This window comes from Paraburkholderia gardini (assembly GCF_907164545.1).
Lineage (GTDB): Bacteria > Pseudomonadota > Gammaproteobacteria > Burkholderiales > Burkholderiaceae > Paraburkholderia > Paraburkholderia gardini.
Genome location: NZ_CAJQZB010000026.1, coordinates 1 through 57671, shown reverse-complemented (window position 1 = coordinate 57671; position 57671 = coordinate 1). Strand labels below are relative to the sequence as shown.

At 61.5% G+C, this 57671-nt stretch carries 53 protein-coding genes and 2 pseudogenes (1 of these 55 running past the window's edge); 32 read left to right on the top strand and 23 right to left on the bottom strand.

The features are described 5' to 3' along the window. Positions 1-76: the 5' portion of a bestrophin-like domain gene (locus LPA37_RS18335; protein WP_229013271.1), read on the bottom strand. It extends 692 nt beyond the left edge of the window; only the first 76 of its 768 coding nucleotides appear in the window; it begins with the start codon at positions 74-76; the stop codon falls past the left edge of the window. Between the two features lie 166 nt (positions 77-242). Beyond that, a complete protein-coding gene (locus tag LPA37_RS18330; protein WP_229013270.1) occupies positions 243-1796 on the bottom strand; it encodes a phospholipase D family protein in 1554 nt (517 codons plus the stop codon). 205 nt (positions 1797-2001) lie between these two features. Here LPA37_RS18330 and LPA37_RS18325 point away from each other — a divergent pair. The 3 genes and pseudogenes from LPA37_RS18325 to LPA37_RS18315 form a co-directional block, all read left to right on the top strand. Continuing rightward, positions 2002-2240 (top strand): annotated as a pseudogene (locus LPA37_RS18325) (efflux transporter outer membrane subunit); the annotation flags it as partial. Between the two features lie 80 nt (positions 2241-2320). Beyond that, positions 2321-2707: an ArsR/SmtB family transcription factor gene (locus LPA37_RS18320; protein WP_228976692.1), complete on the top strand. Its 387-nt coding sequence runs from the start codon at positions 2321-2323 to the stop codon at positions 2705-2707. Positions 2708-2818: 111 nt separating this feature from the next. Next, complete coding sequence (locus LPA37_RS18315; protein WP_228976694.1) at positions 2819-3445, top strand: glutathione S-transferase family protein; 627 nt, start codon at positions 2819-2821, stop codon at positions 3443-3445. Positions 3446-3488: 43 nt separating this feature from the next. Here the strand turns inward: LPA37_RS18315 and LPA37_RS18310 are convergent, their stop codons facing one another. Continuing rightward, positions 3489-4439, bottom strand: a complete 951-nt coding sequence (locus tag LPA37_RS18310; protein ID WP_229013268.1) for an RNA polymerase sigma-70 factor — start codon at positions 4437-4439, stop codon at positions 3489-3491. Positions 4440-4658: 219 nt separating this feature from the next. On the opposite strand from LPA37_RS18310, the gene LPA37_RS18305 reads away from it, so the two are divergent. Next, positions 4659-5201 carry a DMT family transporter gene (locus LPA37_RS18305; RefSeq protein WP_229013267.1) on the top strand — a complete coding sequence of 181 codons (543 nt, stop codon included), beginning with the start codon at positions 4659-4661 and terminating at the stop codon, positions 5199-5201. Between the two features lie 97 nt (positions 5202-5298). Next, the gene (locus LPA37_RS18300) at positions 5299-5742 is read left to right on the top strand and encodes a cupin domain-containing protein (protein WP_229013266.1); all 444 of its coding nucleotides are present in this window, start codon (positions 5299-5301) and stop codon (positions 5740-5742) included. Between the two features lie 33 nt (positions 5743-5775). Here LPA37_RS18300 and kdgR read toward each other — a convergent pair whose 3' ends face one another. From kdgR to kduI, 3 genes are all read right to left on the bottom strand, one after another. After that, a complete protein-coding gene (kdgR, locus tag LPA37_RS18295) occupies positions 5776-6663 on the bottom strand; it encodes a DNA-binding transcriptional regulator KdgR (RefSeq protein ID WP_228976702.1) in 888 nt (295 codons plus the stop codon). Between the two features lie 98 nt (positions 6664-6761). Beyond that, on the bottom strand, positions 6762-7517 hold the full coding sequence (gene kduD, locus LPA37_RS18290) for a 2-dehydro-3-deoxy-D-gluconate 5-dehydrogenase KduD (protein ID WP_229013265.1): 756 nt from the start codon (positions 7515-7517) through the stop codon (positions 6762-6764). 64 nt (positions 7518-7581) lie between these two features. Further along, a complete protein-coding gene (kduI, locus tag LPA37_RS18285) occupies positions 7582-8418 on the bottom strand; it encodes a 5-dehydro-4-deoxy-D-glucuronate isomerase (protein ID WP_228976707.1) in 837 nt (278 codons plus the stop codon). Positions 8419-8689: 271 nt separating this feature from the next. Here kduI and kdgT point away from each other — a divergent pair, with 271 nt between their 5' ends. Together kdgT and LPA37_RS18275 are read left to right on the top strand one after the other, a co-directional pair. Then, on the top strand, positions 8690-9706 hold the full coding sequence (kdgT, locus tag LPA37_RS18280; RefSeq protein ID WP_228976710.1) for a 2-keto-3-deoxygluconate transporter: 1017 nt from the start codon (positions 8690-8692) through the stop codon (positions 9704-9706). A gap of 558 nt (positions 9707-10264) precedes the next feature. Continuing rightward, positions 10265-10573 carry a chemotaxis protein gene (locus LPA37_RS18275; RefSeq protein ID WP_228976713.1) on the top strand — a complete coding sequence of 103 codons (309 nt, stop codon included), beginning with the start codon at positions 10265-10267 and terminating at the stop codon, positions 10571-10573. 91 nt (positions 10574-10664) lie between these two features. Here the strand turns inward: LPA37_RS18275 and LPA37_RS18270 are convergent, their stop codons facing one another. Next, positions 10665-10817, bottom strand: a complete 153-nt coding sequence (locus LPA37_RS18270; protein WP_228976714.1) for a DUF6496 domain-containing protein — start codon at positions 10815-10817, stop codon at positions 10665-10667. A gap of 546 nt (positions 10818-11363) precedes the next feature. Between LPA37_RS18270 and LPA37_RS18265 the strand changes: the two genes are divergently transcribed. Beyond that, positions 11364-11636, top strand: coding sequence for a hypothetical protein (locus tag LPA37_RS18265; protein WP_228976715.1), 273 nt, complete (start codon positions 11364-11366; stop codon positions 11634-11636). Positions 11637-11653: 17 nt separating this feature from the next. Here the strand turns inward: LPA37_RS18265 and LPA37_RS18260 are convergent, their stop codons facing one another. Then, positions 11654-12952 carry a DNA topoisomerase IB gene (locus tag LPA37_RS18260; protein WP_229013264.1) on the bottom strand — a complete coding sequence of 433 codons (1299 nt, stop codon included), beginning with the start codon at positions 12950-12952 and terminating at the stop codon, positions 11654-11656. 204 nt (positions 12953-13156) lie between these two features. Between LPA37_RS18260 and LPA37_RS18255 the strand changes: the two genes are divergently transcribed. Further along, complete coding sequence (locus LPA37_RS18255; RefSeq protein ID WP_229013263.1) at positions 13157-13711, top strand: type 1 glutamine amidotransferase domain-containing protein; 555 nt, start codon at positions 13157-13159, stop codon at positions 13709-13711. Positions 13712-13813: 102 nt separating this feature from the next. Here LPA37_RS18255 and LPA37_RS18250 read toward each other — a convergent pair whose 3' ends face one another. The 7 genes from LPA37_RS18250 to LPA37_RS18220 all read right to left on the bottom strand — a co-directional run bounded on the left by LPA37_RS18250 (position 13814) and on the right by LPA37_RS18220 (position 20943). Continuing rightward, positions 13814-14449, bottom strand: coding sequence for a PqiC family protein (locus LPA37_RS18250; protein ID WP_229013262.1), 636 nt, complete (start codon positions 14447-14449; stop codon positions 13814-13816). Next, positions 14446-15738: an MlaD family protein gene (locus tag LPA37_RS18245; RefSeq protein ID WP_229013261.1), complete on the bottom strand. Its 1293-nt coding sequence runs from the start codon at positions 15736-15738 to the stop codon at positions 14446-14448. The genes LPA37_RS18250 and LPA37_RS18245 overlap by 4 nt, the downstream gene beginning before the upstream one ends. Beyond that, complete coding sequence (locus tag LPA37_RS18240; RefSeq protein WP_228976723.1) at positions 15735-16940, bottom strand: paraquat-inducible protein A; 1206 nt, start codon at positions 16938-16940, stop codon at positions 15735-15737. The genes LPA37_RS18245 and LPA37_RS18240 overlap by 4 nt, the downstream gene beginning before the upstream one ends. Before the next feature lie 427 nt (positions 16941-17367). Continuing rightward, positions 17368-17835, bottom strand: coding sequence for a PI-PLC domain-containing protein (locus LPA37_RS18235; RefSeq protein WP_324251892.1), 468 nt, complete (start codon positions 17833-17835; stop codon positions 17368-17370). Positions 17836-17937: 102 nt separating this feature from the next. Next, positions 17938-18819 carry a carbohydrate ABC transporter permease gene (locus LPA37_RS18230; protein ID WP_407672555.1) on the bottom strand — a complete coding sequence of 294 codons (882 nt, stop codon included), beginning with the start codon at positions 18817-18819 and terminating at the stop codon, positions 17938-17940. After that, on the bottom strand, positions 18789-19658 hold the full coding sequence (locus LPA37_RS18225; RefSeq protein WP_228976727.1) for a carbohydrate ABC transporter permease: 870 nt from the start codon (positions 19656-19658) through the stop codon (positions 18789-18791). Before LPA37_RS18225 ends, LPA37_RS18230 begins: the two co-directional genes overlap by 31 nt. Positions 19659-19686: 28 nt before the next feature. Beyond that, positions 19687-20943, bottom strand: a complete 1257-nt coding sequence (locus LPA37_RS18220) for an ABC transporter substrate-binding protein (protein WP_407672554.1) — start codon at positions 20941-20943, stop codon at positions 19687-19689. A gap of 686 nt (positions 20944-21629) precedes the next feature. Between LPA37_RS18220 and LPA37_RS18215 the strand changes: the two genes are divergently transcribed. The 19 genes and pseudogenes from LPA37_RS18215 to LPA37_RS18125 all read left to right on the top strand — a co-directional run bounded on the left by LPA37_RS18215 (position 21630) and on the right by LPA37_RS18125 (position 43383). Continuing rightward, positions 21630-22196, top strand: coding sequence for a lipid-binding SYLF domain-containing protein (locus LPA37_RS18215; RefSeq protein ID WP_228976728.1), 567 nt, complete (start codon positions 21630-21632; stop codon positions 22194-22196). A 74-nt stretch (positions 22197-22270) separates the two neighbouring features. Beyond that, entirely contained in the window at positions 22271-23374 is a 1104-nt protein-coding gene (locus LPA37_RS18210) for an AI-2E family transporter (protein ID WP_228976729.1), read from the top strand. A gap of 18 nt (positions 23375-23392) precedes the next feature. Then, positions 23393-24949 carry a TolC family protein gene (locus LPA37_RS18205; protein ID WP_229013260.1) on the top strand — a complete coding sequence of 519 codons (1557 nt, stop codon included), beginning with the start codon at positions 23393-23395 and terminating at the stop codon, positions 24947-24949. Next, entirely contained in the window at positions 24942-26066 is a 1125-nt protein-coding gene (locus tag LPA37_RS18200; RefSeq protein WP_228976731.1) for an HlyD family secretion protein, read from the top strand. Before LPA37_RS18205 ends, LPA37_RS18200 begins: the two co-directional genes overlap by 8 nt. An 8-nt stretch (positions 26067-26074) precedes the next feature. After that, on the top strand, positions 26075-27088 hold the full coding sequence (locus LPA37_RS18195) for a DUF2955 domain-containing protein (protein WP_228976732.1): 1014 nt from the start codon (positions 26075-26077) through the stop codon (positions 27086-27088). A 148-nt stretch (positions 27089-27236) separates the two neighbouring features. Further along, on the top strand, positions 27237-27620 hold the full coding sequence (locus tag LPA37_RS18190; RefSeq protein WP_228976734.1) for a potassium channel family protein: 384 nt from the start codon (positions 27237-27239) through the stop codon (positions 27618-27620). A 253-nt stretch (positions 27621-27873) separates the two neighbouring features. Next, positions 27874-29295: a DUF2252 domain-containing protein gene (locus tag LPA37_RS18185; protein ID WP_228976737.1), complete on the top strand. Its 1422-nt coding sequence runs from the start codon at positions 27874-27876 to the stop codon at positions 29293-29295. Between the two features lie 425 nt (positions 29296-29720). Then, positions 29721-30032, top strand: a pseudogene (locus tag LPA37_RS27985) (hypothetical protein); the annotation flags it as partial. A gap of 127 nt (positions 30033-30159) precedes the next feature. Then, complete coding sequence (locus tag LPA37_RS18175) at positions 30160-31617, top strand: ATP-binding protein (RefSeq protein ID WP_229013259.1); 1458 nt, start codon at positions 30160-30162, stop codon at positions 31615-31617. After that, complete coding sequence (locus LPA37_RS18170; protein WP_228976740.1) at positions 31614-32237, top strand: response regulator transcription factor; 624 nt, start codon at positions 31614-31616, stop codon at positions 32235-32237. The genes LPA37_RS18175 and LPA37_RS18170 overlap by 4 nt, the downstream gene beginning before the upstream one ends. Positions 32238-32426: 189 nt before the next feature. After that, complete coding sequence (locus LPA37_RS18165; RefSeq protein WP_229013258.1) at positions 32427-32813, top strand: response regulator transcription factor; 387 nt, start codon at positions 32427-32429, stop codon at positions 32811-32813. Between the two features lie 142 nt (positions 32814-32955). After that, positions 32956-33417: a hypothetical protein gene (locus LPA37_RS18160; RefSeq protein WP_229013257.1), complete on the top strand. Its 462-nt coding sequence runs from the start codon at positions 32956-32958 to the stop codon at positions 33415-33417. Positions 33418-33433: 16 nt separating this feature from the next. After that, on the top strand, positions 33434-34738 hold the full coding sequence (locus LPA37_RS18155) for an efflux RND transporter periplasmic adaptor subunit (protein WP_229013256.1): 1305 nt from the start codon (positions 33434-33436) through the stop codon (positions 34736-34738). 12 nt (positions 34739-34750) lie between these two features. Beyond that, a complete protein-coding gene (locus LPA37_RS18150) occupies positions 34751-37984 on the top strand; it encodes an efflux RND transporter permease subunit (protein WP_229013255.1) in 3234 nt (1077 codons plus the stop codon). A 1-nt stretch (position 37985) separates the two neighbouring features. Then, positions 37986-39497, top strand: coding sequence for an efflux transporter outer membrane subunit (locus tag LPA37_RS18145; RefSeq protein ID WP_229013254.1), 1512 nt, complete (start codon positions 37986-37988; stop codon positions 39495-39497). Next, complete coding sequence (locus LPA37_RS18140) at positions 39494-40777, top strand: paraquat-inducible protein A (RefSeq protein WP_229013253.1); 1284 nt, start codon at positions 39494-39496, stop codon at positions 40775-40777. Before LPA37_RS18145 ends, LPA37_RS18140 begins: the two co-directional genes overlap by 4 nt. After that, on the top strand, positions 40761-42380 hold the full coding sequence (locus tag LPA37_RS18135; protein WP_229013252.1) for a PqiB family protein: 1620 nt from the start codon (positions 40761-40763) through the stop codon (positions 42378-42380). The genes LPA37_RS18140 and LPA37_RS18135 overlap by 17 nt, the downstream gene beginning before the upstream one ends. Next, complete coding sequence (locus LPA37_RS18130) at positions 42377-42964, top strand: PqiC family protein (protein WP_228976759.1); 588 nt, start codon at positions 42377-42379, stop codon at positions 42962-42964. Before LPA37_RS18135 ends, LPA37_RS18130 begins: the two co-directional genes overlap by 4 nt. A gap of 161 nt (positions 42965-43125) precedes the next feature. Continuing rightward, positions 43126-43383, top strand: coding sequence for a hypothetical protein (locus tag LPA37_RS18125; protein ID WP_229013251.1), 258 nt, complete (start codon positions 43126-43128; stop codon positions 43381-43383). Positions 43384-43584: 201 nt separating this feature from the next. Here LPA37_RS18125 and LPA37_RS18120 read toward each other — a convergent pair whose 3' ends face one another. Both LPA37_RS18120 and LPA37_RS18115 read right to left on the bottom strand, forming a co-directional pair. Then, on the bottom strand, positions 43585-44172 hold the full coding sequence (locus LPA37_RS18120; RefSeq protein ID WP_229013250.1) for a hypothetical protein: 588 nt from the start codon (positions 44170-44172) through the stop codon (positions 43585-43587). Between the two features lie 100 nt (positions 44173-44272). Further along, entirely contained in the window at positions 44273-44746 is a 474-nt protein-coding gene (locus LPA37_RS18115) for a glycine zipper family protein (protein ID WP_229013249.1), read from the bottom strand. A 649-nt stretch (positions 44747-45395) separates the two neighbouring features. On the opposite strand from LPA37_RS18115, the gene LPA37_RS18110 reads away from it, so the two are divergent. Beyond that, on the top strand, positions 45396-45980 hold the full coding sequence (locus LPA37_RS18110; RefSeq protein WP_228976765.1) for a BPSL1445 family SYLF domain-containing lipoprotein: 585 nt from the start codon (positions 45396-45398) through the stop codon (positions 45978-45980). 186 nt (positions 45981-46166) lie between these two features. On the opposite strand, the gene LPA37_RS18105 is transcribed toward LPA37_RS18110, so the two are convergent. The 4 genes from LPA37_RS18105 to LPA37_RS18090 form a co-directional block, all read right to left on the bottom strand. Beyond that, positions 46167-46811, bottom strand: coding sequence for a VIT1/CCC1 transporter family protein (locus tag LPA37_RS18105; RefSeq protein ID WP_228976767.1), 645 nt, complete (start codon positions 46809-46811; stop codon positions 46167-46169). Between the two features lie 135 nt (positions 46812-46946). Beyond that, on the bottom strand, positions 46947-47276 hold the full coding sequence (locus LPA37_RS18100) for a hypothetical protein (RefSeq protein WP_407672553.1): 330 nt from the start codon (positions 47274-47276) through the stop codon (positions 46947-46949). Between the two features lie 8 nt (positions 47277-47284). Beyond that, the gene (locus LPA37_RS18095) at positions 47285-48202 is read right to left on the bottom strand and encodes a DUF2950 domain-containing protein (RefSeq protein ID WP_229013247.1); all 918 of its coding nucleotides are present in this window, start codon (positions 48200-48202) and stop codon (positions 47285-47287) included. Between the two features lie 12 nt (positions 48203-48214). Beyond that, the gene (locus LPA37_RS18090) at positions 48215-49579 is read right to left on the bottom strand and encodes a DUF3300 domain-containing protein (RefSeq protein WP_229013246.1); all 1365 of its coding nucleotides are present in this window, start codon (positions 49577-49579) and stop codon (positions 48215-48217) included. A gap of 916 nt (positions 49580-50495) precedes the next feature. Here LPA37_RS18090 and LPA37_RS18085 point away from each other — a divergent pair. From LPA37_RS18085 to LPA37_RS27925, 3 genes are read left to right on the top strand one after another with little or no spacing between them, the layout of a single operon-like run. Further along, a complete protein-coding gene (locus tag LPA37_RS18085; protein ID WP_229013245.1) occupies positions 50496-53234 on the top strand; it encodes an MGH1-like glycoside hydrolase domain-containing protein in 2739 nt (912 codons plus the stop codon). 10 nt (positions 53235-53244) lie between these two features. Further along, on the top strand, positions 53245-53610 hold the full coding sequence (locus LPA37_RS18080) for a hypothetical protein (protein WP_229013244.1): 366 nt from the start codon (positions 53245-53247) through the stop codon (positions 53608-53610). Then, positions 53496-53900, top strand: a complete 405-nt coding sequence (locus tag LPA37_RS27925) for an alpha-amylase family glycosyl hydrolase (RefSeq protein ID WP_456093800.1) — start codon at positions 53496-53498, stop codon at positions 53898-53900. Before LPA37_RS18080 ends, LPA37_RS27925 begins: the two co-directional genes overlap by 115 nt. Positions 53901-54558: 658 nt before the next feature. On the opposite strand, the gene LPA37_RS18075 is transcribed toward LPA37_RS27925, so the two are convergent. Continuing rightward, the gene (locus tag LPA37_RS18075) at positions 54559-55338 is read right to left on the bottom strand and encodes a DNA-binding protein (RefSeq protein ID WP_229013243.1); all 780 of its coding nucleotides are present in this window, start codon (positions 55336-55338) and stop codon (positions 54559-54561) included. A gap of 739 nt (positions 55339-56077) precedes the next feature. After that, positions 56078-56995, bottom strand: coding sequence for a tyrosine-type recombinase/integrase (locus LPA37_RS18070; protein WP_229013242.1), 918 nt, complete (start codon positions 56993-56995; stop codon positions 56078-56080). Positions 56996-57671 lie beyond the last annotated feature (676 nt).

Here is a 57671-nt window from a genome sequence, read left to right as displayed (position 1 = left end):
CGATCCATGCCGCAAGCGACATCAGCACCATCGTGGCCAGGAAGAAAAAAAGCGGGTGACTGACAAGTTGTTCCATGCACGGTTTCTCCTGAACGCTGACCGGTTTCCGCCACCGCCCATCCATGTCGACCTCGCGACTACGCGGCTGCGGCGCCCAGGCAGTGTACCGGACGCGCGTGCCGCCGGGAACGCAAACCGTGCCCGGTATCGATCGTGAGGCGGGTTGAGTGGCCGACCGTTGTCTACAGTTGCGATTCGATCGGCAGCAGGCCGAGGAACCAGATGCCGATGCGTTTCATCGTGGACACGTCGGGTTCGTCGAGTTCCTTCACCGTGCCGTCGGCTGCCGTATCGATCCACACGATCCGGCTCTTGCCGTTCGCATCCTTGCGTTCTTCGAGCCGCCACGCGATCTGGTCGAGTTTGGGCTCGAGCCCGTCCACCACTTCGGCTGCAATCGCTGCGCTCTGGCAGTAGACGCCGATTTCCGTGTTGAGCGTGATGGACCGCGGGTCGAGATTCATCGACCCGATGAAGATGCTCTTTCTGTCGAACACATAGGTCTTGGCGTGCAGCGAGGCCTTTGACGATCCGAGTATCGATTTCTTCTTCGCTTTCGGGTCTTCGCTGGCGGCGGGCTTCAGCTCGTACAGATGCACGCCCGCATCCAGCAGGTCCTTGCGATAGCGCTGGTATCCGGCGTGCACCGCGGCGACATCGGTGGCCGCGAGCGAGTTGGTCAGGATCGTCACGCGCACGCCGCGCGCGGTCAGAGAGCGAATCCACTTGACGCCCTTCTTGCCGGGGACGAAGTACGGCGAGACGATCAGCATCTCCTTGTCCGGCGTGATGCTGAGCGCGTTGAACTGGGACAGCAGATGACCTTCGGGATCGTCGGGCGAACGGGTGATCTTGGCGGGGTCGTCGTAGAGCAGCGTCGCTTTTCCCCATGAAAACTTCGCACCATGTGTGGCGACCAGGTCGGCCAGACGCTGCTTCACCTGCATCACGTACGGCGAGTTTTCGTACGAGGCGACCGATGCCGCCAGTTTCGTGCGGTAGGTTGCGAGCGCGTCGGGGGCGGCGGGATGACCGGTCAGCGATTCGATGGGATAGGCGGCTTCGGAATTCCAGAACTGGTCGAACGCCATGGACACCTTATGGACGACCGGTCCGAACGTCAGCACGTCGAGATCGCCAAACGACACGTCGTTCGATGCGCCGAAGTATTCGTCGCCGATATTGCGGCCGCCGAGAATCGCCGCCTGGTTGTCCGCGATGATCGCCTTGTTGTGCATGCGCCGGTTGATACGGCTGAATTCGAGCGCGGAGCCGAGTGTCTTGAAGGTGCGGCTTGCCACCGGGTTGAAGAGCCGGACCTGCACGTTCGGGTGCGAGGCGATGGCGAGCAGGACATTGTCGTCCGCGCCGGTGCCGAGATCGTCGAGCAGCACACGCACCCGCACGCCCCGGTCGGCCGCCGCGAGGACGGCGCTTGCCAGCTCCTGTCCCGTCTGGTCGTTGTGCCAGATGTAGTACTGCAGATCGAGCGTGCGATCGGCCTTCGCGGTGAGCACGATGCGGGCAAGGAGCGCATCGACACCGGTGGACAGCAGGTGAAACGCGCTTTCACCCGGATGTTGTTGTGCCTGCGGCACGAGCATCGTGCCGAGACGCGTGGTGTCCGTGTCGTAGAGCGCGTGCGACTCCACGCGACTGGACTGCGGCGGCAGACCCGCGCAGGCCGACAGCAGCGCGACAAGAAAAACCACGAGGGTGGCGCGAAACGTTGTCATTGTTTGATCCTCCATCGTGCGGGGGCGCCCGGGCAAAGTGCGCGCGATCCGGCTGCCGGCGCGTGCTGCGTGTGCGTGCCGCATGGGACCAAAGTCCATTATCGACACGCCTTGCATTGTCATACGTTTTTCGTGAGTCAAGACAGATTGTGTGCCGTCGTGCCCGAACGGGAAATATACGCCATGAGCAAAGTGAAACCGTTCGGTCAATCAGGCAGAAGCGCAGCAGCAACAGGCGTTGTACCCGTATCAGAAGGCGATCCAGGTTGCGTTCCAGGAAGTCTCCGACGCGCTCATCGCGCTTCAGAAGTCACGCGAGCAGCTTGTGGTCATCGGGCGTCAGGTCGATGCGCTTCGCACGTATTTCGCACGTATTCGCGCCTTGCACGGCTGCGTTACGAAGGCGGTTACACGAGCTATATCGAAGTGCCCGACGCCGGGCGCATGACCAACAGGGTGTACGGGCAGGCCGGCAATACAGCAAAGCCCGCCACGGACGCAACACGGACAGACAGCCCCGCGCCATGACAGCGATACCTCTTGACAGTTTGCTCACGTCGTCTATAGTTCACCATATGGTGAAGTGTCCAGTCAGTCAGCTCGATCGTACGTTTTCGGCCCTCGTGGACCCTGCACGCCGGGCGATACTGGCACGCCTCGAGCGGGAACCGGGCCTGTCGATTAGCGAGATTGCCCACCCGCTGCCGCTCAAGCTGCCGGCAGTCATGAAGCATCTCGACGTGCTGAGTGAAGCGGGCCTGGTGTCGCGCACCAAGCGGGGCCGAACCGTCTCGGTGGAACTGGTCGCGGCGCCGATGGAAGAAGCGATGGCCTGGCTCAGGCGTTACGAGCGGTTCTGGTCGGCCAGCCTCGACCGGCTCGCTGATTTTGTCGAGAAGAACGACGATTGACGAGGGCGCGGCCGGCCCTGTGTATTCACCGGTACCAAGGCTGTGCATGCGGCATTTCCGCCATGCACGATGTGGTCTTCAAGACAGATGCAATCAATACTGAGGTCGCCAATGAAGCTCTACTACGCTGAAACGCCGGCTCCGCGCAAGGTATGTGCCGTTGCCCGATACCTGGGTCTGCCGATCGACTACGTCTATCTCGATCTGAAGAAAGGCGAGCACACCACGCCTGACTATCGCGCGATCAATCCGAACGCCAAGGTGCCGTGTCTGGTCGATGGCGACAGGATCATCTGGGAGGCGGACGCTATTCTTTGCCATCTGGCGCAGCACGCGGGCTCCAGCCTGTGGCCAGGCGATGCACGTCAATCCGAGGTCCTGCGCTGGCTAAGCTGGAACGGCTACCATTTCTATCGGTATGGCGGCGCGCTGTATTTCGAGCATCTCATCAAGGCCAGCTTCGGTCTGGGCGAACCGGATGCGACCGCGGTGGCGGAGGCACGGGACGCGTTTCGCCGCTACGCGAGCGTGCTGGACCGGCACCTGGAGGGGCGTCAGTGGCTCGTCGGCGACGATCTGACGATCGCTGATTTTTCCGTCGCGGTGACGTTGCCGTATGCGAAGCCGGCGGCCATGCCTTTGGAAGAGTTTCCGCAGGTTCAGCGCTGGCACGATCAACTCAACACGCTCGACGCCTGGCGCAATCCGTTTCCGGCGCGGGCGATGGCAAACGCCTGAGTTTTCATTCGCGAATGTGTCGACATGCCTGTGCCGGTACAGGTCACGACGTTCGGGGAGGCGCGCCTGTGGCATCGGCGACACGGGGATCATCCGTGACTGGTGTGCCGTTGAGATTGCAACCCCGCGCCGCGGCAATGCGGGCGAGCTTGTCGGGATTGCGCTGAACGTGAAAACGCACGATCCGTTCGCCATCGGTTTCGAGCGCCTGGGCCGACTCCAGGGCGCCATCGATAAACCGCAGCAAACCCCACTGGCCGTTGAGCATGACCACTTCATATCGTACGGCGTTGGGGTAGCGAAGGCGCGTGGCGAAAAATAGCTGCGCGATGCGCTGGCCGCCGAGCATCGGCACGCCGAAGCTCGGCACCTTGCCACCGCCGTCGCCGATCAGTTGCGCATCGTCGGCGAGCATGGCCTTGAGCGCGGCGAATTCGCCGCGCACTGCCGCATCGGCAAATCCGCGCAGCAACCGCAACTGCGTTTCGTGCGCAACCGTGTGGCGCGGCCGCTCGTCGCGCACCTGCACTTTCGCGCGATGCACGATCTGCCGGCACGCCGCTTCGGATTTGCCGAGCACTTCGGCGACCTCGTCGTATCCAGCATCGAATACTTCGCGCAGCAGCCAGGCTGCGCGCGCCTCGGGAGCGAGGCGTTCCAGCAACGTGAGGAAGGCCACCGAAACGTCGTCAACATGTTCCAGTATCTGTTCCGGCGAGCTGGACGATTCCTCGAGAAGCGGCTCGGGCAGCCACAGGCCGACGTAGTGCTCGCGCTGGACTTTCGCCGCGCGGAGCCGGTCGATAGCCAGTCGCGTCGTCACCGAGACGAGCCAGGCTTCGGCGTTTTCCACGCGATCCTGCTGGGTTTCATGCCACCGGATCCACGCGTCCTGAACAACTTCCTCGGCTTCAGCCGAAGAGCCCAGCATACGATAAGCAATGCCCTGAAGACGGCGGCGGAGGCGGTTGAAGATGTCGGTTGCTTCGATCATGGTTACCCCAGACGTTTGATACCGCTGTGTTGTGACACGTGACTACACGTGAGGGTCATGGCGCGCGTGCCGGTTTGCGCCCGGATTCGCGGATTTGACGGAGCAGGGCCCCTTCCGGTCTGTCAGGTGACGGGACGTCGGGTCGCCGGCCGCAACGGCAGTCTCAGTGTTCGGGGAAGCTTATTGTAATATTCTCTGCCGATCACCGCGCGTCACGACATGTCATCTTCCACGACCGCTTCCGCCCGTTCTCTTCCGCTGAGCGCCATCGGCGGCATACTTGCCTCGATGTTCTGCTTTGCCGTGGTGGACGCGCTGGCGAAGACGGTCGCATTGCAATATCCGGCCAACGAAGTGACGTTTTTCCGGATGCTGTTCGGGCTGGTTCCCGCCGTGGCGATGTGCTGCGCCGGACGTCTTTCGTGGTCTGAACGACTCGCGAACCTCGACGTCAAGGGCCAGACGGTGCGAGCGCTGACGCTCCTCGGCGCGTCAGGCCTCTTCTTTGCCGGACTGCCCTACGTTCCGCTCGGCGAGGCCGTCGCGCTTGCGTATTCGGAGACGCTGATCGTGATCCTGCTCGCGCCGCTGATCCTGCACGAACGCCTGACGCGCCGGGGCGTCGCGGCCGCGATTGCCGGCTTCTGCGTCATATGGAATGAGACGATGCCGCCATTGTCTCTCGTGGGAATCGCGCTGATCGTCGGCAGTGCGATCGCGGTCGCGGTGCGCAGAAAAGACCCCGAGGGTCCGCTTGCGTGACGTCGCGCGGGGGCCTGGCGCATAATCCCTGCTGATCGGGCGCCCCCGGTTAACCTCGGTGAACTGACGAAATTCTCCAACCAGAAGGAGTTTGACGATGACTTCCGGCGGCACGGCGGCAGACGAACCGATCAACATCGGTCAACTGGGCATTCGATACCTGATCGATGGAACCGCGACGGGCGGAATGGGCATGTTCGAGTTGACGGTGCCGTCCGGCTCGCCGGTTCCGCCGCCGCACAGTCATACGCGTAACGAGGAATGCGTCTATATCCTGGAGGGCACGTTGCGCTACTCGGTCGATGGCGTGGTTCGCGACCTGACGCCAGGCGAGTGGATGTTCACGCCACGCGGCTCGGTGCATCACTTCAGCAACCCGCACGATGTCACAGCATGCGCATTGATCGTCCTTACGCCCGACGTCGGTGCCCAGTATTTTCGCGATGTCAGGTCAGTCTTCACCGCCGGCGGCCCGCCCGATCGCCAGAAGCTCGTCGAAGTGATGGCGAGGTATGGACTGGTGCCCGCGCCTTCGCGGTAGCGTGTACCGGATTCGCGGCGTTTCAGCGCGGTTTCACCCCTGTTCGACGGCCGCATGTTCCGGTGCGGTTGCATCGCGATAGCCGAGCCGTGTCGAGATCGCGAGTCCCGAGCGCTGGAGCAGGGCGACGTAGTGCGACTTCGTGTCGGCGCCGCAACGCATGGTCGGAAACGAAATCGACAGGCCGGCGATCACGCGGCCGAAGCGGTCGAACACCGGCACCGCGAGACATCGAAGCCCTTCCTCCTGCTCCTCGTTGTCCTCGCCATAGCCTTGCTCGCGTACATGCGGCAGGATACCCAGAACGGCTTCGGCGGAGGAGAGCGTCTTGGGCGTCGACTTGCGGAATTCCGCGTGCGAGAGCACTTCGCGCGCGTCGGCCGGGTCCATCCATGCAAGCAGGACCTTGCCGATCGCCGTGCTGTGCAGCGGATTGCGCCGACCGATGCGCGACTGCATCCGCAGCCCGTAGTCGGCGTCGATCTTGTGAATGTAGATGATGCTGTCTTCGTCGAACGCGCCAAGGTGGACCGCTTCGCGCGTGGCCTGCGCGATGCGGCGCATCTCGACGTCGGCCTCGCGCACGAGATCGACGCTCTCCAGCGCTTTCGCGCCGAGTTCGAAGAGACGGATCGTCAGCCGGTAACGCTCGGTCTCGACTTCCTGCGTTACGTAGCCAAGCGCCTTCAGCGTCTGCATGACGCGATGTACCGTCGTCTTCGACATGCCGAGCCGCTGCGACAGTTCGCTGATGCCGGTCTGTCCGCTGTCGCCAACAGCGGACAGAATCGCGAATACCCTGCCGATGGACGAGGCCGATTCACCCCGGTCGTGACCCGCACCGCCACTGCAACCGGCGATGTCCGTTTCCTGTCTGTGCGCGACGGCGGGTTCCCTGCGCTGTTTGGCCATAGCTGTCATATCCGTCATATCCATCATGTCCTGTCGATACCAGGCGTGCGGGGTACACCGTGCGCCGCGATACATGCCGCCGCTGCGTAACCGTGCGGCGCGCGAGCCTAGCGCGCGAGCCACCCTCCGTCCACTGCGAGCGTATGACCGTGCACGTAGTCCGACGCCGGCGAGGCCAGGAACACGACAGGTCCCGCGAGATCGTCCGGCGCGCCCCAGCGGCCCGCTGGAATCCGCGCAAGAATTTCGTCGTTACGCTGGACATCGCCACGCAGCGCCGCCGTGTTCGCCGTTGCCATGTAGCCGGGCGCGATCGCGTTCACGTTGATGCCGTGGATGGCCCATTCGTTCGCGAGAAGCCGCGTGAGACCGAGCACGCCGCTTTTCGACGCCGTGTAGGACGCAACGCGAATGCCGCCCTGAAACGACAGCATCGACGCAACGTTGATGATCTTGCCCCCGCGCTGCTGCTTCACGAACTGCCGGGCGACGGCCTGCGACAGAAAGAATACGCTCCTCAGATTCACGTCCATCACCGCGTCCCAGTCGTCTTCGGTGAAGGCGAGCGCGTCTTCGCGGCGGATGATACCCGCATTGTTCACGAGCACATCGACTCGGCCGAACGCTTCGATCGCGGCGCGCACGATGTCGTCGACTGGTGCGGTTGACGCGAGGTCGGCGCGCACGTCCGCGAAGCGCCGTCCGGTCGCCTCGACACGCGCGGGCGTGTCGCCCGCGCCCGCGCGGCTCACGCCGACGATGTCGCAGCCGGCTGCGGCAAGCGCGACGGCCATGCCCGCGCCGAGTCCCGTGTTGCTGCCGGTAACGATAGCGACCTTGCCGCCCAGATCGAAGGTTTTCACTGCGTAAGCCCCTGTTGTGCCGGTGTAGTGTCTGTTTCGTATTGCCCGCGAAGCGCGTCGGCGATCAGCGCAGATATCTCACGGCGACGTGATCCATATCGCCGAACACCTGGTTTTCGCCGACCATGCCCCAGATGAACGTGTAGGCCCGCGTGCCGACGCCCGAGTGAATCGACCAGCTGGGCGAAATCACGGCCTGCTCGTTGTGCACGACAATGTGCCGCGTTTCATCCGGCGCGCCCATCATGTGAAAGACGGCCGCATCGTCGGCGATGTTGAAATAGAAATACACCTCCATGCGGCGCTCGTGCGTGTGGCACGGCATCGTGTTCCAAAGGTTGCCGGGTTCGAGTTTCGTCATGCCCATCGAGAGCTGGCAGGTCGGCAGTACCTCGGGAACGATGAACTTGTAGATCGTGCGGCGATTGCTCGTGGCCGGATCGCCGAGCGTCTGTGGCGATGCCTGTGCGAGTGAAATCGTGCGGGTCGGATACGACACATGCGCCGGTGCGCAGTTCAGGTAGAACTTCGCCGGGCGCGCGGTGTCTTCGCTGCCGAACGCGACCGACTGCGCACCCTTGCCGATGTAGATCGCCTCTTCGTTGCGAACGGGATAGCGCGTGCCGTCCACATCGACCCAGCCGTCGCCGCCGATGTTGATCGCACCGAGTTCGCGGCGCTCAAGCAGATAACCGACGCCGATCGCCTTGCCGAGCGAACTGGGGACTTCGACCGCGCGCGTGGCAGGCAGCACGCCGCCCACGATGATGCGGTCGATATGGCTGTAAGTGAGTTTCAGTGCGTCGGGCTCGAACACCTGGTCGACGAGAAACTCCCTGCGCAGGCCGGCTGTATCGAGTGTCTTCGCGTACTCGCTGTTGATGCTCTGTCTCACTTCCATTGTCTGTCTCCTGCCGCGTCGGAATGGTCACGACTGTAGCGCAAAATACCATTTCCGGAACATCGGTCCAAAAATATTGCACCGTCACGCCAGGCGTGACAATACCTCCGTCCAGCATGGGGGTAAACGATTACCTTAAACTCGATCAATATCGGAACATCGTTCCTTTTGTGATGCTATATTGCGCCGAAAGGGAGCAGCCCGTCACGTGAACGGGACATCACCCCGGGTCACCGACCCGACAACAGGACGCAAAGTCCATGGAGGAGGCATGAATATCAAGAAGGCCATCGACCGCGTACCTGGCGGCCTGATGCTGGTGCCGCTGCTGCTGGGCGCCTGTGTTCACACCTTCGCGCCGGGCGCCGGGAAGTACTTCGGGTCCTTCACGAATGGACTGATTGCCGGCACCGTGCCGATTCTGGCGGTGTGGTTCTTCTGCATGGGCGCGACCATCAACCTGCGGGCGACCGGTGTGGTCCTGCGCAAGTCGGGCACACTGCTCGTGACGAAAATGATCGTTGCATGGATAGCGACGATTGTCGCTTCGCACTTCATTCCGGTAGACGGCGTGAAGGCGGGGCTCTTCGCAGGCCTCTCGATACTCGCGATCACGACCTCGATGGACATGACCAACGGCGGTCTTTACGCCGCCGTGATGCAGCAATACGGCACGCGGGAAGAGGCGGGCGCGTTCGTGCTGATGTCGGTCGAATCGGGGCCGCTCATCAGCATGCTGATTCTCGGCGCGACCGGCGTCGCGTTCTTCGAGCCGCGGCTTTTTGCCGGCGCGGTGCTGCCGTTTGTCGTGGGCTTCGTGCTCGGCAATCTCGACCGCGATCTGCGCGACCTGTTCGGCCGCTGCGTGCATCCGCTGATTCCGTTCTTCGGCTTTGCGCTTGGCAACGGCATCGACCTGCACGTGATCGCCACGAGCGGACTGCCGGGCGTCCTGATCGGCTTCGGCGTAATCGTCGTGACGGGCATTCCGCTTATCCTGGCTGACCGCTGGATCGCGGGCGGCAACGGAGCGGCGGGACTCGCGGCGTCGTCGACGGCGGGAGCGGCGGTGGCGAATCCGGCGATCATCGGCGAGATGATTCCGCGCTTCAAGCCGCTGGTGCCGGCCGCAACGGCGATGGTGGCGACGGCCTGCCTCGTGACCGCTATTCTCGTGCCGATTCTCACGGCGCTATGGGTGCGCAGGTTTCAACCGCGCGACGCATCGCGCGAGGAGATCGAGGATGCGACCGCACAACCGCTGAACGAGCGCGACGTTCACGTGTGACGTAAATAGAAGCTTCCGCACGTGGCCAAAGAGTGACTAAAGACACGCCCGCTGTGTGAGATTGCATCACGCAGCGGGCGTTTTGCGTTCTGGTTCTGTTCCCGATCGATCGTGTGATCTGGACCAAACCGCTGATCCATTGATAGTCCACGGCCGCACGCAGGGTCCCACGCGCTGCGTTTCGAATGCGTACGGTGCCGCCGCGGTCTCAGTTGGCCAGCATCTCGATCACGCTGACGATGAATGCGAACACGCTGATACAGCCACCGAGGGTGACCGCGCCTTGCATGAAAGGTGACATACGCTGCTCCGTTGAGGTGAAGGACCGCCCATATTAAATCTCAACAGAAAGGAAAAAGAAAGGTTTGGTCGACTGACCTGCTGCTTTTCTCCGGCGGCATCCGAAGCCAACCCGATGCGCAACCGCGCCGGTTCGACCGGAAAACCGCGCTGGCCAGTTTGCCAGGCACATCACCTGCTGCGTCATGAGTGCCCACGTGACCGCCATCCGCTTGCGTTTCCGCGTTCGTGGCAGTGCTTTCGACGAAGGAGGATTTCATGAGCAGCACGCTAGATTCCGATAACGATTTGCCCGAACCGGACGTGCCGGGACGGGATACCGGCGCCCTCGGCCCTGGCGATTCGTCCGATAGCGGAAGCGATGTCGCGGGTGCGAAACGCCACGATTTCGACCGCGACACGGAGTTGGACAATCATGCGCTCGAAACCGGCGCCGAGGAGGCGCGGAGCGACACCGATCGCGCCGGCACGGGCGAGCGCGCTGCGGCGGACGGCGACGAAACGTTGCGCCCGGACGAAGACGTCCTGCCTGACAGGATCGACGACGTCGATGCCGACGCGCCGTAGTTGCAGGCGCCGACAGCTCCGGCGAAGCAGCGTGGCGATTCCCCCAGCGGCGTTGGCCGACTCGCCCTTTCCGGGGGCCGCCATTCGTGCGCTACTTCCGGCTCTTCTTCGGAATCTTCGCGCCCGACTTGCGCGCCTCGTTGAGCGCGATCGCTACAGCCTGCTTCTGCGATTTTCCCTGTTTGATCCCGGTTTTGATGTTCTTCGAGACCGCTTCGCGCGATTTTCCTTTACTGAGCGGCATGTCCTTCTCCTTTGAAGTATTCCGGTTCGCCGGGGCTTGCCGTTCTACACAGTCTCCAACGCATTCACCGCCGACGTCGAATACGCGGCGGGCGAGCGGTACGAAAGCAAGCATTGGCCGTGCCCGCAACAGAACCCGTGTGTACGCGAAAAGCGGTTGTTGATTTTTTAGCTCACGCAAAGGGATATCGCGGCCGCTGCACAGACAAGATCACCGCGCGCCCAAAGCGCGAATCTTCTTTCAACCACGACGCGTAAGAAATGCAACCTGTGATGGCGATGGTTCGTCCTGGTGCCATGCATCGCAGCGCTTTTCGTGCGTGCGCATTCTCGCGCACCGGAACACGGCTTGCTCCCACTTCAGCAAGCAAAAGAACGCATTTCGAGCCGGCGAACCCGTAGGCGAGGGACGCCACGTCCCCGCGTATGCGCCCCCCGCGAGGAGTAGGCCCCGGCATCCAGAGGATGCCGACCATTGCCGCGTATGCAGCGGTGCCTGTCGCGCCTGCGCGCAGGCAGGCCGCGCGATGTGACAGGAGAACCAGCTGTGTGGCAAGTCGAGGTTGCGGCAATGCTGCTTGCGGCAGTCGTTTGCTATGTGCACTACGAAATCCCGCGCTTCACGCTCGGGTTTGCCAGGCGCGCAACAGCGCATGGCGTTCTGCTCACGGTCGGCCTCGCGTTTGGGGCCACCTGCGCATGGTTGCCGGCCAGACCCCTGCCGTCATGGCTCGCATTCGCGGCAGGTTTCGGACTGGTTCATCTGCCGGCCGGCGCGATCCTGCTAGTCAAACGGATGCGGGGGTCGACGATGTCGTGATCGGAATGATCCACGGCTTAACGAGCCTGCCTCGCCGCATGCGAGCACGCCACGCGGCCCGCGCTGGATGCGCGGCGCGGCGTTTGCGCACCGGATCCGGTCGCGGATTTCGCAACGCTCGCCTTGCGCGCCGAACGGGACTTCTTGAGTAATGTTGTCAGCGAGCCTTCGATCCCGCCGTGCATCGCGGAGTCGCCCGTCTTGCAGCCACTGGCTGCCGCACGACGCGCGAGCTTCGCGGCACGCCGGGCCGTCCGTGCCAGCAGCGCGGCAAACGCCGCTTCATCCACTTTCAGGCCGCGGCGTGCCTGCCTGGACGGCAAGTCCTGCAATTCATCCGCTTCGAACGCGCTGATCACGGCCGGGTGTATGTAGCAGCGCCGGCACACCGCTGGTGTATTGCGTAGCAACGTCGCCACCTCCCTGATTGTCGCGACGACATGCCGGTGTGCTTCCGCCGCGCTACTGCACATCAGGCGCCGCAGCACCGCCAGTGCATAGACGCTGCCCGCCCATGTCCGGTAGTCCTTCGCGGTGAGGTCCGCATCGCTCGCGCGGCGCAGGTAGTCGTTGATGTCGCCCGAGCCGATCGTGCGGCGCGTGCCGTCCTCGTCGAGATACTGGAACAGATCGTGGCCCGGCAAATCGGCGCAGCGCCGCACGATGCCTCTGACGCGGGGATGATCCACCGCGACATCGTGCTCGATGCCGCTCTTGCCGCGAAACTTCAGGCGCAACTGGCCCGCTTCGATCTTCACATGCTTCTTGCGCAGTGTCGTCAGACCGTACGACTGGTTATCGCGCGCGTATTCGACGCTGCCGACGCGAATGAGCGTCGTGTCGAGCAACTGCACGATCGCGGCGATGACCTTGTCGCAAGGCATGCCTGGCAACTTCAGATCGCGCGCGACGCGCGCGCGGATCTTCGGCAACGCGCGGCCAAACGCGGCCATGCGCTCGTATTTGTCGGCGTCGCGTATCTCGCGCCAGCGCGGGTGATAGCGGTACTGCTTGCGACCACGCGCGTCACGGCCGGTCGCCTGCAGATGACCTCGGGCGTCCGCGCAGATCCATACGTCTTCGTAAGCGGGCGGAATCGCCAGCGCGTCGATGCGGGCGATTTCATCGGCGTCGTCGATGCGTCTGCCTGCCGCGTCGAAGTACGCGAAACTGTCCTTTTCCCGTTTGCGGGAGTAGCCGGGATGCGTGTCGTCCGTGTACCGCAGACCCGGCGCAATCGTGCCGGAATTGAATGGCCGGGAGGCGTCGTCTATGCGGTGCCGGGTTGGGTGAACGGGATGAGTTGGGGCTGCCATTGTTATCGATAAAAATTTCAGCGGACAGGGTGCGGGTTGCGCCAGTCGCAGGGCTATGAGCAAGACCGATGCCCGATGCGCGTTCCGCTTTGCAAGGGTTGTAGCAAACCGGTGGCATACGGGCACGAGGGATGCTCAATAGCCAGTCAACCGGGTCGCCTTCGGCGTATTCGAACGGATCGAGAACTTCCCATGGAGGACAAGATGGCGAATGAACTTGCAGGCTGCAAGGTAGCGGTGCTCGCGGTTGACGGTTTCGAGCAGGCTGAGCTGCTCGAACCGAAACGCGCGCTAACGGAAGCTGGGGCGCAAGTGCACGTGGTCTCGGCGAAACCAGGCAAGATTCAGGGCTTCAGGCACGTCGACAAAGGCGAGACGGTCGACGTGGACGCAACCTTCGACAAGGTTCGTCCCGACGACTACGACGCTGTCGTGTTGCCCGGCGGCGTGATCAACGGCGATGCGATCCGGTTGATTCCCGAAGCGCAGGCGTTCGTGCGAGCTGTCGATGGCGCGAAGAAACCTGTGGCGGTGATTTGTCATGGCGGCTGGCTGCCGGTTTCGGCTGGCATCGTCAAGGGGCACACGATGACGAGCTGGCCCAGCTTGCAGGACGACATCCGCAACGCCGGCGGCACATGGGTCGACAAGCAGGTCGTCGAGGACGGCAACTTCATCACAAGCCGCAAGCCGGACGATCTTCCCGCTTTCAACAAGAAGCTGATCGCTCAACTGGCGAGCCATCGTCGGAGTGCGTGACATGTGCGCGGGGCTGGCGTCGCTCGCACGTGAACCCATGGCGCGCGGAGACGAATAACACCCGCCGCTCGCATCCGGTCGAAAAGTCTGGAGATTGTCCGGTTAGCGCGCGACGATGGATGTGGCGATCCGGTCGGCCAGCTGTCCGAGTATCTGACTCAGTGCAGCCGCTTGCGCCGCCGCGTCGCGACCCGCCATCGTGGACCTGAGTGTCGCCTGTTGCGTCAGGTTCACGCGGGCAGGGTGCCCCGACAACAATGTCCAGGCCGCCTGCAACGTCAATGTCCCGCTTGCATCGGCCGCGCAGGTCAGCACTGTGACCACCAGTGTGCGCGTCCCAGGCGGTGCCGGCGCATCCGGCAGGACGAAGGAACCCGCGGGCAAACGCGTCGCCAGGTCCTGTGCAAGCGTGCGACGCATCATCTGCGCGAGTGGGGCGCCCCACCGCTCGGTTTCGTTAACCGCCAGACGGTTCGGCGAAACCTGCGTGACGACCTCGAGCCGATCGAGCTCGGCGGGAATGTGCACGGCGGTCAACTGAACCGGCTGTACTGGAGCGGTTGCGAGCGGCGCGGCCAGCGGCGCCGCGTTCAGCGTGACATAGCGCATGGGCGGACCCTGCCCGCACCCGCTCATGATTGTCCCGATCAGGGCGACGACCGTCGCTGTCAGCGGGACGGTCGCTGTCTCAAGTGCGGCGCGCGCGCGGCGGATCGGGTTCGAGGGTCTGCGCGTCATGGTTTCTCCTCCTGTCTGCCCCGAATGAGCGCTTCCGGATGGCGATCGAGATAGTCGGCGAGCGCCCGGATCGAGCGTGCGGTATCGGTGAGTTCACGCAAGGCCGCAGGCAGATCGTTCTGGCTTGTCGCGTCACCCCCCAGTGTGTGATTTGCCGCGGTGACGGCCTGATCGGCCGCGTTCGCCGTCTCCCGCAATTGCGCGACGAGCGGGCCGATTTGCGGCGACACCTGCTGTAACGTGCGGTCGATCTGCGTCACGGCGCGGTCGATGTGCGTGAGACTGTCCTTGATCCGCGGCGACGAACTCAGCGCGTTGACCCGCGTCGCGATGCTGCGCACCTGTTCTCCGGTTTCCTTGATCGGAAGACCGTTGATCTTCCTGATAACCTGATCTGCTCCGGACGCGATGGCGTCGAGGTCCGAAGACCCGACGCTGGGAATCACCGGCATGCCGTTTTCAGCGGTGAGCGTCGCGCCCGGCGCATCGGTCACGAAGTCGAGGGTGACCTTGCGCGGACCAACGAGAGGCGGGTTCTGCGCGAGACGCGCACGCAATCCTTGCGCGATGAGTCGCTTGAGCATGCCATCGACGAGCGGCCGCCAGTTGCCGCTGGCCGGCGGCGCGCCGCTGATGCCGAGCGCGAGCGGGTCGAGCGCGATTTCCACCGGCGTGCTCAGCGTGCCCGTGTCCGCGTTGTAGTTGAGGTGCACGCGGGTGACGGTACCCACATGAAAACCGCGCAGTTCCACGGCGGCGCCCTCGTCGAGCGCTCCGGCGGTGCCGTCGAACCGCACGACGTACGTGACGATCGGGCCATGCCGCGCAGGCAGCGCAGGTCGACGATCGGCGCCGTCGAAGTGGTCGGCGGGCTGGCCGGGTCCCGGCTCCATGACGATTTCAGGCCCGGCAACCAGCGCCTTGAGCGACGACAGGTCGCTAAAATCGGGCTGTGCACCGCGCAGGAAAAACTTCGTCCCGCTGCGCAGATATTTTTTCTCGGCGCTGTCTATCCTGAGCTTTGCGTCAACGTGCTGCCCATCGGGCTCGAGCGCGACGTCCGAGACGCTGCCCACCTTCACGCCGCGCAGCATGACGCTGGTATCGTCGGGCTTCATGCCATAGGCATTCGCGAACGTCACGGTGACCGTCTCGCCGCCATGAACCAGCGCACGAAGGCCGAGCCATCCCGCCACGCCTAATGCGGCGATCGGCACCGACCAGATCCAGCCCGGCCACGCGCTGCGCCGCACCTCGGCCTGCGTGCGCCGCGGGCGTGCGCTACTCACGACCGTCTCCTGATACGGACGTCCCACATCATCCGCGGGTCGAACGCCCGCGAAGCCGCCATCGTCAGGAACACGACGAGCGCGAACGCCGTCGCGCCCATCGCGGGCCGTGACGAGGCGAGACCATCGAAGTGGATCAACGGGACAAAGGCTGCGATCGTAAAGACGTCGACGTTCGACCATCGTCCGAGTTCGTCGATCCATCGGTACAGATGCGCTTTCAAACGTAAATGCCGGCGCGATCGCTGCTTGACGGAGATGATGAACCACGCCATGCCGAAGATTTTTGCCACCGGTATGACAATGCTCGTGCAGAAGATGAGAATGCCGAATGGCCACAGGCCTGCATGAAACAGCTGGTACACGCCATCGACAATCCGGTGAGGCACATCCTTGCCGAGCTGTGTCGAGAAGGTCATCGGATAGAGGTTCGCGGGCAGCGTCAGCACGAGCGCCGCGAGCGAAAGGGCGCCTGCCCGCACGACCGCGTCGGGTTTGCGTACACGCAGTTTCAGTCCGCAGCGCGCGCACGGCTCGCCCTCACGCGAGGCCGGCTCGACAAGGTCGCACACCGGGCAGGAGAGCACCGGTTCGTCTTTTGTCAGCCGCTGTTCAGCGGTGATTGCACGCCAGACGGTCCGCCGGTCGAGCGATGCGCGCGTGAGCATCGACATCAGCGCCGCGACGATGAAGCAATAGCCGCCTGCGCCGATCGTGCCGGTCAGGTTCTGCGTCACGCGCGCATATCCGACGAAGCAGCCAACCAGATACACGTCGGGCATGGCCCAGATGTCGAGCCAGAGTGTCCAGCGAAAGAGGGCGCCGATGCCCTTGAAACGCCATCCGAACCGGACTGCGCCCAGCACGAGTGCGAGACCGCCAAAACGCACGAACGGCAGAACAATGCCGAACATTCCCAGCAGCAGTGCGAGGATCACCCAACCCCCATTCCACATTGCCACGATGCCTGACGAAAGTACTGACGAGCGCTCCGCGCCCAGCATTCCGACCGTCATCAGGGGCGCCACGTTGGCTGGAAAGAGAAGCACGAATGTGCTCGACGCGCAGGCCAATGCCGCATTCAGGCTACGGCCGCTGCGACGCTCCAGCGGATAGTGGCAGACACGGCAACGTGCGAGGGCACGCGCGGCAAGCGGCGGGATGTCCTCGAGCGCGCCGCATTCGGGGCAACCGATCGTCATGGCGTTTTTGCGTTCGTCTGGTCAGTGGTTCACTCTCACTAGCATCGTTCGTTCCCGTCGACCGTGGTTCCCCGAGGCCCCAGCCGTGGTCCGGCTTAAGTCGTTTCTCCCGGGGCCGGCATCACGCGATTCCGCCAACCTGCCGCGCGCGGATTTATATCGCGTTGAGATATAAGGCACATCGCTTGCTCGCTAGCAGATGAACTCAAGCAAGGAAAATGCCTCATCACCGCCGCCGCGCGATGTTCAGATTCGGACGCAATACGCGTCGGGGATCCGCGTTATTCAAGTAGCGGTGTTCGAGAGAAATCCGCACCACGCCCCCGCGATGCGTGGAGGAGAAGAACAGGTATGCCACGTGAGCCGCTCAAACAAGGTTGGCGCGCTCCCTGCGCAACGATGCCTTATCGGCTCCAGTTGCAATCGATCAACGCATGAACTGGCGCCAGTCCTTCCAGTCGCAAAAGTCGAGCATCATGGTGCCGCACGGTTCCGAACGAGCCGCGAGCCGCCCGGCAAGCTGCTCGTGAATACCGCGATGCTGTGTATCGCCAGACGCCACGACGACCGGCGGTGCCGCCATCCCCGTGCCGCTGCAAAAGTTGATAACCCAACGTTCGCCGCACAGACCTGGAGTGAGGTTCAGCAACGAATCGATGGCGCGCCATTTGAACGCAATCGATGTCGGCACCGGCACGCGAAACTCGTCCTGGATGGAGCGATCGCGCTCATGGCGGCAACGGATGTCGAGGACCCGCACGCCATGGTGCAACTGGTCGTCGAGCGTCGCATGTTGCGTGCGCACGAGCCGGTCATCGACTGTCCAGGCGCAGGTGTCGTGGCTGCCCGGCAAGGTCAGTGCGGAAAGCAGCCGGTTGCCATCGATTGCCGACATCCAGTCAGCCGGCGAAACGCCGGGATCGGTCAGGGCAGGGCGCAAGAAAACCTCTGAATAAGTAAAGCGTCTGCTGCAGCAGCGACATGGGGCTGGAGCACGCTACTTCAACCCACCCGAAAATCCCTGCACCAGGTAGCGCTGCACATAGCCCGCGAGCAGAAGCGTCGGCACCGACGAAATCAGCCCCGCGCTCATCAGTTCTCCCCAGTCGATGCCGTTCTCGGTCACATAGCCCGCCATGGCGAGCGGCAGCGTGAAATGACCTGGCGACGAGACGAACAACAACGCCAGCAAAAACTCGTTCCATGCCGTGATGAACACGAAGATGGCGGTGGCGACGAGCCCCGGCGCGCAAAGCGGGAGGACGATGAAGACGATGCGCTGTGCGAGGTTCGCGCCGTCGAGCGCCGCGGCCTCCTCGAAGTCGATGGGCACGTCGCGCACGAACGGCAGCAACATCCAGATCGCCATTGGCAGCGTGTACAGCTGATACACGAGTATCAGCCCGAACAGCGAATCGAGCAGATGGAACCACTTTGCCAGCGAAAAGAGCGGTACGGCCACCGTGATCGGCGGCATCAGCTTCAGTGCCAGCACGAGCATCAGGAACACCAGGTCGAGCCGCGCCGGAAACGCGAGCCGCGCGAGGGCATAGGCGGCCGGAAACGCCAGCGCGAGCGCGAGCAGCGTGGCGCCCAGCGCGACCCACACCGAGTTCACCACCGACTGGGCCATGCCGCTTTCCCACACCGCCGCGAGATGCTCGAGCGTGGGCGCGGAAGGCCACAACGCAAGCGGATGAGCGAGACGCTCCAGCGTCGGCGTGAAGGCCGCGCCGGCCATCCATACGCACGGCAGCAGCAGCACCGCCAGCGCACCGAGCCGCAACAGCCCACGCATCGCGCCACCGGATGAGCGCCGCGCGAAACCCTGCAGGCGCGCGACCGGCGTCACCTGTCGCGCCTGACGGCCGATTTCCATATGTATCCCGAGACCAGCACCGCGCATGTGACCAGCATCAGTACCGAAGCCGCGCTGGCAGGCCCAACGTTGAAGAACCGGAAGCCCGTGTCGTAGATGTACGTCGACAATGTCTGCGTGGCATTGCCTGGACCGCCGCCCGTCAGCGCGTACACCTTGTCGAACAGCTTGAACGTGTCGATCGACCGAAGCAGCAGGGCCAGGACGACGTGCGGTGCGACGAGCGGCAGCGTAATGTAGCGCAGACACTGCCATTCGTTCGCGCCGTCGCTGCGCGCCGCCTCCGTGATTTCAGGCGGAATCGACTGCAGGCCCGCGAGAATGATGAGGAACGCCATCGGCGTCCATTGCCAGATATCGACCAGCATCAACGACCAGAGCGCGAGGTGCGGATCGGATAGCCAGAGCACCCGCGGCAGACCTGCCGCCGTGAGCAGCGCATTCAGAAAGCCGCTGTAATTGAGCCAGTTGCGCCAGATGGCGGAACAGACGAGGGTGGAGAGCATCATCGGCAGCACGGCGAGCGGCAACGCGATGCGCCGGCCCGGAAACGGGCGCACGAACAGCAGCGCGAGCGCGAGTCCGAACAGGACTTCAAGGATCGAGGCTACGATCATGAACTGGATCGTATTGACGAAACTGGTGCCGAACTCGTCATCCGTAATGACCGACCGATAGTTGGCGAGCCCGATGAACGCGCGATGCCCCGACGCGTAATCCACCGAGAAAAACGAATCGATCAGCACGCGTGCGACCGGATAGAGCGCCAGCACGACGAGCACGAGCGCGGCTGGGCTCATCAGGACGAGCAGCGGCAGGTAACGCCGCGACCGGCTCATCGACCCGTCCCCACGGCAGTCTGCGCTATCACTGCGATACGGCGTTGGCCTGGGCGATCTTCTGCGCGGCCTGATGCAGGGCTGCGTCGGGCGCGGCCTGCCCCGTCAGCGCGAGTTGCAACGCGTCGCCGAGAATCGCCTCGATCTGCTGCCAGTCCTTCACGCGAGGCCGCGCACGGCCCGCTTCGAGCGCCTTGAGCTGGTCCGGATACCAGCGATATTGCTTGACGAGCGCCGGATTGGCGAAGACGCTCTTGCGCGTCGGCGGAATGCCGAGCACGGCAAGTTGCGTTTGCGTCGCTGACGAAGTCAGATAGGCAAGGAAATCCGCTGCCACTTTCGCATGCGCTGCATCTTTCGCAATGCCCATTTGCCAGATGCCGAGCATCGGCGCCGGTCCCTTGACCTCTCCGGGCGGAGGTTGCAGTTCGACCTGGCCGACGACGCGCGACATCGCGGGGTCGTCGAGCGCGGGCAGCCAGGCGGGCCACACTTCGATGGCCTGCGCGGCCGTGCCGCCCTGCAACGCGTCGCGCACTTCGCCGGCGCCATATACGTCGACGTCCTTCGGTGCCCACTTCTTGAGAGCGAGGAGCATCTTCAGCGCGGCCAGCGCCTGGGGCGAATCGATCGCGACCTTGCCGTTCGCGTCGAAGACTTCTCCGCCATACGCCCAAAGGATCGGCAGAAAACCGGTGACGACAGGGTTGCCCTTCGTGCCGCGAAACACGACACCCGAAACGTTCTTGTCGGCTGTGCCGATGGTCTGTGCGATCTTCAGCACGTCGTCCCATTTGCGCGGCGGCTGCAGGCCGCGACTCGCCAGCAGATCCTTGCGGTAAGCGAACATCTCGACGTTGCCGACGATCGGCATCGCATACAAGGCGCCCGTCGACGCGCGTCCCAGGGAGACCGTGGAGGACACCATGTCGGCATCCGCGAGCGTGGCGGGCAGCGGCTGAAGCCATCCGTTGGCGATGAATTCGGGGGACCAGGTGTCGTCCATCATCACCAGGTCATAGGCGCGCGTGTTTTCCCGCAACGAGAGCTTCAGCTTCTGATAGAGGTCGTTGTTCGGCAGCTTCAGCAGCTCGATATCGATGCCCGGGTGCTGTTTCCTGTAGCCGTCCACCGCCTGCGCGAGCCCGCGGCCGTAGATGTCGTCCCGGCCTGCGATCACGAGATCCGCGGCATGGGCTCCGAATGCGGCGATGGACAGGAAAGCAGCGACAGAAGCCGCGCGGAGGCGGATGAACAGCGCCGCCCACTGGATCATTAAAGCCATGGCTCTCGAATTCCTCTTGGGGACAGGCGTATTCGTACGATGAGTCCAGAGCTACTCATCCCGTCTTTCTTCATCACGCGCGGAGTCGCGGAAAAATGGATGCCAGATACAGCAGCGGGGATTGCAGCAACCTATCATGACAAACATGTGTCAGCAACCAGGGTTGAGGCGTAGCGTTCGAATCCATATACAGCCTGGGCAGCAGGACCGTTGTCAATGTCCCCCGAGAGCGTCGGAGTGACCAGAACTGTCGCGGTTACCACGCCGCCGTGTAGGACCAAAGTCCAATTGAGTCAAAGTGCCCGCGTAGTACGATGTACTTGCAAGCCTGTGATGCGATTGCGCTACGTTCGTGCCGGAGCAACTGCCATGCGGAACAAGAGGTGCAACCGGCATGCCGCGGATATCGAGGGCCCTCGGACTGAATGGCCGCGGGTTATGCAACAGATCGGATTTACGCGTCAGGCGCTTGAACTATTTTGTGCTGTCGCAGGCGGACCACGGCCCATTCGGCACATCGGGAACAGTCTGCACTACCAAAGACAGGACTCGGGAGGTTCTGGCTCTTCAGTGGGATTCCGCGGAGCAGACAGCATTGCAACCAGCGTCATCAATCAGTGCCTGTAAGTCTGGGCCACAGTGAATCCAATGCCGAGGCAGCATTCCAGGCTCATCAAGGGGCTCTCATGAATCGTCGCATGTTGATGCTGGGGTTGGTCTGTTCGCTGTCCCTGCCTGCCATCGCGTTCGGCGCAAGCAAGGAAGAAAAGCAGGCGAAAGTCCGCAAATCGGCACAAGGCGCGCTAGCCGCACTCTATCGGGCGCAGCCATCGGCGCGCAAGGCCGTGGAGTCAGCGGCAGGCTATGCGGCGTTCAGCAACTTCGGCATGAAGATCCTCCTTGCTGGCGGAGGGTCGGGCGAGGGCATCGCGGTTAACAAAAAGACCAGCGCCGTGACCTACATGAAAATGGCCGAGATTCAGGCTGGCCTGGGCATGGGCATCAAGAAGTTCCAACTGGTCTGGGTGTTTGAGAACGAGAGCGCGCTGAACGACTTCATCACGTCCGGGTGGACGTTCGGTGGGCAGGCGACTGCCGCGGCGAAAACCGGTGACGCCGGCGGCGCATATCAGGGAGCGGTAGCCGTGGGGCCTGGCGTCTGGCTCTACCAGATTACCGATACAGGCCTCGCGCTCGAACTTACCGCTAAAGGGACGAAGTACTACAAGGACAGCGACCTGAACCAAGACTAAACGCACAGCGATAATCCGGCGCGGGTCAGTCTGGTATGCAGCTCCGCTGGCGTCAACCGGCAAGGAGACAACTGATGCTGCCGATGCACACTTCCGGAAGGGCGCTGTCGCGCGGGCTGCTCGATGTACTGATACGCGCGGGGTTGATAGCGGTTCTCGCGATTTCCTGCTTCGAGATCTTCTTCCCGTTTCTCAACCTGATGGTCTGGTCCCTGATCCTCGCGATCACCCTCTATCCCCTGCAGGTGAAACTCCGCGAAGGGCTACTCAGGAAAGACGGTTATGCTGCGACGGTGATCGTTCTCGCTGCCTTCATCATCATTCTTGTACCGACCTGGATGTTGGGCAGCGCGATGGCCGACTCGCTGGATAGTGCGGTGACCATCGCGAAGAGCGGCAGCTTCCAGATTCCCGCGCCGGCAGAGTCGGTGGCGGCCTGGCCGCTGGTGGGCAAGCGGCTGTACGATTTCTGGTTGCAGGCCGCCACCGATCTGACCGGTCTCGTGCTGAAGTTCACTCCCCAGTTGAAGGATGTCGGCGTCGTACTGCTGGGAACGGTCGCGAGCCTCGGCTCGGGGCTGGTGATCTTCTTCCTTGCCTTGATCGTCGCTGGCATCTTCATGGCTTTTGGGGAGGAGGGCAGCCGCAGCGCAGTGCAGATCGCTTCACGCATCTCGGGCCCGGAACACGGCCCGAAGATCACCGAACTGTGCACTGCCACCATCCGCGCGGTCGCGCAAGGCGTGGTCGGCATCGCGTTCATCCAGATGCTCCTGGTAGGGGTCGGTTTTGTCGTGATGGGTGTTCCAGCTGCTGGCCTGCTGGCGCTCGGGGTGCTGTTGCTCGGGATCATGCAACTGCCGGCCACGCTGATCACCATCCCGGTGATCGCTTTCGTGATTGCCACCAAAGGGGTAGGGGCGGCGACGATCATCTTCTCGATTTACGTGTTCGTGGCGGGACTGGCCGATAACGTGCTCAAGCCCTTGCTGCTGGGTCGCGGCGTTGACGTGCCGATGCCGGTGGTGCTGATCGGCGCGCTGGGCGGCATGGTCTCCGGTGGCGTGATCGGCCTGTTTATTGGTCCGGTCGTGCTTGCGGTGGGCTATCAACTGTTCTGGCGGTGGGTGGAGGACCGGTCGAAAGCCGAGCTGTCACAAGACCAGCAGCAGCTTTGATGCCGCGAGGGTCGCCCCGTGCCGCGCCTGGTCCGTCCCGAACGCCTTGTGCTGATCGGCGCAGTGTGCCTGGGTGGCTGTATCCAGCTGGGGCCCGACTTTCATCCGCAGCGCGAGGCCTGGACCGAACACTGGAGCAGCCCGGCGATCGAACAGGCCACCGTCCAGGGGGCGCAACCCGACGCCCGGCAATGGTGGCAGGTATTCGCGGATCAGAATCTCGAGCGTCTGATTGCTGAGGCAGACGCCCACAATGGTGACCTGAAGATCGCTGGCCTGCGCGTGATGGAGGCCCGAGCCCAACTGGGGATTGCCTTGAGCGGGCGCTATCCGCAAGTACAGCAGATCAACGGCGACGTTCTGTACGGCGATGAAAGGCACTCCGGCGGAAGCCATCCCCACTACGGCGGCTTCCTGCAATACAGCGCGGGCTTCAGCGCAGGCTGGGAACTCGATTTCTGGGGGCGTTTTAGCCGCGCGATCGAGTCGTCCGATGCCGCGTTTTTTGCCGCCAAAGCGAACCATGACGATGTGCTGGTGCTGCTGCACGCCCAGGTGGCCAACACTTACTACGCCCTGCGCACGGCCGAAGCGCGCCTGCGCATCGCGCGCGACAACGCCAGACTGCAAAAGCGCAGCTATGAGATCACCGAGCGTCTGTTCAAGAGCGGCGAAACCGATGAGCTGGATCTGCAACAGGCGAAGACGCAGTACCTGGGTACGCTAGCCACCGTCCCCGATTTCGAGAATCAGATCATGGTTGCCCGCCATGCGCTGTCCCTCCTGATCGGCCGCCCGCCCGGGCCGCTGCCCGAACTGGACGAACAGCCGGGCAAGGAAGGCATGATCCCGCTCGTCGACCGTGCGGTGCTGCAGGACGTACCCGCCGACCTGCTGCTGCGCCGTCCCGACGTTCGCGCCGCCGAACTTCAGGTTGCGGCCCAGTCGGCGCTGATCGGCGTGGCCGAGGCCGATCTCTATCCTTCGGTGACGCTTCTGGGGAGCCTCGCCTGGACCGCCACTTCGGTGGCGGGCGCGCCAGCCACCCTGGCGCTCGTCGGCGGTCCCAGCGTGAGCTGGAACGTGTTCGACTATGGCAAGATCAGGAACAACGTGCGCGTACAGGACGCCCGTCTGCAACAACTGATCGTTGCGTATCAGAACACCGTACGCGAGGCTGCGCGCGAGGCCGACGATGCCGCGACGGGTCTCGTCACAGCACTCGAACGCGACAGTATCCTGCACGACGCAGAACTCGCCGCGCGGCGTTCGCTGACGCTCGCCAACACCATCTATCGCGAAGGCTACTCGGACTTCCAGCGGGTACTGGATGCCCAGCGTGCGCTCTCCGCGCAGCAGGATGCCTATGTGGTGAACCGCGGCAATGCAGTGTCCAGTCTGATTAGCCTTTACGCGGCCGTCGGCGGCGGCTGGCAGAGCGAAGCGCCGCTCGTCGACGCGGCCACGCGCCAGCAGATGGAGCAACGCACCAACTGGGGCGATCTGCTGAAAGAGTCGAAGCCGCCGTCCGTGACGACGCCCCACGCGTTGCCAGAGGGCAGTTCCGATGAGTGAAACCCCGAAACCTCCTGCCATGCCGCCGGAGCCGCCAGCGCCCACCGCCGATCCGGCCGGCAAGGGTGTCAAGTGGGTCGCCGCGGTGATCGGCGTGAGCCTTGTCTGGTACCTGCTGGCCGACCGGTTCACGCCATACACCCAACAGGCGCGGGTGCAGGCCTTCGTTGTCGCGGTGGCCCCGGAAGTATCGGGGCGGGTGATCCGGGTACTCGTGCATGACAATCAGGAAGTGAAGCCTGGCGCCATCCTGTTCGAAGTGGATCCGCTGCAGTACCAGATCGCTCTTGACCGGGCGCGTGCCGACCTCGAATCGACACGGCGTCAGATAGGGGCGAGCACCGCAGGCATCGATTCCGCGCAGGCATCGTTGCGCGCCGCCATCGCGAACGAAGTCAAGGCACGCCAGGATAGCGAACGTCTCGAAAGGCTGTACCGCGAAGACGAGGGAACCGTTTCGCTGCGCCGCCTCGAAGTGGCGCGAGCGACCCACGAACAGGCCATCAGTCAGGTCACCGCGGCCCGTGCCGACGTGGAGCGCGCGCGCGAGCAGCAAGGCGGCGACGACGCGGACAACGCGCAGTTACGCAGCGCTGCCGCCACAGTGAAAAAAGCCGAACTGGATCTGGCCAATACCCGGATACGCGCACGCTCAGGTGGCCTGATCACCGATCTGCGCACTGACGTCGGCCAGTTCGTCGCCGCCGGCGGCCCCGTGATGACGCTGATTTCCATACGCGATGTATGGGTGAGCGCGGATATGACCGAAAACAACCTGGGCCATGTCAAGCCGGGCACGCCGGTCGCCATCGTGCTGGACGCGCTGCCGGGTGAGATATTTGAAGGACACGTTCGCAGCATCGGCTATGGCGTCAGCGTCGGCCAAAGCACGCCGCCCGGCGGCCTGCCGACCATCCAGAACAGTCGCGACTGGCTACGGCCGGCGCAGCGCTTCCCGGTGACTGTCGAGTTTGCCCCGGGCGTGGCACCTGCGCTTCGCGGTATCCGTATTGGCGGGCAGGCGGAAGTCATGGCATTTCCCAGGCCGGGCAACCTGCTCAACCTGCCGGGCCGGGTGTTCCTGCGTCTGATGAGCTGGCTTTCCTACATCTACTGATGGCGACCGTGTTCAAAGAACGTGAACCGCTCAGCCAGCGTCCGCTGCGCCTCGCGAGCGGCACTGCGCTGTGTCTTGCGGCCAGTTTCGCACTCGACCTGCCGATTCCCGTGGTCGCGCCGGTATTCGCCGTCTTTCTGCTCGCCACGCTCAACCAGCCGCTGTCGCTCAAGGCCGCGCTGGGTCTCGCGCTGGTGGTGATGTTGACCACCGGCTGCGGCCTGCTCCTCATCCCGTTGCTGCGCTACTACCCTGTCCCGGGTGTGCTGCTAATCGGCCTGGGTCTTTTCCTTGCCTTTCGCTACGGTCTGCGCGGCGGCAACAATCTGGTCGCGACTTTTCTGGTGGCCGGGCTGACCATGATCTCCGCCGCCGGCACCGCAGACTATCAACTAGCCGCCACGGTCGTGGGTGCTCTCGTCAAGGGACTTCTGCTTGCCTTGCTGGTACTGGCTGTCAGCCACTGGCTGTTTCCCGAACCCGCCAGCGACCGCGCGCCGCCCGCTGCCCAGGCCCTGTCGGATGCCGAGGCCGGCCGGATCGCGCTACGCGCCGCACTGGTGGTAATGCCGGCCTTCCTGCTGGCGCTGATCGATCCCGCCAGCTACATGCCGATCATCATGAAGTCCGTCAGTCTTGGCAGACAAAGCTGTACGACAACGGCTCGCGGCGCGGCACGCGAACTCCTCGGCTCTACGCTGTTCGGCGGCCTGCTCGCAGTCGTGTTCTGGTTTGCACTCAGGCTCTTCGTGGATCTATGGATGCTCTTCCTGTGGATGTTGCTGTTTGGCCTGGTACTGGCGCGCAGGCTCTATGCGCGCAGGCCGCAGCGATACCATCCCGGCTTCTGGCTAAATAGCTTCGTTACCCTGATTATCCTGCTCGGCCAGTCGGTGCAGGACAGCGTGACGGGAAAGGATGTCTATCGTGCATTTGCGGTGCGTATGGGGCTTTTTATTGCCGTCTCCCTCTACGCCTGCCTGATGCTCCAGCTTCTCGACCGACCCCGCCGTGTGCGGTAGCTCTGCACGAGGCGTGCGAGATTCGCTGTCTGAATGCCAAAGTAACGCAGTAGATGGTTTCACGGTGATGCCGGGCCAGCGCTCTGTCCGTATCCGTCCAGGACAAGCCTCGTTGCTGGCCGCTTTCTGATCGCGAGAGGATGCCGCCATGGACAATGCCGGAAAAGCTGCGGACGCCCCGCTAAGGGCCCGCCAGGTGTTTGTGGAGTTTGCCAGGACGCTCTGGTATCTGCGTGTGTTTCTCGCCAGTCTGCTGGCAATTTTCATCGTGCTTGCGATTATCATGCACTATGCCGGTGGTCCGGTGGAGGCGGCGACCCGAGCGCCAGCGTCGCCTGGACAAACGCTGTACTTCTGCTCGATTACAGCGCTCACCATCGGGTATGGCGACGTGGTCCCCACGACTGCCGTGGGCCGAATCGACTCTATCCTGCTCGGACTGGTGGGGCTACTCATAACGGGCATTGTCATCGCCGCGTCCGTTCGCGCTGTCCAGGAGGCTTCACAACAGGCGACAATCACGCCTTCCTGACGCTACGCCGGGTGTCGCTCAAAAAGTGGATGGGCGTGGCCGTCGTCCGTGATGGACCAAAGTCCTATATTGCCGTTCCGACTCACGCATTAGGCTTGCTTCAAATCGCCGGTGTGCGCATGCATCAACCGGCTGCGACGGTTGCATTAACGTCACCCGTAAGGCGGGTGGTAAGGAAGCGTTGCTCTCGTCCGGGTGAATCGCGCTGTCTGGCGCCAATCGAACGGTGTGAGCCGAAGAGCGGAGAATTAACATGCGCAAGGCCCTCAGCGATCCCCGTATGATCGCAGCGTCACAAAGCGCGGGAACGTACCTGACTGCCGATGAGCGTGCACACAACGGACGGCTGTTGCGCGATGCGGTACCGAGAGCGTCGCAGGCCGGGTGGAAAGCCTCCGCGGATCGCGAAAATCCGATAGACCTGCTCGTCAGGTCCAATGAAGGCCGCATTCCGACGCTGATACCGATCCGCTTCGAGCGCATGTCAGCTTCTCCATTCGCTTTCTTTCGCGGTTCTGCAATACTGATGGCGGCGGATCTGGCCAGGACGCCGACCAGCGGCATCCGTGTGCAGGCGTGCGGAGACGCGCATCTGATGAACTTTGGCGGATTCGCGACCCCTGAGCGCAATATCATCTTCGACATCAACGATCTCGACGAGACCCTGCCGGCGCCTTTCGAGTGGGACCTCAAGCGGCTGGCCGCGAGCGTCGTGATCGCCGCACAGTATCTCCAGCTCCCGCGCAGCGACGAAGCACGTGTTTCCAGAGACCTCGTACGTGAATACCGTGAACGGATGATGGACTATGCGTCGATGCGCGCGCTCGATGTCTGGTACGACCGGATCGACTTGCAGAAATATAGCGATCGCTGCGGCAATCCGCAGATAGTGGAAGCAGCACGTAAGCGCCTCGCCGAGCGGATCGAAGCCGAGCGGCGGCGGACGGTTCCTGACCATTTCTATCCGAAGCTGGTTTCTCTGGAAGGCGCGAGACCCAGAATCAAGGACGAGCCGCCGCTGATCTACCATCCCGACGCGAGTGTGGCTCCTGGACTCGAATCCGGGTATGTCGACGCGATTGCGTCCTACCGCGAGACGTTACCGGAACACACCCGCATCCTTTTCGACCGCTTTCACTTTCTCGATATGGCGATCAAGGTCGTCGGTGTGGGCAGCGTCGGGACGATGTGCGGCCTGGGGCTCTTCATGGCGGCGGATCACGACCCGCTCTTCCTGCAGGTGAAGGAAGCGCGCGCTTCGGTACTCGAACCTTATGCCGGCAAAAGCTTGCACGCGAATCATGGTCAGCGGGTGATAGCGGGGCAACGTATCATGCAGGCCGCAAGCGACGTGTTCCTCGGATGGACACGCGGAAAGAACGGGCGCGATTTCTATGTCCGTCAGCTTCGCGATATGAAAATGACTGCCGTGATCGAGGATTGGGACACAGCCATGTTGCGTCAGTACGCGAGGATGTGCGCGCATGCACTTGCCCGGGCGCACGCCCGCTCCGGCGACGCTGCAATGATTGCGGGATACATGGGTTCGGGAAGAACGATGGACGATGCAATCAGCGAGTTCGCGACCGAGTACAGCTCGCAGAACCAGCATGATTACCGCACATTCGTCGGCGCGATCCGTGACGGAAGTATTGAAGTCTTGAGTGACGGCTGAAAAGGTTCGGCGAACGACCAGCCGGAACTGGCCTGATTCGATCACCATCGGCTGATGGAACCGCCCAGCTATATCCCGCCCACTGAAGCTGAGGCAAACTGCTACCGGCAACCTGAAACACCAGCCGCTGAACTCGCCTTAACTTAAGCCAGCCCGCCTCCGCGATTCCCCGGGGCGGTTCGCTTGACCGCAGTGGAAAAGGCCGTTGCGCAAGCAACGTCAACGCATGAAATCTGCAAGTCCAACGGCGTTCGCGCTTGCATTAAAAATAACTAACTGGATAAAAAATGACGGCTCAGCACCTTCGTCGTTTACACGTCTCCCGGAAAATCCGGCGCACCTTCACAGAATCGAGTGGAATGAATTACTGCAACTCCATTGCAAATGGATTCCCGCGACCTATACTAAACACAACGATACGACCCGAAATGTTCAACGCGCTGCGCTGGATGGCGCGAGCCGGTGCATCGTGGCAATGCTTCCGGCCAGGTGTGCTTATCCTGGATGGAGGCTGCAGGTCATCAAGTTGCCCGAGGTGAACAAGGGCTTCATGCTGCTGCCCCCGTTGGGTGGTCGAGGGCGGTTTCGGCTGGCCCAACCACTTCAGGCAGCAGGCACGCGACTGGGCCCCGAAGGAAGTCCCCTTCGGGGGACGAGTGCCTGCCCGAAACCCTGGCGGGCATTTCGTCGTCTTCGCCATGCCCGTTCATGCTGGACCTGTTATGCAACGTTCCTGACACGCTCTGATTTGCCGTTGCCGGTGGAGTAACAACTACTATCGTGAAGTCAACCTAGACGGTTCAATCCAGCGGAGCAGACGTCGCGGCAGCACTCAATCCGCACTCGCTGGGTACGGAGACACCGATGATCAATCTGATCATGCAGGGCAGACACCTGGCGATAGACGCAGTTGAGATATCAAAAAACTGGTTCGTGCAGCAGGGCTGTCTTCTTCGAATGCTTTTCCCTGATGTGCAGGGTTTCCGAACCGATGGCCGCCTGATTCAAGAAGGCGGCCGTGTTCGTTTGACGATATTCGGACACACCTCATCTCCGCTCGTTTGCAGTGACGCTGATACGTCGATCGAGCAAACCATGCCCGATACGCGTGAGCTTGCCGAGTCAAGGCCGAGCTCGAAAAGATACATTGTTGCGTTCGTTTCATGGTTACGGGGAAGTGGCCGCGGCACGCGCCGGATACTGGACGCAAGGTTTTCACTGAGGGAAACGCTTGAATTAATGCCGGTCCCGATGATGGTAATCGATCATCGGGACCGCATAACGTTTGCAAACGCTAAAACGGCGGAACTGTTCGGTTATACCGTGAAAGAACTAGCCGGCGCGTCGGTCGAGACACTGTTCCCGGTTCATGCTGAGCGTGTCAATCATTTGACAGTCGCAGACGATGGCGTTGAAAACAGAATCGCCAACGTTTCAACCACGCAGACGCTGATTGCGCGGCGGTCTGACGGGGTTGATTTCCCCACGGGCGTCAACACCACGAATTACCGAGACGTCAATCAGATCTTGCGGATCGCGGCGATATTGGATCGCAGTGCCTGCGGCGAAGGCGAGCGAAGCGACGCGGAACTGGAACACCTGGCGCGCCTTTCATCTTTGGGGGAGCTTGCGGGATCTCTAGCTCACGAACTGAAGCAACCACTCACCGCCATTTTGTTCAACGCGCAAGCGGCACAGAAATTCATCGAGTCGGAGACGGCCGACACAGCGGAGCTTCGTGACGTGCTGGACGATATCATCGCGGATAACTGCCGCGCGAACGAAGTCATCCAGAAGATCCGGACATTGGTACGGAAAGGCGATATCGAACTGCGACTTCTGGACGTCGGCGACGTCGTCCGCGACATTGCTCTTCTTGTGCACAGCGACGCCATGGCTCGTGGCGTTCGCACCCGCTTCGACATTTCGGACAATCTGGCGATGGTTTGCGGTGACAGGGTCCAACTTCAGCAGGTCGTGCTCAACCTGCTGCTGAACGCTTTCGATGCCGTCAAGGACTGTGCGGCCGCCGATTGCATGGTCGAGACAACCGTGCGCGAAGAACCGGATGGCGGGGTGCGGATTACGGTGATGGACTGGGGGCCGGGCCTGACCGTCGACAAGATGCACAAGATTTTCAGGGCGTTTTTCACGACCAAGCCACAAGGGCTCGGACTGGGTCTTTCTATCAGTCGAACGATCATCACCGGTCATGGAGGCCGACTATGGGCGGAGAACAATGCTGGCAGGGGAGCGTCGTTTCACGTAACGCTGCCACGGGGAACCAGCTCACGGCAGGACAGCGGCCCACAGTCACCATGAGCCAGACTGCCAACCGTGTTTTCATCGTTGACGATGATGAACGAATACGAAGCGCGCTCGCCCGGTTGCTGCGCGTCTCTGGCTATTGCGTCGAATGTTTCGAGAGTTCAGAAGCACTTCTGAACAAAGCCGATCTGACGAGCGCACCGGCCTGCCTCGTTCTCGATTTGCAGATGCCTGGCATGACCGGGCTGGAGGTACAGAGCAAGCTCAACCAGCTTCTTCCAATCGTATTTCTGACCGGGCATGGCGACGTCAGCTCGTGTGCGGATGCGATGAAGGCTGGCGCACTCGACTTTCTGGTCAAGCCGGTGTGCGAATCGCTATTACTCGCTGCGATAGATCGCGCACTCAAGCGTGCGTGCATAGAGTGTGCGACCAGGAGCCAAAGGGCGGAGATCGAGGAGCGGGTCAGTCATCTCACCCGCCGCGAGCGCGAAGTCATGGTGCTCGTGTTGAGGGGGCGGCTGAACAAACAGGTCGCCAGCGAGTTGGGCGCAGCCGAAAAGACCATCAAGATTCATCGTGCCCGGGTGATGGAGAAGATGAAGGCGAGATCCATTGTCGAACTCGTCCGGCTTGCGGAAAAGGCCGGTGTATACGCGGGCGACGAGGCGTAGTCTCCTGAAAGTCTGATAAATGCCCCGGGAGAGGCCTGTTTGCGCTGATCCGCTGCCGCAATGCTCTTGTGGACCAGAGCGCCAGAGCGCCTGGTGGACCAAAGCCCTATATCCCATTTTGCTATCCGCCGTTAGGCTGAAGCTGCAAAGGTTATTCATGGGAGGGCGAGCGCGCGTTCGCGTCGTCATATGGTCAATCTCAACCAAATCGTCGCTGTGATCGACGATGACGAATCGGTGTGCCGAGCCATCAAGCGTTTGCTGCGCTCCGCTGGTATAGCAGCAGAAACGTTTTCCAGCGGAAGCGAGTTCCTGGATACGCTCTCGGCGATTCCGTCATATCGGCCTGCATGTGTGATCCTGGACATCCAGATGCCTGGAGTTAACGGCCTGGAAGTCCAGCGTCAGCTTGCGCCGATGGGCTTGCCTGTCATCATGATTACTGCCTACGACGAGCTTTCCGCCCGACAGACCGCGATTGCGGCTGGCGCCGCCGCGTACCTGCGCAAGCCATTAAACGGCGCGATCCTGATCAAGGCCGTGGAAATGGCGATAGGCAACACGCCGCAACCTTGAAGCACTTTCGCCCTGCTGGTCGATATGAGACCAAGGTCCGATTGTCTCCCTTTTGCACAGCTACCAAACTGAACCAGGTCAACGCGTCAATTTGAAGGCCAGATGTCGCGCATTGGATGCGCGGCCGGGCTGTTCGAGGCGCGTGCATGGTTTCGACGCGCGCGCCGTGCGATGTGCGGTCGCGTTCAAAGAAAATGCGGGAGCGTACGTGATGAGATCCGGGTCCGTTTTACTCACGATTTTTCTCGGCCTTGTTGCATCCGATGTGCTGGCAGCCGACTTCGACGGCAGCAAGCCGCTGCTCTGCGCGACCATGGAAGCACATTCATGCGATCCAGGACTCACGTGCAAGCGGTCCTTGCCGGCGGACATCGGAGCACCCAGGTTTCTTTCCGTCAACTTCGAAAAGAAAGTCATCACCGGACCCGCACGCACGACACCCATGCTGACCGTCAACAAAGAGCCGAATCAGGTCGTCATCGAGGGTATGGAGATGGGATATGGGTGGACGCTCGCCCTCGACTCGGGAGACGGCTCGATGACGTTGATGATCGTGAATAGCGAGGATGCAATTGTGCTATTCGGCAACTGTACGGCCTTGTGACCAGGCGGGGCACGCGATGAAAAACGTCTCCATCCTTCACATCATGCCGTGGCCGGTTTCTCGCGGATCCCTGGCCAGGTCATTCCTGCTTCGTCGTCCGGTGTGCGGTCTCACTGGCCGCACGCTGGTGCTCGTCTGCGCCACGCTGACGCTTTGTTGCGCTTGCCACAAAGCGGCGCCGCCGCCCTCGGCCGGACCGGTCGAGGTGACCGTCATGACAGTTGAGCCGCATGACACGCCGGTCGACTTCGAATTCACCGCGCAGACGCAAAGCTCACGTGAAGTCGAGATTCGTGCACGGGTCGACGGCTTTCTCGACAAGCGGGTGTATACCGAGGGTCAACTGGTCCACGCCGGCCAGACACTGTTCCTGATGGATCCCAAGCCATTCGAGGCCGTGCTGAAAACTGCAAAGGGCGAGCTTGCCCAGCAGCAGGCAAGGCTCTATGTAACCAAAGCGAATCTTGCGCGTGTAATACCGCTTGCCGCGCAGAACGCATTGAGCAAGAAAGACCTCGACGACGCGACTGGCAGTGAAAAGCAGGCGGAGGCCGCCGTGATCGCAGCTCAGGGGCAGGTGCAAACTGCCGAGCTCAACCTCAGCTATACGACGATCAAGTCGCCCCTCGCGGGGTTATCCAGTTTCGCGAGACAGCAGGACGGCAGCTATGTGACGTCCGGCCCTAACGGTTTGCTCACCTACATCTACCAGCTCGATCCGATGTGGGTCAACTTCAGCATCTCTGAAAATGAGTTGCTGGGTTACCGCGACCAGGAATCCAAAGGCCGCCTGAAGTTTCCCGTCAATCAGAATTTCCAGGTGACCGTCGTGCTTGCGGACGGCTCGGTGTTTCCTCAGCGCGGTGAGATCAACTTCACCAACCCGGCGTTTGACACGACCACGGGTACGTTCCTCGTGCGCGCGTCGTTCGCCAATCCGCAGGGCACGCTGCGCCCAGGACAGTTCGTGCGCGCGGTGGTCTCCGGGGCGGTGCGCCCGAACGCGATTCTCGTGCCACAGCGCGCCGTATTGCAGGGCGCGAAGAGCCACTTCGTGTGGGTGGTCGATAAAGACTCCAAAGCCCATCAGCGCGTCGTCGAAACCGGTGACTGGCATGGCGACGACTGGTTCATTTCCGACGGTCTCAAAGCAGGCGAGCGTGTCGTGGTTGACGGCGCGATCCGCGTCGTGGCGGACACGCCGCTCAAGGTCACCGGGGCTCCCAGTGCGCCGGCCAGTCAGCCTGCCGCCGCCGGCCTGCCGCCTGGCGAGCCACAGCGCCTGGCGGGGCGGGAGTCTGGCCAGCCCGTAACGAAGTGAGGGGCTGACGAGATGAGCATCTCCCACTTCTGCATCGACCGGCCCATTTTCGCGACAGTCATCTCGATTGTCATCACGCTGGGGGGCGCGGTGGCGATGGTCAACCTGCCCATCGCGCAGTACCCCGACGTCACGCCACCGCAGATCACGATCTCCGCCACTTACCCCGGGGCGAATGCGGACGTGGTCGCGAACAATGTGGCCGCGCCGATCGAGCAGCAGGTCAACGGTGCGGACAACATGATTTACATGAACTCGTCGAGTTCATCGACCGGTTCCTATACGCTCAACGCGTTCTTCCAGATCGGCACCAACCCGGAACTGGCGCAGGTCGATGTGCAGAACCGCGTGAATCTGGCCTTGCCGCAATTGCCGTCCTCGGTGCAGTCGCAGGGCATCCAGGTGCAGAAGAAATCGTCGGCGTTCATGATGGTTATCGCCATCTACTCGCCGAGTAACCGCTACGACGCGACCTATATCGCCAACTACGCCAACATCTATGTGCTCGATGCGCTCAAGCGCATCCCGGGCGCGAACCAGTCGAGTATCTTCGGCACGCCGGACTACGCGATGCGGATCTGGCTGAAACCCGACCGCATGGCGCAACTGGGCATCACGGCGGGCGACGTGCAGAAGGCTGTCGCCAACCAGAACCAGCAGTTCGCGGTCGGGCGTCTCGGCCAGTCACCCACCGGCACAGCGGTCGAACAGTCGTTTGCGGTTACCACCACGGGCCGGTTGACCGACCCTGCGCAGTTCGAAAACATTATTATCCGCGCCGCAAGCAATGGCGCGGCGATTGTGCGGCTCAAGGACATCGGCCGCGCGGAACTCGGTCAGAAGGATTACTCGATTCGCAGCAAGTTTCAGGGCAAGCCCGCCACCATCATCGCGGTGTATCAGCAGCCCGGAGCTAACGCGCTCGATGTATCCAAACAGGTGCGCGCGACGCTCGCCGAGATGAAGAAGCAATTCCCTGAGGGCATCGACTATCAGGTTGCGATGGATACCACCGAATTTACCCGGGCATCCATTTCCGACGTTGTCCATACCTTCTTCGAGGCGCTGGTGCTGGTGGTGATCGTCGTATTCGTGTTCCTTCAGAGCCTGCGTGCCACGCTGATTCCAGTGATCGCCGTTCCGGTCTCGATCGTCGGCACGTTCACGGGCATGCTCGCGCTCGGTTTCTCGATCAACATGCTGACCCTGTTCGGGATGGTTCTCGCGATCGGCATCGTGGTGGACGACGCGATTGTGGTGATCGAGAACGTCGAACGCAACATGAACGTGTACAAGCTGAGCCCGAAGGAAGCGTCCAAGCGCGCGATGGACGAGGTCTCCGGTCCGGTCATCGCCATCGTGCTGGTGCTGTGCGCAGTGTTCGTGCCGGTGGCATTCCTTGGCGGCATTACCGGCCAGCTGTACAAGCAGTTTGCCATCACCATCGCGATCTCGGTGGTGCTCTCGGGGGTGGTTGCGCTGACGCTGTCGCCGGCGCTGGCTGCCTTGCTGCTCAAGCCAGGCCACCATGAAAAACGTGGCTTCTTCAGGTGGTTCGACAATGCCTTCGCGCGGATGACGAAGAGCTACTCGAACGCCGTGAAGCTGGTCATCAAGCGTTTCGTGATAGCGCTGCTCCTGTTTGCCGGCATGATCGCGCTTACGGTTGTGATGATGAGGACCGTGCCTGGCTCGTTCCTGCCGCCCGAGGATCAGGGGTATCTGCTCGGCGCGGTCATCATGCCGGATGCAGCGAGCCTCGACCGTACAGGAGAAGTCTCACAGCACGTCACGGACTATTTCATGAAGCAGCCGGCCGTCAGCAATGTGACGGTTGTCGACGGCTTCAGCCTGCTTGATGGCCAGAACAAGAACAACGCAGGAACGTTTTTTATCGGCCTCAAGAGTTTTGACGAGCGCTACAAGTCCGCCAACATCAAAACCCAGAACGCGCGCGCTGTCCTGATCGACGCCTACGAGAAGCTGTCCAGGGTGAAGGAAGGGATCATTCTGCCGATCAATCCACCGTCGATTCCGGGCCTTGGTACGACCGGCGGCACCGAAGTATGGGTACAGGCCCAGGGCGATGCCACCATCGCGCAACTGGCCGGAGTGGTGGACGAATTTATCGCCAAGGCGAAGGCACGGCCCGAGCTGGCGCGCATCACTTCGACCTTCAACGCGTCTGCGCAGCAACTGCTGGTCGACGTGGACCGCGACCGCTCGGAGACCCTGGGTGTGCCGATCGAAGAAGTGTATAGCGCGATGCAGACGATGTTCGGCTCGCTGTACGTGTCGCAGTTCAACCGTTCAAGCCGCTTGTGGCAGGTGATCTTGCAGGCCGAGCCCTCGTATCGGCTCTCGCCGATGGATCTCGACCAGATCTATGTGCGCAGCAAGACGAACAACATGGTGCCGCTCAAGGCCGTGATGACTTCACGGTATGTCACCGGTCCGGATCTGGTGACGCGGTTCAATAATTTTCCAGCGGTGAAAATCACGGTCAATGCCGCTCCGGGCTACAGTTCGGGCCAGGTCATTTCCGCACTCAACGAGATCGCCGCGCAGACGTTGCCGGCGGGCTATAACCTGGGTTGGAGCGGCGAGGCCTACGAAGCGAGACAGGCCGGCAGTTCCTCATCGCTGGTGTTCGTGTTCGGCCTGGTCATGGTGTTCCTGATACTCGCCGCGCAATACGAGAAGTGGAGTCTGCCGGTAGGGGTACTCATGGCTGTGCCGTTCGCGGTGTTCGGTGCGGTGCTCGCGATCCTGCTACGCGGCCTCGAAAACGACGTCTACTTCCAGATCGGGTTGACCATGCTGGTTGCGCTCGCGGCCAAGAATGCCATTCTGATCTTCGAGTTCGCCGTGCTCAATCGCGAGTCGGGCGAGTCGGTGTACGACTCCGCCGTCACGGCGGCGTCCGAACGGCTGCGCCCGATTGTGATGACCTCGCTCGCGTTCATTCTCGGCTGCGTGCCGCTTGCCATTGCGACCGGCGCCTCGGCCAACAGCCGCCATTCGATCGGCACCGGCGTGATCGGCGGCATGCTCGGTGCAACGGTGATCGCCGTGTTCCTCATCCCGATGTTCTTCTACGTTCTCGAGACAATGTCCGAAAAGTCGGGCAGCAAGAAGACACCGGGCTCAAGCGACGGCGCATCGGGCGGAGGCCCCGCACACGGCCAGGGCGCGGGCCCTGGCGGCCCGGCAGTCAAGCCGTCGGCCCGACGCGAGGACGAATGACATGCGTAGCTCGGTCTCCTTGCTGTTTCTGGTGCCGGTCCTGCTGGGACTGGGCGGTTGTCTGCTCGGGCCCAACTATGTGCGGCCGACGGTTGAAACACCCGCCACTTATCGCTTCACTGCCGCTGAGAGCGTCGAGGTCGCCAACACCGCGTGGTGGGAGCAATTCCAGGACCCGGTGCTCAACGACCTGATTACCACCGCGCTGGCGAATAACAAGGACGTGAAGATCGCGGCTGCACGCGTGGATCAGTTTCTCGGTCAGTTCGTGACGACCCGGGCGGGGCTGTTCCCGCAGGTCGGTGCGAGCTTCGATGCACAACGCCAGCGTGCCTCGCAGGCTGGGCCTGTGCCGTTGCCGGCGGGGTTGTCGCCGGTCTATAACGATTTCCAGCCGACACTGTCGGCGGCGTGGGAAATCGATGTGTTCGGCAAGGTGCGCCGCGAGACCGAAGCGGCACGCGCGAGCCTGCTCGCAAGCGAAGAGGGACGCCGTGCGACGATCCTGACGTTGGTGGCGTCGGTGGCGACTTCCTACATCAATCTGCGCGATCTCGACCAGCAGCTCGAGATCGCCAGGGCCACGACAGAGAGCCGCGCGGAATCGGTACACGTCTTCACGCTGCGCTTTGCGGGCGGCAACGTGTCCCAGATGGAACTCGCGCAGAGCCAGTCTGAATACGAAGCGTCGCTCGCGACGATTCCGCAGCTCGAGATGCAGATCGCCCAGCAGGAGGACGCGCTCTCGGTCCTGCTGGGCCGCAACCCTGGCGACATCATGCGTGGCCGCGCCGTGTCGGATCTGGTGATTCCCGCCGTACCGGCCGGGTTGCCGTCGGATCTGCTCGAACGCCGCCCCGATCTGCTTCAGGCCGAGCAGAACCTGGTGGCCGCGAACGCGCTGATCGGCGCGGCACGGGCGCTCTATTTTCCGTCGATCTCATTGACGGGGCTGTTTGGTTCGGCCAGCGGCGATTTCTCGAAGCTGTTTACCGGACCGGCGAGAATCTGGGCATTTGCCGGCTCGGTGAGCATGCCGATCTTCACCGCCGGCAGTATCAGCGGTCAGGTGAAGCAAGCCGAAGCGCAGCAACAACAGGCGTTGATCCAGTACGAGCAGGCGATCCAGACCGCCTTTAAGGAAGTGGACGATGCGCTGATCGGGCTACAGAAGTCGCGCGAGCAGCTCGTGATCCAGGGCCGTGAGGTCGATGCGCTGCGCACCTACGCACGGCTCGCGCGGCTGCGTTATGAGGGAGGCTATACGAGTTACATCGAGGTGCTGGACGCCGAGCGCAGTCTGTTCAACGCGCAGCTCGGCTATACCCAGACCAATGGTGCCGTGTTCGACTCGATCGTCGCCCTTTATAAGGCAATGGGAGGCGGCTGGGTTCTCGATGCGGAAAAAATGACGGTCCCGCCACCCGCGGCGCAAACGCCTGCGAACACCGGGCCCGTCTCGCGCAGCCCCTCTCCGATAGCGGATCCGCCAATGGCACTGGAGGCGCGATGACAGCGCCGGAGATCATCGCCTGTCCAGAGTGCGATCTGCTCCAGCTCGGCGCGCCCGTCACACCCGGCAGCTCATTACGCTGCCACCGGTGCCACGCGGTGCTTCGAAGAGGGCGATCGAACGGACCCGAAAATGCGCTGGCATTTGCCATCGCGTCGGCGGTGCTGCTCGTCATTTCGAACGTGTTTCCGATTGTCGGTTTGTCGGTCAACGGCAATCTCATTCAAACCACGCTGGCGGGTTCGGTGCGCGTACTTTACGTCAACGGCACGTGGCCGCTCGCGGTGCTTGTCGGCATCACGACGATTCTCATGCCTGTTCTGCAGACCTTTGCGATGCTGTGGCTACTCCTGCCGCTGCAACTGGGGCGCGTGCCGTGGCAAGCGCCCGCCGCCTTCCGGCTGTTTCAGCTGGCGCGTCCGTGGGGCATGACCGAGGTACTGATCCTTGGGCTGCTCGTTGCGCTCGTCAAGCTGGCGCACATTGCGACAGTGGTTCCGGGCACCGCGTTGTGGTCGTTCATCGCGCTGATGCTGCTGCTCGCGGCGGCGTCGGCTTCATTCGACCCGCGTGAGATGTGGGCGCGCATCGTAGCCGGGGACGATACCGGCCGTGCATGGCGGCTGCCTCCCATCAAGGTTCGCCGCGCCGCCGTGACGGCGTCCGGATACGGGCTGGTACTGTGCCACGAGTGCGGCCTGCTGATGCGGCCGCCGGCACAAGCGGGTGTGTGTATTTGCGCGCGGTGCGGATCGCGGGCGCATATGCGCAAGCCCGCGAGCCTCTCGCGGACGTGGGCGTATCTGGTGGCCGCAATGGTGCTGTACGTGCCCGCGAACGTGCTGCCCGTGATGGATACGAGTTCGCTCTTCGGCGCGCAGAAGGACACGATCATGAGCGGTGTGGTTTATCTATGGGTGTCGGGGTCGTGGCTACTCGCCGTGCTCGTCTTCGTGGCGAGCATCGTGGTGCCGATGCTCAAGATCCTGGGCCTCGTGTATCTGACGGTCTCGACACAGATTCACTCGCGATGGCTGCCTGAGCAGCGCACCTGGATCTACCGCATAGTCGAGCTGGTGGGACGATGGTCGATGCTCGATATCTACGTCATCACGATGCTGGTTGCGCTGGTGCAATTCCAGGCACTGGCAACGATCAAGGCAGGCCCGGCATCGATAGCATTCGGAGCGGTCGTGGTGCTCACGCTGCTGGCGGCGATGTCTTTCGATCCTCGCCTCATATGGGACGAAGCGGAGAGAGATCATGTCCGGGGCAAATGAAGAGCCTGATATTCCCGATCTTCCCGCCGCGGACCCTTTGCCGCGCTCGCGCTGGCGCATGCAACTGGTGTGGCTCGTGCCGATCGTGGCGATACTGGTTGGCGGGTGGCTTGCCGTGAAGGCTGTCATGGAAAGAGGCGAGAACATCACCATTAGCTTCAAGACAGGCGAGGGCCTCGAGGCCGGGAAGACCAAGCTCAAGTTCAAGGACGTCGACATCGGCGTGGTGGAAACGGTGATGCTTGCGCCGGACCACAAACACGTGCTGGCGAAAGCGGAGGTCGCTCGCGACGTGGCGGGTCTGCTCGTGGACAATACGCGTTTCTGGGTGGTCCGGCCGCGCATTTCGGGCGGTACGGTCTCGGGACTCGGCACGCTTCTATCCGGCTCCTACGTCGACGTCGATGTGGGCAATTCGGCGAAAGCGCGACGCAGTTTTGTCGGGCTCGAAGAGCCGCCCGTGTTTGCGAGTGACGTGCCGGGGCGTGAGTTCATATTGAAGAGTGTGGGGCTCGGCTCGCTGGATGTGGGTTCGCCCGTCTATTTCCGCAGGCTTCAGGTCGGCCAGATCGCATCTTATCAACTGGATCCGAACGGCAAAGGCGTCACGCTGAAGGTGTTTGTCAACGCGCCATACGACCGGTTCGTGAAAACCGACACGCGTTTCTGGCACGCGAGCGGATTCAACATGGCGTTCGATAGCAACGGTGTGCGCATTGAAACCCAGTCGATCGTGTCTGTCATCGTCGGCGGTATTGCGTTCGAGTCGCCGCCGGATTCGGTGGAAGAAGCCGATGCCGCGGCCAACACGCAGTTCGAGCTGTACCCGACGCGCACCGACGCCATGAAACAGCACGACCGCATTATCGATAAGTACGTCGTGAACTTCGCGGATTCGGTACGCGGGCTGGTAGTGGGTGCACCTGTCGACTTCCGCGGCATCGAGATCGGGCGGGTGACCGCGATTCATACGCGGTTCGACGCCCAGCGGCACAGTTTCAGTATTCCCGTCGAAATCGAGATCTATCCTGAGCGCTTTACGTCGCGTTACCAGGATGGCCGCACCGGAGGGCGTATCAGCGACGACCCGCGTGGCATCGCGAATTACCTGGTGGACAACGGATTCCGGTTCCAGCTCAGGAATGGAAATCTGCTGACAGGACAGCTCTATCTTGCGCTGGACTATTTCCCGGATGCGGCCAGGGCAAAGATAGACTGGGACAAGTCACCGCCCGAGTTGCCTGCGGTACCGCGTACGCTTCAATCGCTGCAGGACTCGGTTACCCGGCTGCTGGTCAAGCTCAATAGCATTCCGTTCGAGGGCCTCGGTAACGACGCCCGGACGACTTTGCGCACCGCCAATGCGTTGCTATCCCAGCTTGATACCGAGGTCGTTCCGCGCGCTCATGACACGTTGACGTCGGCGCAGACAATGCTGGATTCCGCCAATACCGCGTTGCAACCGGATTCGGCGCTGCAGCAATCCACGGCAGATGCAATGCAGGAACTGACCCGCACTGCCGCGTCGCTTCGTACGCTTGCCGACTATCTGTCGCGACATCCAGAAGCACTGGTTCGCGGCAAGTCGGGGGACAAACCATGAGATACGGTCGAGCCTGTTTCATTCCTGGACTGGTGGCCGCCCTGCTGGGTGGATGCGCGTCGCCGCCGACCAGTTTCTATACACTTAGCCCGGACGCGTCGCTCACCCGTTCCGGGACGACGAGGCCCGTGTCGATGGTGATCGGTCCTGTCACGATACCGGACATCGTCGATCGGCCACAGATCGTGACGCGGGTCGACGCCAACGAAGTCGAAATCAACGAGTTCGCCCGTTGGGCACAATCGTTGAAAGGCGGTATTGCGCGCGTGATTGCCGCAGACCTTGGCGCGCTGCTGAACTCGCAGCAAGTATCGGTTTTCGAGGGATGGGATGACCCGCTGACCACATGGCGTGTGCGGCTCGATGTGGTGAACTTCGAGTCCGTGCCAGGGCGGGACGTTACCGTTGACGTGCAATGGGCTGTGCGCCCTCCCGGAAAGACACGCCCGGTGCTCGGCCACTCCGTTGCGCACGAGGTGATTTCCGGCCCTGGTTACGAGCCGATCGTCGCGGCCCATGACCGCGCGCTCGCGTCAGTCAGCCGCGATATCGCAGCGGTGGTACTGGCGAGCGGCCCGCAGTGAGATTCATCAGGTGATCTTCAACGACGTGCCTTCCGACAGGTCAGTTCAGACATCTTGCTCGCGCGCTCGCAGGCGGAGATATTCCCGGTCCCGATCCCGAACTACCCGCCAGGAGCAGAATCTGAATCAGGTTTCCATACGCATTCAAGGGGAGGTGCATCATGCTCGAACGGAACCGTCGGCTCATTGGCCTGATAGCGGTGTTGCTGGCAGCAATCTTTTCAGAAACCTCCTGGGCGACGGAGCAGGCGCAACAACGTCGTGCCGGGCGCGACGTGCGCCAGGACACCCGTCAGGGCGCGCGAGACACAAAGCAGGGGTGTCGCGCGGACAACCAGAAAAACAACTCACAGTGCCGGCACGAGAAGCGCCAGACCAAGCAGAACGGGCGTGAGACCGCCAGAGATATCAAGTACTAGGTAACGAGCGGGAATCAGCGAAAAGCCGGGGGGTTCAGTCTGGTCGAGCGCAAAGACGATGATTCTCGCACCGGTCAACAACCATGAGCGCTTCGAAAACGCATGGGGATGCCCCGCTTCAACGAACAGACTGCGCTGCAGGGTTCGTCTCGCAGAGACGCCGGGTAGAGCAGCCAGATCTCTCGCTTGTTGAGCCTTGGGCTATTTGCCGGTTTGAGGTTCGACGGAAATTGCAAAAGCCTCGTTGTAGACCACTTCCATATGATCGCCTTTCTTGATCCGGTTTAGCTGGTCTGGATCCTGCACGACCACGTCCACGGAATTGCCTTGCGGACCCTTCAGTGTCACGACGCCGCTATGAGTATTGACCGCGGCGACATTGGCCATGACGGTGATCTGTCGGGTGGCGGTGCCTCCGGGCTTCGCACCGAGTGGCGCACGCTCAAGCGAGTGATTTTCATTGGCGCCCACCGTTGCGCCCTCTTTTATAAGTGTGAGGGTAATGGCCTGCGAGTATTCGGCTTTGACGACATCGCCGAGCTTGATCTGGTCGAAGTTGCGTGCTTCTTCACCTACCACGACTTGCACGACCTTTCCCCTGGAATCCTTCAGCCAGACTGTTCGCGTATCCGGCTCGATGCCCACGACAGTCGACGTCGTCTTGATCGTTCCGGTCACGGATACCTTGCCGGGTACGCTTGTGACGTCCACTTGCGGTTTCGTCTGGGCGAACCCGACATTCGCGAGAGCCACGAGTGCCGCGACAACAACGAGTTTGCTGTTTCTCATGCTGCTCTCCTTGAACGAACAGGTACGCATTCTCCTGCGGCTTGACGGGTCGCCTTTTCTTTCATGACACAGGCGCGTCGTATTGCCATTGAGCGAGCGTTCATTTGATCGTGTAGCCATGACCTTCCATACAGGCGGCATAGGCACGGTTGTAGGTGTCCATTGCACCCTGGGACTGAGACTGGGTGGACGCCGCGGCAGCCCGGCGGTTCTGCCGCGCGCGCGAGCCGCCGACCATCGTTCCCGTCGCGGCGCCAATCGCCGCGCCTTTTCCTGCGTCACCCGCTATGGCTCCGATTACCGCTCCGCCAGCCGCACCACGCGCAGCGCCTTGAACGCGTTCGCCTCCGCCCACCGCCGGTCCAGAAGGCGGAGGCGGGGCCGGGGACATGGCAGCCGGATCTATGCCGGTGTTGGTCTTGGCCCACGAATAACATGCGCCGTCGTCCTTCTGCTGTTGTTGCTGGCTTTGTCCCTTGGCGGGATAGGCGATCGGTCTTCCCTGCGCTGCTCCGTCCAATGGTATGGAGCCGGCTAGAACGGCTAGAACGCAGCATTTCGCTAATTTATTCATGGCAGCTCCTTGCTTGAGCCCGCGCTAATACAGGTCGTCGACTGCCTGAAAGTGATGCCGCAACCGGCACCGGTCAGATCAGGTCAGTTCTGGCGGATCTCGCGCTGGACGATGTGTGTGCAGCAGCGGCAGGTTCGCTTTTATCATTGCGTTCCCGCCATGCCGCGCGCAATCGGACCAAGGTCGTATTTGCCGCGCATCGTGCGTTTCGGCAGAGCAGGGTGCGTTCTGGGTAAATGACCCAGGACCAGGATCCGATGCAGTTATTCACTCCACGAGATAACCCGTCGGATCAGGCTGCTCAAGGTCGCGACCGCTTTCCAGGGCGGTGCATGGACTGTGAGACCAAGGTCGTATTGTTTCGAGCTATGAGAAGAATCATTGTAGAAGCTGAGAGGCCGATTTGAGAGAAGGGCACAAGTCCGCGGGCTGTGTTAAGGCCTCACATCAATCGCAATGTCGCGAACCTGCTCGCAGCCGACATCGTCGACGCCCGCAAATTCCTCGAAAGAAATGACGAAAACGCCACGCTGCCGACGCTGCATGTACACCCTGCAGGAAACCAGCGCTGGCTCGAACGGGATCGAAGGATGTAGCGGCCAGACTCACCCACCGGGGACTCGCCCCGGCAACTCAATGGAGGTCAATCATGAACAGACGGGACTTTGTGATAACAGGCGCAACTGTCAGTGCCCTGGGGCTGGCACTCGCTGGCTGCACCATGACACCAGACAGCGGCAAAAGCCCGGAAACCGATGTCTCGAAGCGCCAGGCGATCGACGCAAGTGTTGATGGCACGTTGAACCGGCTCTTCGCGACCGTCTCGGGTTCGCGCGAGCTCGCATCCAAGGCCCAGGGCATTCTGGTGTTTCCGGACGTGAAGAAGGCGGCCTTCATCGCAGGCGCGGCGTATGGCGAAGGCGCATTGCGTGTGGGTGGCGTGACGGCCGGCTATTACAGCACGGCGGCGGCTTCGTTTGGATTTCAGGCTGGAGCGCAGTCGACGGCAGTCATTTACATGTTCATGACGCGTGACGCACTCGATTCGTTCCGCAACGCGGCTGGGTGGTCGGTTGGCAGCGACGTCGCGGTGTCGATCATAAAAGTCGGCGCGAACGGCACAATCGACACAACATCTGTCTCCTCGCAGGTCGTGGCGCTCGTGCTGACCAATACCGGTCTGATGGCGGACGCCTCGGTCAACGGCGCGAAGGTAACGCGGCTCAAATTGTGAAGGTGAAGACCGGCTTGTCTCACGCACGCCCAATGACCTCACGGGCAATGGCGAACTCGGGGCAGCGGTGTATTGCGTGTCTGGTGCGAACGGTCTTCGGGCAGGCTGATTCCCGCTGCGCGGTGCGTTCTGGTCATGCGCGGCTGTGCCGTTGCCCGAGTTACAGCCCGTTTCGATACCATCGGATTAGCCGCCGAGCGCTATCACCATCGCGATCAGCGCGACGCCCAGCGCGGCCATCGCGAATCCCGTATACAGCGGGCTTCGATACCCGGCGTGTCGCCCGAGTGCGAAGCCCAGTACGAACAGCATGCTGATCGCGATTACGCGTGAGACCCGCATGGCAAGCGGTGTGGAACTCAGTATCAGGAACGGCAATACTACGGGGAAAGTGGCGATGACGACCAGCAGGAATATACCGAAAGCCTCGAGATAGTCCCGCGGTTCGAGCGCGCGACGACGACCTTCCGAAGACAGATCGTGTACTCGTTTGCGCATGCCTTCAATCTCTTCCTCGCCGACAATCGCGCGCACGTAATCGGGCAAGATTTTCTCGATGATGCGGCGTGCGTGTTCATTATCTGCCTGGATGACCTGATAGCCGATGCGCCTGAGATGGGTCCGCTCTGTCGCCGTTCGTAGCAGATACATCACCGCATCCACGAGACCCCATGCGACATTGCAGCCCAACGCCGCAATGGTCGCTGCACGGCCAGGGTTTTCCGTGCTGGACGCGATCGACGCGGAGCCCACGATCGTGACCGCCATGATGAGACCAAACAGGATCTCGGAAACCCTATCGACTGGATCGAGCAACGCTTCGCGTTTCATTGACACTCTCTCGCCGTGTCCTGTTTTGCTGCCCGGATTTTCAGGTACCGGCGTGCGACGGTGTTCACGCTCGTCGAGCCGATGCGGGCGTTTGCGCGGGTGATTTCCAGACTTCGCCGGATATCCCGGTACTGCTCATCGGCCCATACGACGGTCGTAGCTGCGCGAGACGCGCTGAAGCAAGGTCGGGTCGTGTGTGTTGCTGGAATCGAATCGTACCTGAACGCTGCCATCGGCCTGCTGGCGCACGCCGGCCGTCACGACGCTACTGTCGACGTTGCCCACGACGGTGCCGCTCGCCGGGTCCTGGACGGTGATGGTCAATCCTTCGTCGCGCATTGCGCCCGCCGCCGCAGCGAACGAGCGATCGTAGCTGGCTGGCGTCATCACCACGGTGCCTGCCGGCACGCCGTAGTAAGTGCATGCCGATAGCGCGACCAGGGCGCCGCAGGTAGCGGTGAGCATGAGGCGCATCAAGGTGACACCTTCGCCCATCCGGGACCGGGGTCGAACGACCGCATTCCCTCCGCTTTCGCCGCGCCGTCGGGTCCGAGATCACGCTCGTAGACCTGTCCTTTGTGACTGACCATGAAGCTCTTGATGCCGGTGTCCCCGTAGCGAACAGGCCACGCAACGACGGCGAAGCCACCAAAGAGCCTGCCGTCTGCAACATAGTCGTAGGCCCCGCCAGGAGCGTGAGGGCCTTGCGAGGTGAGCAGCTTGTAGTGGTAGCCGTAATAGCCTGCCCTCTCTGTGTGGCGCGCGCCCGCCGTCGCGAACGCGACTCCAAGCGGGCTCGGCGTAGCACCGGGAGAAGTCGGCCAGTACAGACCATCCTGCTTGCCAGGCGAACTCGATAACCTGTTCGCGTAGGCGAGGATGCCACTGCCGTCGTGGTCCGTCTCGGCGTATTCGCGCTGCGCATCGTAGATTGCAAGCATCGTCTGGATGACAGCAAGCTCGTTGCGTCCGATGCGGCGCAAACGCATTTCCTCGACGCCGGCGAGCGTGTCGAAATGCCAGCCGTGGGCCGATTTCACGAGGGGGATGGGAAGAGTCCAGCCATCGTTGCCCACCGCGATATCGGCGTGTTCGCTATCCGCCACCTGAATCGCATGTGACGTGTCCCAGGCCGTCAGGAAGCGGCTCCGGATTTCGGAGCCGGTCGGAGGGATGAGTTCCCGAAAGTTGGCGCCAAGCAAAGCCCTTAATTTTGCTTCGTCGCTACTGGCAACAGCGTTGCCAAACGCCGTCATCGCCGCTTCCGGTGACTTGAAGGTCTTCTGGGCGTACGCAGAAGAGGGCGTCCCAAGGCAGAGTGCGAGTGCAAGCGCGACTGAAGTGCCGATCGCGCCTGGCCGCGATGCGAGAAATCGTAGTGGTGACTTCATGCTCGTGTCTCCTTAGCGCCTGCCGCGTCCGCCGCCACCGCCCGCCCGCATTCCGCCGCCGCCCGCTCTGTTAAAGTTCGAAGACTGTGCGCTGGATCGGCCCCGGTTGAAGTCCTGCTGCTGGGCACGGCCACCGCCGCCCACACCCTGGAAGGCACTGTCGCGGCCACCGCTTCCGGTGCTGGCCCGGTCGGACACGGCCGCGCGATTGCCGGCACCGGCAGTGTTCGCTCCGCCGGCACGATTGCTGACACCTGCGGCATTGCCTCCGCCGCCACGGTCGGCCACGCCCGCGTTGTTCCCGCCACCGCCGCGCTCGCCGGCACTGGCGTTGTTCCTTCCACCGCCACGCTCGCCCAGATTGGCATTGTTCGCTCCGCCTGCGCGATTGGCTGCGCCGGCCCGGTCGCCTGCGTCGCCGGTGCGGCCACGGAAGTCATCGCGCGCGCCAGCACCGGAGACATTGTTGGCGAATTTTTCACGGGATGCGCTGTCACGGTAGGCGACACCCTGGCGATGGCTCGCGTCATGCTGCCACTTGCCGCCCTGAACCTTGGTGCGATCGAAATTGCGATCGATATTGGCTGCCTTGTTGACGTTGATATTGACGTCCCCACCTCCCCAGTTGCAGTTGCCGAAAATTGCTCCGGCAGCGGCGAGGCCGACACCAAAGGCAAGTCCAGTAGCGAGCGCGGCGCCTGGATAATAAGCCGGGTACGGAGGCCAGTAGTATGGAGGGTAGCCCGGATAGCCCCACGTACCGTACACGACGGTCGGGTTGTAGGCCGGCACGTATATGACCGCCGGGTTCGCCGGCTCGATGCGCACGATGGTCTGGGTGGTTTGCCCGCCCGCTGGCGCGGGTTCCACGGTCACATTCTGTTGCTCATTGGACTTCAGGTTCCCCGCTTCCTGCGCACGCGCGCGTAGTCGCTGTACCGCGGCGAGGACGTCCTTCTCCTGCGCGAGGAAGGCGTCTCCAAGCTTCTGGGTCCATTCGAGCTTGTCATTCATCGGCTCGAGTGCCTGCGGAAACGCGACCAGCGATTTCACGCTGACATCCCACGGCTGTCCCTGTACCGCTTTTACCGCGGCATCGCCCTTGACGTTCGGATTGTCCTTGACCCAGCGCGCCGCATGCACGATCTCCAGCGGATACGTGGAGGCCATCAGTACCTGGGACAGAACGGAATCCGGATAGAGCGCGATCGGTGCCACCAGCGCCTCGATCTCCTCTGGCTTGAATGTCTGCTGCTGCGGTTGGGTGGGCTGCTGCTGCGGCTGGCTCTGGGCGCTCGCATTGCCCACGCCCATCATCAGTACAACGAGGAACCACATGTGGACCGCTCGCAACAGTCTTTCACTCCACCGGTTCATGGCGACTCCTCCCAACTGATCACAATGCCAGCTGTCTTGTGGATTTCCTGTTGCCGGTTGCGAGTTCCAGCCGGTGACTGCACCAGTTTCGACCGCTCGCGTGGCACACGTACGTTGTGGCCCAGGCGCACCCGGTTTCGTTGAAGCCAATTGTGCGAGCGCGATGAAGTCGACATCGCCTGGTTGACTTGCCAGGCGCTTTGTAATGCATAGTGTTATCTTGACTTCGCGCCGCTCTTCACTGGATGCCGCGTCGCCTGTCAAAACCCTGATCCTTGCCGATGAACCACGCCCCTATGGGCCGCAGCGATGGCTTCGTCGCTGACCTTTGCGACAGCCGCGATCTGCTCCCAGCAGACGCTTTCCGGGGCGCGACTTCCAGGTGATACGCACTGCCGCCTTGCGCGGGATAGCGCCATACCGAACCGCGTGATCTATTGCGGCGCGACACCTCTACAGCTTCATTATTGAACTCCGGATTGTTGACGTGCAATTAGCCTTTGGTCCTATACCCGTACGATAGCGCGCTTCCTGCGTCGATGATTGCGTCGTGCCAACGCTGGAAGCCAGCCGCGTTTCATTCGCTACGGGGTCGAAAAATCCGGCAAACCGTGGGACCAAAGTCTTATTGTCCATGAACACGTCAAGGTCGAGCATTCAGGAATAGAAATAAACTGGTTAAGCAATTTTTATGAATGGCAGGGCATCTGTTGTTATCACGGTAGCGACACACCTGTGGATTGACGCGACAGGCTCGTGTCATTCAGGCGACCTCGATCCGGTTAGAGACCGGAACATGCCTCGATAGCCGGATTACGTATTCTCTCCTGTAAAGTTTTCAAGTCTGCGGTCTGCCACGGACGCATTCCTGCCCGGATGTCGCGCTGCATTCGTTCCCCGTAGCGGAGAAAAAGCCATGGCGGTTGTCATCGTGGATGTAACGGAGCAAATGCGTTTGAACGAAACGCGTGAGGCCCATGTCCCGTGGAAGAAGTGGGGGCCCTATCTGAGCGAGAGGCAGTGGGGGACAGTCCGGGAAGACTACAGCGAAAACGGCGACGCCTGGAACTACTTCACTCATGATCAGGCGCGCGCACGCGCCTACAAGTGGGGGGAGGACGGACTCGCCGGACTTTGCGACGACCACCAACGGATTTGCTTTGCACTGGCGCTGTGGAACGAGCGCGACCCGATTTTGAAGGAACGCCTTTTCGGCCTCACGAATAGCGAGGGCAACCATGGAGAGGACGTTAAAGAATATTACTTCTATATCGACAGCACGCCGACTCACTCCTACATGAAGTACCTCTATAAGTACCCGCAGCGGGAGTATCCCTACCAGGACCTGGTCGAGACCAACCGAAACCGTTCACGGGGCGAGCTTGAGTATGAGCTGCTTGATACCGGGATCTTCGATGATGACCGGTATTTTGACGTGTTCATCGAATACGCCAAGGCAGATCCTGACGATATTCTTGTGCGGATTTCGATACATAACCGCGGACCGGAGGCGGCACCGCTAAGAGTGTTGCCGACACTGTGGTTTCGAAACACCTGGTCCTGGGGAGAGGGCGATCGCAAGCCATCGTTGTACGAAGCCGGACCGGGTACGATTGCCGTCACGCATCATGAACTGGACCCGTACTGGCTCCATTGCGAGGGCGATCCGGAGTCGCTGTTCACGGAGAACGAAAGCAATGCGCAGCGTCTGTGGGGCGAGCCCAACGCATCTCCTTACGTTAAGGATGCATTCCACCGCTACATCGTTTCGAAGCAGCGCGATGCGGTAAATCCCGCAAGGACAGGCACGAAGGCCGCGGCGCACTATATTTTCGTCCTGCCTGCCGGGGCAAGCAGGACGATCCGGCTGCGGCTGACGGCCGCCAGAATGAATGATCCTTTCGATGGCTTCGACAAAATATTCGAGAGCCGCATCGCCGAGGCCGACGAGTTCTACCAGCGGATTGCGCCAAAGTCGCTGACAGAAGATCAACGCCGTGTGCACCGCCAGGCGCTGGCTGGAATGCTATGGAGCAAGCAGTATTACTACTTCGACCTGGACAAGTGGCTACGTGAGCACAAGAGTCATCCTTTGCTCGAGTCCGCTCGTCGCGACGTGCGCAATACAGACTGGTTCCACATGCTGAACGCCGACGTGATCTCCATGCCGGACAAGTGGGAATATCCCTGGTACGCCGCCTGGGACCTTGCGTTTCACACGGTCTCCATGGCGCTGGTGGATTTCGATTTCGCCAAGGATCAGCTACTGCTGATGCTGCGCAGCCTGTACTCGCACCCGAGCGGGCAAATTCCGGCTTACGAGTGGAACTTCGGCGACGTGAATCCGCCGGTGCATGCCGCCGCGACACTCTGGCTATACAAGTACGAGAAACAACTGGGCCGCGCTGATCCGCACTTCCTGGAGCGATCGTTTCAGGGTTTGATGCTCAATTTCAACTGGTGGATCAATCGCAAGGATCCCACCGGGCGCAACGTCTTCGCAGGCGGCTTTCTGGGTCTGGACAACATCGGTGTCTTCGACCGCAGCGCGCAGCTTCCGACCGGCGGAACGCTGGAGCAGGCGGACGGGACGGCGTGGATGGCATTCTATTGCCAGAACATGCTGGAGATCGCGCTTATTCTGTCTGAGTACGACCCGTTCTACGAAGAGGTCGCCTTCAAGTTTGTCCGGCATTTTATGTGGATCGCCTATGCAATGGACCGCCGCAGCGAACACCATGACGAAATGTGGGACGAGGAGGACGGCTTTTTCTATGATTTGCTGCGCCTCCCGGACGGGCAGGCGAGCCGTTTGAAAGTGAGGTCGATGGTAGGACTGTTGCCGCTATGCGCGTCGACGGTGTTCGAGGCGGATTATGCCACTCGCTATCCGAAGCTGATGGAGCTGATCGCCCAGTTCCGAAAACGTCACCCCGAGTTGATTGCCCAGATAGCCCCGACGGAAACCGGCTTCATCGGTTATAAGGAACGGCGTCTGTTGTCCGTCCTCAATAAAAAGAAGCTCGTGCGCGTACTTGCCTGTCTTCTTGACGAGAACGAGTTCCTTGGGCCATACGGTATTCGCTCGCTTTCGCGTTATCACCTTGAACATCCATTCGTGTTAAGGGTTGGGGGTGAAGAGTACAAAGTACAGTACCTGCCGGCCGAATCGGATACCGGGATGTTCGGGGGCAACTCCAACTGGCGAGGTCCGGTCTGGATGCCAGTCAATATGCTTATCATCCGGGCACTGGTGAACCTGTACAGCTTTTTCGGCGATGAGTTCAAGGTTCAGTGTCCCACGGGTTCGGGTCCGCAGATGACGCTCTTCGAGGTGGCCCAGGAAATTGTCCGGCGGCTAACGGGCACGTTCTTGCGCGATGAAAATGGGCGAAGGCCGGTGTATGGTGGATCGGACAAATTCCAGGACGATCCGCACTGGCGCGACCTGATCCTGTTTTACGAGTACTTCCACGGTGACAATGGCGCAGGGCTGGGAGCCAGCCACCAGACAGGGTGGACGGGTCTGGTCGCGCCCCTGCTTGACCTGTTTGCGCGCGTCGACGCTCATTCGATGCTTGAAACAGAACGCGGGTACCTGATGGCGAAGGTCGTCAAGGAGCAGGTTGGCGGAGAAGCCGTAAATCAGAGGTGACGGAGGATCGATGTCCGACGTACGCTATCCGGCGCTGTATCAGATCAACACGCGTGTCTGGTTTACCGCGTTGTCTCGTGAGCTGGGTAAGCGCGTGACGTTCGACGATATTCCGGACGCCGAGCTGGATCGCCTGGCTGACCTCGGTTTCGATTGGGTCTGGTTCCTGAGCATCTGGCAGACCGACAAGGCAGCGCGGGAAGTTTCGCGTGCAAAGCCTGAATGGCGACACGAGTTCGGCAAACGCTGTCGGACCTCAAGATCGAAGACATCGCGGGTTCGGGCTTCGCCATTCAGAGCTACAGCATCCATCGCGATCTCGGCACCCCTGAATCGCTCGCCCGATTGCGACAGCGGCTGCAGCGGCGCGGACTGAAACTGATGCTCGACTTCGTGCCGAATCACATGGCGCCGGATCACCCATGGATCGACGAGCATCCGGACTACTTTGTTCATGGCAACGAGGCTGACCTGGCTCGCTCACCGCAAAACTACTGCTGGGTCGAATCAAGGACAGGGCCGCTTTTGCTGGCTCACGGTCGCGATCCAAGTGCGCCGGAGACAAACCATGTACACACGTCTCTATGTCTGACGGGCCTTTCCGACCATATCACGCCGCAGTACACACAACCTGCCCGACGGAAAAGTGTGTGCCCAAAAGCGTAAGGCGCGGGTCGGGGAGTAAGAGTAGTGCTTTGTGTGCAACCGGATGTCGTCCTGGTAAAAGTATGTGCTTGTGATGTACGACGCGGAAACAGCCTGCAAGAGCGTGCCAGCGTGCGCGTTCGGAGCCGGATGAGCGCAGGGACCGCAATAGTGACCGGGAGATGAGATCTCAGCCGCCGGCGCGCTCGACTTGCGAACTCGCCACTCGTAGTAGCCGCTGCACGACACGCCCGGCGCCCGACACATACGCCTGACAGCAGCACTGCCAGGTGGGTATCGATCCACGCGTGCTTCAGCGCGCCCCATACGCAAAGTGCGCCACAGCATTTGGGAGAATTTCATCGTCGAGCGTCGCGCGGGCCAATTCCTTGCGAAGCCAGTCGACTTGCGCCTATGTTGTCGTTGGCGAAGGCTTGGCTCGCTGTTACGCCGAGAGTTCGCGCCGCAACGGCCGCACCGTTTCGCGACGCGAGTTCCATCAGCCGTTTTCCGATCGCGGTGATCGGGACACCCGGACGATGCGTTGTCTCGTGTGTCTCACGGATTTCGCTGGCCGCGCCGCCACGCCGCGGAATTCTTCCGGTTAGCATCGCGTTGGTACTTTCTACTTACTCATGCGTTCTCCGTTCAGCAGATTTACCCGCTTCTTTACGGTAAGTCATTTCGAGGCAGAGTTAGCATACAGAGCCTGATAGAATTCGCTCACGTCCGCCGTCTTCCTCATGTAGTCAATCTGCCCCTCTAGCAATTGCTCCCGGAAGCGAAACTGCGCCTCTGACAATTGCTTCGTGGAGCGAATCTGCTCCTCTAACAATTGCTCCCTGAAGCGAATCTGCTCCTCTAACAACTGCTCCCTGAAGCGCATCTGCTCCGCTAACAGCTTCGTTTCGTACGTCCGTCGAATGGCATCTCTTTCGGATACTGCGGCGGCCAATTGCCTGTCGCGATCTTTCAGTGCAGCTTCCAGCATGAAGCTACGCTCGTCAGATATTGCGAGCTTGCTCAAGATACTCGAAAGTTCTGAATCGCGTTCAGCAACAAGTCTGCGAAGCTCGTTGATCTCCGACTTCTTCAGTTTCGTTCGCGTCGCAGCGTCGGCCTCCGGAATATTCTGCTCTGCATTTTCACCCAGGCAACGGACGCCCTTAGTCTTTGAGGTGACTGCGGTATTCGATACGATCTTCGTAACAGCGGGCGCCAAGCCAGAAATATTAACGTCGAGCTCGCCCTCGCTCTCAGTAAGTTCTGGCTCAAGCGCATTTAGTTCGCGAGCAAGCGCTGCCGGATCCCCGCCGCCGAGCTTGTCGCGCACCTTACGTACCGAAACCAGTTGTCTGAAGCGTGCCGTCGAAATGGAAGCCGTCTCACCGGGTGCAGTCAGCATCTCGAGGGCAACGGAGCGAATATTTTTTCGAGACTCCGAACGCGGATAGGCCATGAAGACTCCTTGGAAGCGGGACCATCAGGACGGCGCGTATTACTCGTTCCATCTCACCCAAATCAATCGAGATTCAGACCGGAGGCGAGTGGAACAATGCGATCCGAACACATTCTAGGCTACAGTTTGCTGTTGGAGTGTCAAGCGGAGCCAAGATGTGCGGATGCAGTGCAAGCGTGAAATCCACACGCTTTTCTACCAAGAACGCAATAGAGTCGACGCGCTGCTTTAATGATATGCGGGCAAGTCCATTCGCGATGGCGGTCAAGCGTTGTCTCCCAAGGCAAGACGGAAAAAGCAATCGGCTCGAGACATCCTCGGCCGCATTCGTCGCCGGCTGGTGCGCGTTGCGCGGTTTGCTTGCCGACCCGGATGTGGGCGCCGTGCTCAAGTATGTGGACGGTGAGCATTTCCGGGAGGTGAAGTCAATTATGAACATACGCGATCGCGGTGAAGTGTTGGCACAGTTGCTCCAGTGCGAGAGAAAGTATGTGCTCGTGATGCGATCATGGAACCGCCAGTCATTTACGCGAACAGGATCTCGTCGGTCTGATCGGGAAGCGAAAAGCAGACTCAAATACGTAGCTAAGCTGCCTGCAGATCGGTAGCCGAGCAGTTGACTCCGGCCCGCTCTCGCATTACTGGCGAGACTGGCATATGGCCGACTGACAGGACGAGGACTCTTGCGAAGTCAGTGCCCACGGGAGAAATGCGCAAAGATGCGATTTTGCAATACGCGTCAGGCACGAAACACTCGAACCGGGTCTAGCGTGTCGAGATAACGCCTTGCTGACTGACGGTCTTTCCACCCGACGTATTCCGCGAGCATCTTCTCGTCCCACGCGTTCGATCGAGCCCAGATCGCGAAGCCCTGGCGCAACGAATGACTACTATAGGCATCCGCATCCGCTACACCTGACGATCTTAATATCCCGCGCAATAGTGGAGTGATGCTTCCGCTAGCGAGAGCGTTATCCTTGATCGTTCCCCACCGGTCGATGCTGCGAAAAGCAGGGCCGCTGGTTAGCCCGGATGCGGCAATCCAGGCTTCGTAAGCGGCCACGGGACAGAGCTTTGCGAGCGCAGCGGTCCGGAACGTCATATCACTACTATTGGTGGAATCGCAGTCCACACGAGGAATGTAGATAGTGATGCTGCGTCCACTATCCACCGTCACCTTTTCGACTTTCAGGCGGGTGAGTTCGTCGGACCGGAATCCCCGCCAGAAACCGACTAGCACCAATGCTCGGTTTCTCAGATGTGGGAGTTTGCTCGAGCCACTCTCCCTTGCGATTTGCTGACCCAGCCACGAGTCGACCATTTCCAACTGTTCGACGTGCAACGGTCGGGCCTGTCCGCGCACTGTCTGTTGCATGTGCTCTATCTCTTTAAGCACGCTTTTTACGTGCGCGGACCTTGCCGGATCGGGAAACTGGTGAGTCTGATGCCACAGGCTGATGGCAGCCAACCTGAGTTTCAATGTTGCAACAGGTAGGACATTCCCGTGCTCCCGAAGATATCGGGCAATTTCGCGAGGATTGCTGGGCAACCGTCCTCCCCACCTGGACTGGTAGTCTTGCATCACGTCTTCGTAGGTCAGTTGCCTGTCCTCTTGAGGCGATGTGTTGTCGTCGCGATCGGAGGGGTTGTCAGTCACTGGTTACCTACGATAGTAATGGACGACCTTCCGAACATCAGGCTTGTTGAATGCATACTTGCAGGACTGCCCCGATCCACATCGCTTGCACTTGGCACCCGGAAATGCTCCACAAGTTTTCCCACCGTATTGGACGTACCTTAATGGCGGTCGTTATCATCAGCACGGTAACTTACCCGCGCCCCCGGATTCGCTGTCCAGTTTCTCGTACGCCACCTACCGCATGCGGGCCTTCGTCAGCGATGGGGGCCGGAAGTGTCGGGCAGCGACCCACTTCGCCGCGCCCTTCGGGAAGAATTACAAGTAGTAAACAAATTCAATGAGGCGGCGCTGCATTCCGGTCAGCCTGAAAATACAATAAATCAATTCCATTCTATCAGCAAACAATATTCTACACCCTATTCACGGCGACCTTCAGAAGGCGGTCTCGGATCGTTAAAATACATTTAGTTTAATTTTCAATGCATAACACGTAAAGATAAAATCATGGAATGGACTGATCATTTCCCTTTCTCACATACAATTTTATGGGGAATTTGGGAAATTTGATATTGTAAAATTATTTGATTTCGCCTAATAATATGAAATCTGAATCGGCATAGGGGACGGCCATGAGGCCGTACCCCTGCCACACCACCCGGCATGCGGGTCCGCACCGGGCGGTTCGGGAAGTTGA

What these genes read in the sequence shown, in the direction of transcription:
- LPA37_RS18330 (WP_229013270.1), bottom strand. Translation starts at nt 1,796, where the DNA reads ATGACAACGTTTCGCGCCACCCTCGTGGTTTTTCTTGTCGCGCTGCTG.
- LPA37_RS18155 (WP_229013256.1), top strand. Translation starts at nt 33,434, where the DNA reads ATGAAAAACGTCTCCATCCTTCACATCATGCCGTGGCCGGTTTCTCGC.
- LPA37_RS18145 (WP_229013254.1), top strand. Translation starts at nt 37,986, where the DNA reads ATGCGTAGCTCGGTCTCCTTGCTGTTTCTGGTGCCGGTCCTGCTGGGA.
- LPA37_RS18150 (WP_229013255.1), top strand. Translation starts at nt 34,751, where the DNA reads ATGAGCATCTCCCACTTCTGCATCGACCGGCCCATTTTCGCGACAGTC.
- LPA37_RS18140 (WP_229013253.1), top strand. Translation starts at nt 39,494, where the DNA reads ATGACAGCGCCGGAGATCATCGCCTGTCCAGAGTGCGATCTGCTCCAG.
- LPA37_RS18240 (WP_228976723.1), bottom strand. Translation starts at nt 16,940, where the DNA reads ATGACGATCGGTTGCCCCGAATGCGGCGCGCTCGAGGACATCCCGCCG.
- LPA37_RS18165 (WP_229013258.1), top strand. Translation starts at nt 32,427, where the DNA reads ATGGTCAATCTCAACCAAATCGTCGCTGTGATCGACGATGACGAATCG.
- kdgR (WP_228976702.1), bottom strand. Translation starts at nt 6,663, where the DNA reads ATGACAGCTATGGCCAAACAGCGCAGGGAACCCGCCGTCGCGCACAGA.
- LPA37_RS18225 (WP_228976727.1), bottom strand. Translation starts at nt 19,658, where the DNA reads ATGAGCCGGTCGCGGCGTTACCTGCCGCTGCTCGTCCTGATGAGCCCA.
- LPA37_RS18125 (WP_229013251.1), top strand. Translation starts at nt 43,126, where the DNA reads ATGCTCGAACGGAACCGTCGGCTCATTGGCCTGATAGCGGTGTTGCTG.
- LPA37_RS18215 (WP_228976728.1), top strand. Translation starts at nt 21,630, where the DNA reads ATGAATCGTCGCATGTTGATGCTGGGGTTGGTCTGTTCGCTGTCCCTG.
- LPA37_RS18210 (WP_228976729.1), top strand. Translation starts at nt 22,271, where the DNA reads ATGCTGCCGATGCACACTTCCGGAAGGGCGCTGTCGCGCGGGCTGCTC.
- LPA37_RS18275 (WP_228976713.1), top strand. Translation starts at nt 10,265, where the DNA reads ATGAGCAGCACGCTAGATTCCGATAACGATTTGCCCGAACCGGACGTG.
- LPA37_RS18315 (WP_228976694.1), top strand. Translation starts at nt 2,819, where the DNA reads ATGAAGCTCTACTACGCTGAAACGCCGGCTCCGCGCAAGGTATGTGCC.
- LPA37_RS18110 (WP_228976765.1), top strand. Translation starts at nt 45,396, where the DNA reads ATGAACAGACGGGACTTTGTGATAACAGGCGCAACTGTCAGTGCCCTG.
- LPA37_RS18255 (WP_229013263.1), top strand. Translation starts at nt 13,157, where the DNA reads ATGGCGAATGAACTTGCAGGCTGCAAGGTAGCGGTGCTCGCGGTTGAC.
- LPA37_RS18190 (WP_228976734.1), top strand. Translation starts at nt 27,237, where the DNA reads ATGGACAATGCCGGAAAAGCTGCGGACGCCCCGCTAAGGGCCCGCCAG.
- LPA37_RS18260 (WP_229013264.1), bottom strand. Translation starts at nt 12,952, where the DNA reads ATGGCAGCCCCAACTCATCCCGTTCACCCAACCCGGCACCGCATAGAC.
- LPA37_RS18170 (WP_228976740.1), top strand. Translation starts at nt 31,614, where the DNA reads ATGAGCCAGACTGCCAACCGTGTTTTCATCGTTGACGATGATGAACGA.
- kdgT (WP_228976710.1), top strand. Translation starts at nt 8,690, where the DNA reads ATGAATATCAAGAAGGCCATCGACCGCGTACCTGGCGGCCTGATGCTG.
- LPA37_RS18250 (WP_229013262.1), bottom strand. Translation starts at nt 14,449, where the DNA reads ATGACGCGCAGACCCTCGAACCCGATCCGCCGCGCGCGCGCCGCACTT.
- LPA37_RS18085 (WP_229013245.1), top strand. Translation starts at nt 50,496, where the DNA reads ATGGCGGTTGTCATCGTGGATGTAACGGAGCAAATGCGTTTGAACGAA.
- LPA37_RS18310 (WP_229013268.1), bottom strand. Translation starts at nt 4,439, where the DNA reads ATGATCGAAGCAACCGACATCTTCAACCGCCTCCGCCGCCGTCTTCAG.
- LPA37_RS18200 (WP_228976731.1), top strand. Translation starts at nt 24,942, where the DNA reads ATGAGTGAAACCCCGAAACCTCCTGCCATGCCGCCGGAGCCGCCAGCG.
- LPA37_RS18235 (WP_324251892.1), bottom strand. Translation starts at nt 17,835, where the DNA reads ATGTCGGCAATCGATGGCAACCGGCTGCTTTCCGCACTGACCTTGCCG.
- LPA37_RS18095 (WP_229013247.1), bottom strand. Translation starts at nt 48,202, where the DNA reads ATGAAGTCACCACTACGATTTCTCGCATCGCGGCCAGGCGCGATCGGC.
- LPA37_RS18175 (WP_229013259.1), top strand. Translation starts at nt 30,160, where the DNA reads ATGATCAATCTGATCATGCAGGGCAGACACCTGGCGATAGACGCAGTT.
- LPA37_RS18100 (WP_407672553.1), bottom strand. Translation starts at nt 47,276, where the DNA reads ATGCTCACCGCTACCTGCGGCGCCCTGGTCGCGCTATCGGCATGCACT.
- LPA37_RS18105 (WP_228976767.1), bottom strand. Translation starts at nt 46,811, where the DNA reads ATGAAACGCGAAGCGTTGCTCGATCCAGTCGATAGGGTTTCCGAGATC.
- LPA37_RS18305 (WP_229013267.1), top strand. Translation starts at nt 4,659, where the DNA reads ATGTCATCTTCCACGACCGCTTCCGCCCGTTCTCTTCCGCTGAGCGCC.
- LPA37_RS18080 (WP_229013244.1), top strand. Translation starts at nt 53,245, where the DNA reads ATGTCCGACGTACGCTATCCGGCGCTGTATCAGATCAACACGCGTGTC.
- LPA37_RS18075 (WP_229013243.1), bottom strand. Translation starts at nt 55,338, where the DNA reads ATGGCCTATCCGCGTTCGGAGTCTCGAAAAAATATTCGCTCCGTTGCC.
- LPA37_RS18270 (WP_228976714.1), bottom strand. Translation starts at nt 10,817, where the DNA reads ATGCCGCTCAGTAAAGGAAAATCGCGCGAAGCGGTCTCGAAGAACATC.
- LPA37_RS18230 (WP_407672555.1), bottom strand. Translation starts at nt 18,819, where the DNA reads ATGGAAATCGGCCGTCAGGCGCGACAGGTGACGCCGGTCGCGCGCCTG.
- LPA37_RS18185 (WP_228976737.1), top strand. Translation starts at nt 27,874, where the DNA reads ATGCGCAAGGCCCTCAGCGATCCCCGTATGATCGCAGCGTCACAAAGC.
- LPA37_RS18220 (WP_407672554.1), bottom strand. Translation starts at nt 20,943, where the DNA reads ATGGCTTTAATGATCCAGTGGGCGGCGCTGTTCATCCGCCTCCGCGCG.
- kduI (WP_228976707.1), bottom strand. Translation starts at nt 8,418, where the DNA reads ATGGAAGTGAGACAGAGCATCAACAGCGAGTACGCGAAGACACTCGAT.
- LPA37_RS18300 (WP_229013266.1), top strand. Translation starts at nt 5,299, where the DNA reads ATGACTTCCGGCGGCACGGCGGCAGACGAACCGATCAACATCGGTCAA.
- LPA37_RS18120 (WP_229013250.1), bottom strand. Translation starts at nt 44,172, where the DNA reads ATGAGAAACAGCAAACTCGTTGTTGTCGCGGCACTCGTGGCTCTCGCG.
- LPA37_RS18090 (WP_229013246.1), bottom strand. Translation starts at nt 49,579, where the DNA reads ATGAACCGGTGGAGTGAAAGACTGTTGCGAGCGGTCCACATGTGGTTC.
- LPA37_RS18130 (WP_228976759.1), top strand. Translation starts at nt 42,377, where the DNA reads ATGAGATACGGTCGAGCCTGTTTCATTCCTGGACTGGTGGCCGCCCTG.
- LPA37_RS18135 (WP_229013252.1), top strand. Translation starts at nt 40,761, where the DNA reads ATGTCCGGGGCAAATGAAGAGCCTGATATTCCCGATCTTCCCGCCGCG.
- LPA37_RS18320 (WP_228976692.1), top strand. Translation starts at nt 2,321, where the DNA reads ATGACAGCGATACCTCTTGACAGTTTGCTCACGTCGTCTATAGTTCAC.
- LPA37_RS18115 (WP_229013249.1), bottom strand. Translation starts at nt 44,746, where the DNA reads ATGAATAAATTAGCGAAATGCTGCGTTCTAGCCGTTCTAGCCGGCTCC.